Consider the following 51,277-nt stretch of genomic DNA (forward strand, 5'->3'; position numbering starts at 1 on the left):
GTGTTGCGTGCCTGCGGATTGAAATAATACCGTGCAAAAGGTGACAATGAAAAACCGCCGACACCAGTCGTACCAGCGAGAGCGAAAGAGCCTATCGTGAGCCTGCTCCCGAACAACCATCGATCTGAAACAAAAATGCCAAGTTCAGGCGCAATGGCTAGGCCCAATAAGTCATTGTCGTCACCGACTTCTATCGATAACTCGGCTAAGCCATTAGCAAAGCCTGGGATACTGTTGATGCCATAACCACTGGAATAGAAAGTGCCACGCGAGAGTTGGGCCTGAAGCAGCATTGGCCAAATCAACATGAACATGAAACAAAGGCGAGGGATTGTTGTGTTCATAGCAGCTTTTTCTATTTAAAGTTGCCATGAGAAAAATTAGTTCGCTTTAATGTTGGGAATAAAATTTTTGTGATCTACAAATAAGCTATTGATGCAAATTGACCACTAAGACCAGCGGGTACATTAAAAATACAAAGGGTCAGCTACCACTTACTTGAATGGCAGCTGACCCTCAACTTCTAAACTCCTCAACTTCTAAACTTCCGTTTACTGCAGAATCACTTCTTTCTCTTCCACCATTTTCCGAATGTTGATCAAGGCGTAGCGCATCCGGCCAAGGGCAGTATTGATGCTTACCCGGGTCAGTTTGGCGATTTCCTTAAAGCTCATGTCGGCATAATGGCGCAAGATCACCACTTCGCGTTGCTCGGGTGGGAGCATGTCTACCAGATGGCGCACTTTGTCGTGGGTCTGGCTGCGGATGATGGTCTGCTCAGAGTTGAAATCCGGCGTTTGAAGAACGTCGAAAATATCGAAAGTATCGGTTGGTGAAACTTTTGGACGGCGTTTCGTGCGGCGGAAATAATCCACACACATGTTATACGAGATACGCATGGCCCACTGAAGGAATTTACCCTCGTGATTGTATTTGCCGCGGCGCAAGGTGTCGATAATCTTGATGAACACTTCCTGGAAAATGTCTTCAGCAAGGCTTTGCTCCTTGACAAACAAATAAATAGAGGTATAAATTTTTTGTTGGTGACGGTTGAGCAATTCTTCGAACGCTCTTTCGTTTCCTTCCAAGTAGCAGGCGATTAGCTGCTGGTCGTTAAGCTGTGTAACTTGCATAACTAAATAGTTTAAAGCAATGGGATCAAATCCGTTAAAAACTTTTAGTGTAGAAGTTTCAGCTTATATGCGCCTGCGTTTTAGTGAAGCAATAATGTTTTGGAAGAAAAATTGATAATGAGTCAAAGATAAACGCAATAATTTAATGAAAAAACAGTTTAGGTGATTTTTTTTCAAATTAACCAAACATTAACCGTTTTTTAGGGTTTCCCCTAGCGCCTGAAAACAGTATTTTGGGCTGTGTAAAACTTTTTGTGAGCGTTTTTAACAAACCTTCCTGCGTTGTACAACTTTTTGTATCTTGCGCATTCTAACTGCCATTACCTTATGAAACAGCAGGCTACCACGGAAAGCACCCTACCTATGCCCGACGCCGACAATTGGATTTACATCAAAGGCGCTCGGGGCAATAACCTGAAAAACATTGATTTAAATATTCCCAAGAACCAGTTGGTTGTGGTTACTGGAGTCTCAGGCTCGGGTAAATCCTCGATTACAATGGATACCTTGTACGCCGAAGGGCAACGTAGATATGTAGAAAGCCTGTCTTCTTACGCCCGGCAGTTTTTGGGGCGGATGAAAAAACCTGAAATTGATTACATCAAAGGCCTTTGCCCGGCCATTGCCATAGAGCAAAAGGTTAGCACCAGCAATGCCCGCTCCACAGTGGGTACACTCACTGAGTTATACGACTATTTACGCCTTTTGTATGCCCGTCTGGGTAAAACCTATTCTCCCATCTCTGGCCAGGTAGTCCAAAAACACGAGGTAGCAGACGTCAACGATTACATCCATACTTTTCCGGAAGGAACCCGGGTGCAATTGTTCATTCCGCTACCTTATAAATACAAAGACCGTTTGTTGGAGCGAGAATTGAGCCTGTTGCTGCAAAAAGGCTACACTCGTTTGCGCAATCAGGGAGAGTTGATGGACATCCAGGACTTTCTAGACAGCAAAGCGGACATCCTGAAACTTAAAATAGAGGAAATTCCGGAAGACACCCTATACATCCTGATTGACCGGTTAGCGGTCAGCAATGAGGAGGACAACATTCGCCGTATTGCCGACTCCATCCAAACTGCCTTTTACGAAAGTGAAGGTGAATGTTGGGTGGATGTGGTAGGTACCGAGGCGATGAAGGGTTTCAACAACCGTTTTGAGCTGGATGGGATGACCTTTGTAGAACCCACACCTCAATTGTTCAATTTTAACAACCCCTTTGGAGCCTGCCCTAGTTGTGAAGGTTTTAGTATGGTGATGGGCATTGATGAAAATAAAGTGGTACCCAACAAGGCGCTTTCCGTGTATGAAGGGGCGATTGCCTGCTGGAAAGGGGAAAAGCTGGGCTTGTGGTTGGAGGAAGTATTGGAACATGCCCACAAATACAATTTCCCGGTTCACACCCCTTATCAGGATTTGACCAAGGAGCAACGCAACATGCTCTGGAAAGGCACCGCCAGTTTTGGGGGCATCCACGCATTTTTTCAGGAATTGGAAGAGAAATCCTATAAAGTGCAAAACCGTGTCATGCTGGCACGGTATCGCGGGCGGACCCAATGCCCAACCTGTGAGGGGTCACGCCTGCGTAAAGAGGCGCGTTACATCAAAATAGCCGACCGGGGTATCCAGGACTTGATCGATGAGCCGGTGGATGAGCTGTTGCCTTTTTTCCAAAACCTGGATCTCAGCGAATTTGATCAAAAAGTGGCCAAACGTTTGCTGCAGGAAATCACCTCACGCTTGCAGTTTATGTGTGACTTGGGGTTGGGCTATCTCAACCTCAATCGGGTTTCCGCAACCTTGAGTGGAGGCGAAACCCAGCGCATCAACCTGACCCGTCTGTTGGGTAGCAACCTCACCAGTTCGATGTACATCCTGGATGAGCCCAGTGTGGGCCTGCACCCCCGCGATACCGATCGTTTGGTCAAGGTACTCCGGTCATTGCGCGACCTTGGTAATACCGTCATCGTGGTAGAACACGAAGAGGACCTGATCAAAAATGCAGATTACCTCATTGACATTGGTCCTGCTGCAGGTATTCATGGTGGGGAGGTGGTTTTTGCCGGGCCATATGCCGACATATACACAGAAGCTGCTACCAGTCTGACTACCTTATATATGAACGGCACTATGGAGATCCCAGTGCCAACTTTTCGCCGCAAAACCAGCGATTTCATTTGGGTAAAAGGCGCCCGGGAAAACAACCTGCGCAACATTGATGTGGCCTTCCCGCTTCATGTCATGACCGCAGTGAGTGGGGTATCGGGTTCGGGAAAAACCACCTTGGTGAAACAAATTCTTTTCCCGGCCCTTAAAAAAGAACTGGGCGAAGCGACTCCCAAGGCTCCAGGTTTGCATTCCGCCATCGAAGGTCCATTCCAAAAAATAAAGGCGGTGGAAATGGTGAACCAAAGCCCAATTGGTAAATCTTCCCGCTCCAATCCTGTAACCTACGTCAAGGCGTATGACGCCATTCGAGACCTGTTTACCAATCAACAATTGTCCAAAATCCGGGGCTTTAAACCCAAACATTTTTCATTCAATGTCGATGGGGGCCGTTGCGATGCCTGTAAAGGGGAAGGTGAACAAATCATCGAAATGCAATTCCTGGCCGATGTGCGCCTGGAATGCGACGTATGCCATGGCAAACGTTTCAAACCCGAAGTGCTGGAGGTAGAATACAAAGGCAAAAACATCCACGAAATCCTGGAAATGAGCATCGACGAGGCCATGGAGTTTTTTGCCGGGCACAAAGACATCATTTCCAAAATCAAACCGCTGCAAGACGTGGGTTTGGGGTACGTACACATGGGCCAATCCTCCAGTACGTTATCCGGGGGTGAAGCACAAAGGGTTAAATTAGCCTCCTTTTTGACCCAGGAACATTCCAATCAGCACGTGCTTTTCATCTTCGATGAGCCCACCACAGGGTTACATTTTCACGACATCCGCAAGTTGTTGGATGCACTCAATGCATTGGTAGAAAAAGGGCATACGGTAATTGTGGTGGAGCACAACCTGGAGGTGATTAAATCGGCAGATTGGGTCATCGATTTGGGGCCAGACGGTGGCAAGGGCGGAGGCAATTTGGTGTATCAAGGTGTGCCAGAGGGCTTGGTACAAATTGAGAAATCCCATACGGGCCAATATTTGCAGGAAAAATTAAAATAATTGTCAATAATTTCTGCAATTCAAAACCTACGCTTCAATTTAAGTGTCAAACTTGTTTTCTAAAAAACCAACGGCTATATTTGGTCAACAATCTTATTCATCGCATCTAAACACATATGTTATGAAGAAACTTTTTACCATTCTGTTCCTTTGTGTTGGCACTTTGTTGGCAACTACTACTTATGCTTCCGTTTCCACTGCACCAGCAAGCGGCACTGCAACGGTCGGTGCTGAAACCAAACTGGGCATCGATGATCTAAAAACCATGACGGTTAAGGAGATTGAGGCAAAAATTGGCCACGATCTGACCTGGAAGCAAAAGCTGGCCATCAAAATGCTGAAAAACAAGGCTGCTAAAGCTGAAGAGCATCCGGATAAACCAGCTAGCAATGGTAGCACCATTTTAGGTTTATTGCTCGGTTTTGTGCTTGGGCTTATCGGAGTTTTGATTGCTTACCTGGCTTTTAAAAATGATAAAGACACCATTAAAGGTGCCTGGATTGGTTTGGCCATTTGGGTGGTACTGTTCTTGTTGATCATCTAATCGACGGAGCTTTGATACTCCACAAGGATGGAGAAAAGGAATCGGGAGTGGGTGTAAAACGCACTCCCGATTTTTTTGTACTCAATAAATGAACCGATCTTTGCCCCGGTTACTTACCTTTATCCCCACAAAACAAAAAACCAAGGCCTGATGAAACTATTGCAGGACAAAGTCGCTCTCGTAACCGGTGGTTCCCGTGGAATCGGGGCGGCCATCGTCAAAAGATTTGCTGAACAGGGCGCGCATGTTGCCTTTACTTATCGTTCTTCAGCTGCTCAGGCGGAAGCCATTGCCGCCGAATTGGAGGCACTCGGTGTAAAAGCCAAGGCTTATGCCTCTGATGCTGGCAACTTTGCCGAAGCGGAAGCGCTGATCAATTCGGTCGTGGCTGATTTTGGTAAACTGGACATTTTGGTCAACAATGCCGGGATTACCCAGGACACCCTTATGCTCCGCATGACCGAAGAACAATGGGATAAGGTGATCACCACCAACCTCAAATCGGTGTTCAACCTTTCCAAACACGCGCTGCGGCCCATGATGAAAGCTGGCGGTGGCTCCATCATCAACATGAGTTCCATCGTTGGGATTACCGGCAATGCTGGTCAGGCCAACTACGCCGCATCTAAAGCCGGGATTATTGGCTTTAGCAAGTCACTGGCCAAGGAAATGGGGTCGCGTGCTATCCGCTGCAATACTGTGGCGCCTGGTTTTATCGAAACGGATATGACCGAAGCTTTGGATGAAAAAACCAGAGATGCTTACCTGGCTAATATACCCCTCAAACGTTTTGGGAAAGCCAATGAGGTGGCAGACCTCTGTGTGTTTCTTGGCTCAGATTTGTCTACTTATGTTTCTGGGCAAACCATTTCGGTTTGTGGAGCACTGCATACCTAATTTGTTGTCAAATTTGACTTCAAAAAGCTGCCTTGTTTATGCATAACAAGGCAGCTTTTTTTGTTTTGACCCGATGCAACGCTTTCAAATAAAAGTCTTCTTTATGATACAACATAAATCAGACCATAAAACATGAGAACAATTTTATGCTTACTGCTACTGTTTAGTCTGCAAAGTTTGTTTGCCCAGCATATACCTACCTTACAGCGCCGGGTGCCTCAATTGCTGGATAGTGCTTTAGTTCCAGGAGTGGCACTTGCGGTAATCAACAGTAAAGGGGTCCAACATGCTCAGGGCTTTGGGTTGCGCGAAGCCAATACCCAGTTCAAAGTGGATGAAAACACCATTTTTTCAGCTGCCTCTCTGAGTAAACCAGTATTCGCCTATGTGGTTTTGAAACTGGTAGACGAAGGAAAGTTCAACCTGGATAAACCACTATGGGAGTATTTCCCGTACCCTGATGCAGCACACGACGAAAGATACAAGCGGATCACCGCACGAATGGTTCTAAGCCATACCACTGGTTTTCCAAACTGGCGAAACGGCCAGTTGAACTTGCTTTTTGACCCCCCAAAACGCTTTAGCTACTCTGGAGAAGGTTTTGTTTATCTTCAAAGAGTAATTGAACACCTTACCCAGCAATCAACAGATGTTTTGGCTCAGGAAAAAGTGTTCAAACCACTGGCGATGTCGCGCAGTAGTTTTGTCTGGCAAAAAACTTTTGAGGACAATTTCAGCTATCGGCACAATCGCTTTGGGCTTCCTACTGGCATTAGCAAATTTGACCAGGCCAACACTGCCTATAGTTTGCAAACAAGTGCAGCAGATTATGGAAAGTTTTTGGTCGCATTGTTGAATGGTAAAGGATTGAAACCGGCTTCGGTAAAACAGTTGTTTGCTCCTCAGGTTAGAACTGGCCAAAAATTCAGAGACACTTTACAAGCCTCAAAATCAATCGCCTGGGGGCTTGGACTCGGCCTGCAAATTGGAGAAAATGATGAGGGCTTCTGGCATTGGGGAGACAATGGAGACTTCAAATGTTTCTTTTTCGTTTCGCGCACCCAGAAAAAAGGCCTGGTTTATTTCAGCAATGGAAGCAACGGGTTGAATTTTGCAGCTTCCCTTACTCGGCTGGTTGTAGATGTGCCCATGCCTAGTATGAGTGAATTTTTAGCCTATACAGATTACAAAACACCTCTATTTCAGTTGGGCATTCAAATCCTGAAACGGGACGTGATCTCTGCGGTTGAACCCTATTTGTCGGGAGGGAAAATTGGTTTTTCGGCCGATGAATTGCGTGGCCTGAGCAGCGATTTGTTGAGGGCAAATCAGGCCAATAAAGCCCAGGACTTGTTGGAATGGAGCATTAAACAATACCCGGATTCAAAGAGTTTGTTAAAAACCTACAGTCTTTCTTTATTACAAATGGGAGAACGGGACAAGGCCCGACCAGTTCTGGGAAAATACCTCCAGCTTGATCCCGGAGATCCACAAATCAGTCATTTATTTAAGCAATTAAATGAAGTTCCTTCTGGCAAGGTTGTGTTGCGAAGTAAGGCTTTTGCCAAGGCCAAAATGGTGACCATTGCCGGAAGCTTCAACAACTGGCAAAGTTTCTACACCTTGGCAAATCGAGAAAATGAAGAATGGGTTGTCAGGCTCGACCTGGCCCCTGGTAAATACACCTACAAATTTGTAGTGGACGGGAATTGGGAACTCGATCCCGACAATTTTGAAAAAGAGGATGATGGAAATGGCAACACCAACTCAGTCTTAATTGTGAAATAGTTGGATCATTGTAGCAAACTTTGGAACTTTGCCCATAAAAATACTGTCCTTTGAGTGCACAAAAATTGCCACCTCATGCTTGATCAATCCTTTTTACAATTATTCAGAACCGAGATCAAACGCCGCCTTTTTGAGGAATCCCAGGTACGCCTGGAGCGCTGTTTAAACGAACTCAGTGAAGCCGACATCTGGTGGCGCCCCAATGAAAACTCCAACAGTGCCGGCAACCTGGTTTTGCACCTTTGCGGCAATGCCCGACAGTGGATACTTGCAGGTTTGGGTGGCGCGCTGGATCAGCGGCGCAGGCAGGCCGAGTTTGACGAGCGAGGGCCAATACTCAGGGCAGAACTGATTCAAAAAGTAGGCGAGGTAATGAGCGAAATTGACGAAGTGCTCGATCGCCTGAAGCCGGAGGATTTGGAGCGGCCCATCCTGGTGCAAGGTTTTGACGAAACAGGGTTGAGCATCCTCATCCATGTTGTTGAGCATTTTTCTTACCACGTAGGGCAAATGGCTTATATCGTCAAGGCGAGACTGGACAAACAAACCAATTTTTATGGAGGCATCAATTTGGAGAACAACGACACCCATTAAATTTTCTGCAAAAAAAATCCATTCCACTTCAAAGATTGACCTTCAAGTAGCATAACAACAGGCCCCTATCCTCAAAATTGCACTAAGGATAGGGGCTATTTTGTTAAAGACTTATCGAACCAATGCCGAAACCTTTTTCAGTTTATTCCGGCTGACACTAAATGTAGCGTTGTAACCATCCATTTGATTTTGAATCAAGCCTGCTTCCAGCATCTGCTTGAGGTGACTGTGAAGAAAATCAGCGTCCAATTGGGTGTGGATCAGTAAATCTACCCAGGCTGCTTCCGGCCATTCGCGCAAACAATCCAAAATGGCTGAGGTTTCTGGCTGACATAGTAGTTCCAAAATACCAATGGCCTTACTTACTTTTTCACCTTGGGCAAAAAAGCGATTTTTAATGCTAGTGTTCATGGTGTGTTTTAGTGTTTCTTAAGCAAAGACAATTGTCAAAATAGACGTTAAAGTACTTTTACGAAATCCCTGCAAAAAGGTTACAGGCGAGGGGATTTTTTTTTTTTAATTTCAGCCATTAATTATGAATGGAAATTTAAGTGCTTTTTTAACCAAAAAACCATTGAACCATGCCAATCAGAATGGAAGAAGATGACCCCAAAGGTGGGGGAAGACAGAACCCGAATCAAAACAACAACGACCGAGGTGGTGGTGGCGGGATGGGCTGGTTGATTCAGCTTTTGCCTCTGGCCATTTTATTCTTGATCAAACGCCCCAAACTCCTGATTCCACTCCTGCTGGTGGCTGGTGTCTGGTACTTTTTTCTGGGAGGTCAAGAAATGCTCAGTGGTGGTGGAGGTGATCCCAGTGCATATGAAGAATACGAGGACGAAAACGCTCCGGTACAGTTTTCATTGGGTGCCTCCCTTAGCCCCGAACGTTTTGATAAAGCCCAGGTGTTTGAAGCACTATCCTATGGGCAAAATGGTCAGCTGAATCGGCTGCCGAGCAAAGTCAGTTTATTGCCTTTTGCTCCCCGCCGGATGCACCAGGGCGGCCAAGGTTCCTGCGTGGGGTGGGCGAGTGCGTATGCGGCACGCAGCATTCTGGAAGCTCGCGCAACTGGGCGCAATCCCAATCAGGTGGTCTTTAGTCCTGCCTACCTCTACAACCAGATTCACCTGGATGACTGCCAGGGGGCCTACATGATTGAAGCCATGAAGTCCATGGCACAAAACGGCGCCATGCCTTTCCAGGCCTTTGGCTACGATGAATCCACTTGCGAAAATTACCCCGACCAAACCGATATTCGCCAAGCCCAAAAATACCGAATCAAAGGTTACAACCGCCTTACGGTTAGTGCAGATGAACAAACGCCTGACATTGAAGCCATCAAACAAAACCTGGCTCAGGGTGCTCCAGTAGTCATTGGTATGATGGTGGGCGGAACCTTTATGAGCAACATGATTGGCCGTAAGGTGTGGCAACCTACCCAACGCGACTACAACATGGGCGGTTTTGGTGGCCATGCGATGTGTGTCATTGGCTACAACGATGATTTTGAAGGCGGCGCATTTCAGATCATGAACTCTTGGGGGGAAGACTGGGGGGACCAAGGCATCTTCTGGATGAGCTACGAAGATTTTGAGTACTTTACCAAAGAGGCTTACGGTTTGTACCCCATGGGCTCGGCACAGGATAAAAATGTGAACCCGGGCAAAATGGCAGTAGAGTTTGGTTTGTACGACAATGACAAGCAAGCTGTAATCCCCGTCAAACAGGTGAGCGACATTGTATTCCGCACCAGTGGGGCATTGACCAAAGGTCAGAAATTTAAAGCGTTAATCGCCAATTCGGTAGATTGTTACGTGTACATCTTCGGCCAGGAAACCGATGGTTTCAGTTATGTTTTGTTTCCTTACACCGAGAAACATGATCCCTATTGCGGCATCGTGGGCACCCGCCTGTTTCCCAAGGACCATTCGATGGTGCCAGACGCCAAAGGCCAACGGGATTACATCGCTATCGTGATCAGCAAAACCGAATTGGATTATGAGGCCCTGAACGAGGAAATCGATGGAGCTTCAGGCAGTACTTATGCTGACCAGCTCAAAGCCGCGCTGGGCAACAAGCGTATGCGCACCACCAGCTTTAAAGCGGGGAATACCATTGCTTTTGAGGCAGATGTGAAGGATAGTGGCGCAGTTGTGGGCGTTGTGGTGGAAGTAGATAAGAAATAAAAAAGTGTAAAGCCGACGCCAGTTGGGGTAGATGCCTGTAAAACTGGCGTCGGTGCAATCAATAGACTTGCCTTACGTCTATAAACGATAGTTGAATCAGTCTTCTATTTTTGCAGCTATTGCCGCTTTTGCTTCGGCCACTGCGTCTTGTGCTGCTTTGGCTGCCTCGGTACAAGTTGGCTTTTGTGTCTTAGCGGATACTTTGTATTCAGTACCATTTTTGTTTACAGTGCCAATCAATTCTACTGTACATTCCTTGTTATTGGGGATTTTATCGAGCTTGGCTGCTACTTCCAGCATGTTTTCCAGGTCTTCTTCCGTAGTAGAAATGAATAGACCATCGGCTTCGATTTTTAATTTGTTGGCTGGAGATTTTGCCTTGTTTTGGGCAATGCTTACCGAGTACAAGCCAAGGAGTAAAAACATTGAAAGGATGAGTTTTTTCATACGAAATGGATTGTATGTGATTGAATGTCTCAAACCTAAGGAAAGTTAAAGGGGTAGTCAAGCCACTTTTGCAAGTTGTTGACTACCCCAAATTTTTGGGATTGAAAATGCCTTATTATGGGTTCAAAAAAATCCGCTACTCAATGATGGTATAGTTGAGGAAGCTTTTTGCCTCGTTCATCTGGTCGTTTGCGGATTTTACAGCTTCTGCGCAGGTTTCGGCACTTGCAGAAACGGTATAATAAATTTGCATCATTCCAAACTTGATCCAAGAGCTAAGGGTGACTGTACAAGTTTGGGGTACAGCGGATCCTGTGCTCAAAATCTGGATTTTTGTCACGCCATTAAGCTCCACCTCTTCTTTTGTGGATAGTTTAGTGTCCAGGTTATTGGCAGATGATGCAAAGGCCAGCGTGAACATGAACGCCATTGTGCTGAGGAATTTCCTATTCATAAAAATGGGTTGGGTAGTGAAGAAATGGCTAAATAGGTCTGTGAACCCTATTTAGCCAGATGAAATAACCTTATTGCAAAGCTTCTTGAATGGCCTTTTTGGCATCTCCCAATTGGCTGATCGCGGAGGTAGTGGCATCTGCGCAGGTTGCCCCGGTGGCAGTCACCGTGATGACACACTCTACAGTGCCAAGCATAATCGTTGCACTCATGGACACAGAACATTCTTTTGGGACTGGATTGATGGCAAAGTTGGAAAGCTCAATGGAGTTCTTTCGAAACAAGGCAGATTCTTCTGAGTGAAAAAGCTTCCCTTCGGGAACGCCTGCAAATGTGGTAAATGCCACGCTGAGCATAACTACCAGAATACTTAAAGTTTTCATAGCGAAAAAGTTTGGTTAAAAAATTGAAAAATTAGGTTTGCATGGAGCCCTGGTGCCTAAATCTGTTCAAAGATATTTTTCATCACCAGAATAGCTTTTCTAGCTTCGATTTCGGCTTGTTCTCTTGAAGGTGCGGTCACTGTTACGGATACGGGAATGATGGTGGTGCCCAAATCTACTCTACCTGAAATGGTGATGAAATGGACCATTTCGTTAGCCTGCTCCTGAATTACCAATGTTGTTGAACCAGATTGGCTGGTCAATGTTATTGTTTGCACTGGTTCTTTGGGCAATTGTGTTTGATATCCCTGAGGATTCAAGCCACTCAATGACATGAGTGCGTAAAAAAATAAAGTTTTCATAGCCATTATGTTTTGATCAAAAAATTAAAAGGAATAACCAAGTTTGAACAGGACCAGAGCCGGGTTCAGCCTCAATCCCGAGAAATAGTTGTAGGCATCACCAACCGAGAGCGTTTCAAACCACTTTAGTCCGGTTAAATTGTAGCCATTGATTTCGAAAAAGTAAGGTTTGTTTTTAGGTGACGCCATTACCTGAACATCCAAAAAGACCAACCATTTTGAGTCTGGATTCAGCAAGTCCTTTTGAAAGGCATCCATATGGATCCCACCTCTGATCCAATTGATAAATTTGTATTTGCCATTGATCCCTATCTGTGAATAGAGCCGACTCGTAGTAGCAATCGCAGATTGAACCCGACTAGCCCCTGCTCTAAACTCTAAATCGGCATTAAATGGGCCGGGAAAAGCACTTTGCGCGGTCATTGCCCCCGAAATCGTTCTGGCAACAGAAACGGAACTTTGCTCATTCACTCCACTTGGATAACTGGAGATAGAAAGCGCTGCACTGAATTTGACTTTCGTAGACAAGCTTGACAAAAGCTGGTCCTTAGATGCATTCAAGGAAAATATTTTGTGTTTTCCTTTTTGGACCCTTGTCAAAAACGAATAGTCATCCGTGATGTGCAAAAAACGACTATAGGCGTTGTTTGATACATTGCTAAAAATGGAGAAGTTTAAAGAGGACTGTTTGAATAAATTAAAATCAAAATATCCAAGGACAAAGGTATGCGTCAGATTCATCAGATTCTCAGAACGAGATTGCTGAAAGTTTCGGTAGCCCTGCATGATGAAACCGCTGGCCAGCTCGTTTGGTGATGCAAATGCATTGCCTTGAAAATAAGTGCCATACACCTTGCTTACCCCCTTAAGTGCCAGCCCAAAACCCAACGCCGGATTCACATTTAACCAGGTAGATGGTGCGAAAATAGTTTGGCTACGATCTCCCGGGGTTAAAGATTGGTGCTGGACTTTTAAATCACTGAATAATTTGAGGCGTTTTAACTGGACAGAAAAACCAGTGGATAAAAATGCACTCGATTTAATGATGGAGAAGCGGTTTAAAAAATCATCGGCTGCAATTGGCGTTTCAATTGTTTTGGAGCTGGTCAATTGCGAATTGAATTGCTCCACACTGTGTACGTAACCCATTTGAGTTTTAATTTTTAGCAAATCGTTCACCTTGATCAAACTCTTTCCAGAAACATTAATTCGGTGCAGGTCAGCAAATGCTTCCTGGATTTGTTGAGAAGATTCAAAAAAATCATTTTGGAGGCCTTCCAAATGTTTTACCAACAAGGTTTGCGGCGTCCTCCCGATTTGATGAATGAAATCCAATTGAAGCACTTGTTTCGGCGACAATTTTACCGTTGACTTTAAGTCTTGATAAAAGCGACGGTTATGGTTGGTGAAAAAAGCAGAGAAGCGTCCATTAAGAGAAGAATTCAGCTGGTTTTCGGCATCTTCTTTTGTAGTGCTATAACTTGCATTGTAGGCGATGTTCAGATTTTCATTCCCACCATAAGTTGCATTGAAATGATTGCTCCACCGCATGGGCTTGTACTGGTTGCTCAATTGTTCCTGGATCGATAAGGTATCTTTGGCCAAAAAGTAGGATGCCTCGTTGAACTCATAGGCCGTAGTCTCATCTTGACTGAAGGCAAAATAAGCTTGAGTCTTTAGGAAACGACTGAAAGAACGATTAAGGCTAATGGCACCAAGCTTTGAAGCATTACGGGCGAATCGACTAGGGTCAATTTGAAAAACCGGAAATTTTTCAAAATTGATCGCAGGCTCTCCAAAATCAGCAAGTGTTGCGGGGTCGCTGGAAGAAGCTGAATTTAAGGAATTTTGTTCGCTGAGCTGATACAGTTTTCCTGTATTGTTCATGCCTGCAATTGCTGCCAATTTTAATTTTTTGAGCAATGCAAAATCGTGGGCATTGATTTCTTTCCGATTGTTAAGTCCCCAAGCTCCTTCCAAATCTACGTTGTTTTTAAATTTGACTGCTTCTTTGACCGTCAGGTTGAGGGCAATTTCATCAGAATCTTCAAACCCTTTCATAACCCCGTTGTCTTGGTAATGCTCAATTGATTGAATTTTATCCACAATGTTTGCGGGTAAATGTTTGGTGACCAAATCACTCTGCCCTTTCCAAATGTCATCGCCATCAACCAGGATTTTATTTACTTTCCTGCCGTTCACAAACACGGAGCCATCTTCAGCAACGGAAACTCCAGGGAGTTTCTTCAACAATTCACCAACTTTTCGTTCACTGCCATCTGAAAATGACGCTGCCCGAAATTCAGTGGTATCGTTTTTTAATCTTATTGCGGGCCCTTCGGCCTTGATGACTACCGCTTGCATGGTTAATATTTCAATGGCTAAGACCATATCCAGGGCAATCCTGGGCATTTTTAGGGGATCCTGAGCAATTGGAACCCATTTTTCCTTAAAACCCAATGCGCTTACATGGAGGAAACAGGAATCAACAGCGTTGGGAATTTCGATGCGATAGGTCCCTTGTTCGCTTGAAAAGGAAAATGATATGATTGATGAATCTGTTCTGCTTTTTGCCACAACATTGGCCATAAAGACTGCTTGCAAATCATCTGAAGAAATTTTACCTTCAACGAACCAGCTATTTTGAGCCTGTAGCATGACTGCTGACAACAGTGCAATCAATGCGAGTATCATTTTCCTGACTTCCATGTTATTCAGCTTTTTCAATTCTCTGGAGGGTTACACCAACTTCAGTATTGCCTGCTGGGATTGAAGAGGACAAAAACTGTTTCAACTGAGCAGCTTTTTTGGTCCATAATTTTTCAAATTCTACTCTACTGATTTTATCACCTTGAGTTGGTGGAGCGACTGGTTCGGATAGCGCAAAAGGAAAATTGATCGATTTAGCGCTGAATTTTACAACCTCTTGTTCATCGTAAGCTTCGACAATTAAACCCGGGAGCCCCCAAAGTTTCCATGGACCTGCACTAACCGGGATCTCTTTCGAAAACCAGGCAATAAAGTTTCTACCTTTATAAAAACAGGTTGCTTTTTGGCAGAGTAAATCCCCTATTTTTTTCTGCTCATTACCAATCGCCCAATTGATGTCTTCGATGCCTTCCTGGAGAATGAAAGGTTTGTTGAGGATGAATTCACGGGAGACTAGCATTTTTGACTGAACATCCTTGAAGTAGCTGAATCCATATTTATCGGAAATCGAAATTTCAAATCCCCCATCTGGCCGATCTTTCAAAGTTGAACCTTCCGGGCTTTGGCTCAGAATAAACAAGGATTGTAAACCATTGAGAAAAAGTGTTGATTGGTACTCGATTGACGCTTTATCCTGAGTATTGCCTTGTTTTCCATCTTTGGAATAATCAATTACAGAGGTATATAAAATCCGGCCTTGATTTTGACTATGGCCTTCCAAATGCAGCATAACAAGGATTCCTAAAACGAAAAGTGCTTTCATGATTGATAAATTTGGTTGAAGTGATGAAAATAGTGAGCTACCCTCCGCTCAAGCAGTGAAGGTTAAATGAACAAAATGAAACGAATTGATGGATTTGCCTGGCAGAACAGCAAGGGCTAATTCGTGAAAGTCTGCTTAATAAAACGCTGCCAGAACAGCTTTTTTCGCATCAGTCAAGCCTTGGATGGCCAGATTGGTTGCCTCGGTACAAGTGGAACCAGATACTGTAACCGAAATTTCCACTTCAACGAAGCCCATTTTTACAGTGGCAGTAAGAGATATTTCGCATTCTTTAACCTGGTGCGCCTCATCAAAATCCGCTGCCATCTTTTGGAGGTCAGCAATGTTTGATTCGTCGGTTTTGATTACGATGGATTTGAGAATGGTTTCCTCTTTGTCTGCTTTTAAGACATTCAAGGACACACCACAAAAAGCATTGATACTGCTAAGCAGCATGATTGCTAAGGAAAAGAAGATAGTTTTCATAAGCTTAAATATTAAATTGGTTAATGATTGAAAGCGAAAAGTAGCTCACCTGGAAAGCGAAAAGTGGGTTGAAAATTTTCCCTTTCTGTTCGATTTCTTTTACAAAACTACTACCCCGCCTCCCCCCAATCAAGTCACTTTCCCCACTTCCTGACCACCCCAAATTTGCCTTTTTAAAACCCCTCTTTGTCTTCGGGACGGGGCAGTCACACAGGGTTGCCCCAACACACGCACACCCACCCACAAACACACACCCTATTTTCTCCCCATTTCCAAAAAAAATTCCCAACTTTGCCTTCCAGTATGAAACAGATAGCCATCACAACAACTGCCATAATATTGCTCATGGCCAGTGGGTGTAATCAATCTGCCGGAGATTCCAGTTCAATCCCGGCCAAGACCCTTTTTTCGACCATGCCAGCCAGTGTCACTGGCATCGACTTCATCAATCAAATCCAGTATACCGAGGAATACAATCCATACACCTTTCGCAATTTTTTCAATGGGGGAGGAGTAGGGATGGGAGACGTCAACAATGATGGCCTGATTGACGTGTTTTTTTGTGCTAATTTTGAAAGCAACCGCCTCTACCTGAACAAGGGCAACTTCCAGTTTGAAGACATCACCCGCAAAGCCGGGCTCAGTACCAATAACGTATGGTCTTCCGGTGTAGCCATGGCTGATGTAAATGGGGATGGATGGTTGGATATTTACGTTTGTAAATCGGGCAAACCTGGAGGCAATCGCCGCTACAACGAACTCTTCATCAACAATGGCGACCTGACTTTTACCGAAAAAGCGGCTGAGTACAACCTGGCCGATATAGGCCTTTCTTCCCATGCCGCTTTTTTCGACTACGACCGCGATGGTGACCTGGACTGTTATTTGCTCAACAACTCCATGAAATCGGTAGGGGGGTATGACCTCGTAAAAGGCCAACGCAATGTGCGGGACAAAAAAGGCGGCAATAAATTTTACCGCAACGACAACAACAAGTTTGTTGACATAAGTGCCGAGGCAGGTATTTATGGCAGTAGTATTGGTTTTGGCCTGGGCGTAACCATTGGTGATGTAAACCGCGACGGTTGGCCGGATATTTACGTATCCAACGATTTTTTTGAGCGGGATTACCTTTACCTCAACCAAAAGAACGGCACTTTTAAAGAGGAACTGGAAAGTTGGATTCAGGAGTTGAGTTTCAGCTCTATGGGAGCCGATATGGCTGATGTCAACAACGATGGTCACCCTGAAATCTTCGTGACCGATATGCTTCCTGAAACGGAAGCACGCATGAAGACCAAAACCAACTTTGAAGACTGGAACAAATACCAACGCAATGTTCTGAATGGATACCACCGTCAATTCACCAGAAATGTCCTACAGCGCAACAACGGCGACGGAACTTTTAGTGAAATTGGGCGTATGGCCGGGGTTTTTGCCACCGATTGGAGTTGGGGTGCCCTCATGACCGACCTAGACAATGACGGTCAAAAAGACATATTTGTAGCCAATGGCCTTCTCCGTGATTTGACCGATCAGGACTACATCAACTTTTATTCCGACCCGGCCAATGTCCAGGACCTTATGAAAAAAAAGAAAGGTGTCATTACCAAAATGGTAGATGCTATGCCGTCGGAACCAGTGCCCAACTACGCTTTTGCCAATCAGGGCAGTTTTATCTTTAAGAACAAAGCGGCTGAATGGGGATTGGGTGAACCCAGCTTTTCCAATGGATCAGCCTATGGAGACCTAGACAATGATGGAGACCTGGATTTAGTGGTCAACAACATCAACCAACCCGCGTCCATTTTTCGCAATAATGCTGAAGTGCAACGCAAGCAAAAAGCCAATTTCCTTAACCTGGAACTAGCGGGTGAAAGCAAAAACTCCTTCGCGATTGGTGCACAAGTAAGCATTCGCCATCAAGGCCAAACCTTATTTCAAGAACTTTTCCCTATGCGGGGCTTCCAGTCTTCAGTGGATTATCGACTAAATTTTGGCCTGGGAGCCTGGAGTAGTGTAGATACTCTGGTCATAGCTTGGCCCAATGGGCGATATACTTTACAAACGCAGGTAAGAACGAATCAACGCCTAAAATTCAATCAGGCAGATGCTCAATTAGATCAATTTCCTCTCGCCGAGCCTCATTATCAGCCTTTTATTTCCAAAGTGGCGGATGCCTTGAGTTTTAAACATCAGGAAAATGAATTTTCCGACTTCGACCGCGATCGGCTCATTTACCAAATGATGTCCTATGAAGGACCGCGTATGGCCAAAGGGGATGTCAATGGCGATGGTTTGGAAGACCTCTTTGTTGGCGGGGCAAAGGATCAGGCCGGGGCAGTTTTTGTACAACAAGCCGGTGGGAAATTCCGCCGCAGTGCCCAGGCTGCGCTGGAGGCCGACAAGAGTTGTGAAGATATGGACGCGCTTTTTTTTGATGCCGATGGGGATCGCGACCAGGACTTGTACGTCTGTAGTGGCGGTTACGAATTCCCCAACAGTTCCAGTTCTCTGATTGACCGCTTGTATTTCAACGACGGACGAGGCAATTTCACCAAGTCCAACCAGATTTTGCCCACCTTCCAGTTTGAAAGCACTTCCTGTGTAGATGCCGCCGACGTGGACGCTGATGGAGACCTGGATTTGTTCGTAGGTGTACGAATACGCCCCTTTGAATACGGAGCTCCCGTAAATGGGTATGTGCTGCGAAATGATGGCCGGGGCAATTTTAGTGATGCTACTGCCCAAATCGCCCCTCAACTCCTCAACTCAGGCATGTTTACCGATGGGCGTTGGGTGGATATCGATGCTGATCGGGATCCCGACCTGGTTGTGTCCGGTACCTGGATGCCCGTGCGGGTTTTTCAAAACAAGCAGGGGCAATTGAAAGAAATGACCAAAGAACTGGGATTGGCCCAAAGCAATGGGTTCTGGACATGTATCGAACCTGCAGATGTAGATGGTGATGGTGATCTGGATTTGTTATTGGGCAATTTAGGCAGCAATACCCGACTTAAAGCAAATGCAACACACCCTTTAAGTATGTATGTAAACGATTTTGATGGCAATGGTGCCATTGAGCAGTTCATTACCATCTTTGAGGGAGAAAAGGCCTATCCTTTTGCTTTATTACCTGATGTTGTTAAACAAATCCCTTCGCTGCGCAAAAAATACCTGAAACATACCCAGTACCAAGGGCAAACCATTAGTGACATTTTCCCGGCCGAGGCAATATCCAGGGCAGTAAAATGGGATGTGTACACGACCCAAACATCCGTAGCCATCAATAACGGCAAAGGAACTTTTAGCTTGTTGCCGCTACCCGCTGAAGCGCAGATTTCATCCACTTATGGCTTGATGGCCGATGACTTGGATCGGGATGGGATAGTGGATATTTTGCTGGCTGGCAATTTTTTTCAAGCTAAACCTGAACTTGGCATCAATGCTGGAAGTTATGGTTTGGTGCTGAAAGGTTTGGGTAAAGGAAAATTCACACCCTTGAACTCCAAACAATCTGGACTTTTGCTCAAGGGCGCAGTGCGGGATGTAGAGGTAGTTAAATCAGGCCAGCGAAAAATTTTGATCGTGGCCAAAAATGATGATTGGGTAGAAACTTTTGTGTATTAAGTTATAAAAAATGTAGTTATGAAAAAGCGTGGATTGATGCTTTGGAGTTTGATGGTAGCAGGATCACTGTTGATCATGAGCAGCTGCCAATCCGAATACGACAAGATGCGCCGCCGGGAATTGGCTAGTGGCGTGCGCCAGGATAGTTTGTTTTTTGGGATTTATTTAGGTATGCCCAGCGAGGATTTTTTTGCCCGTTGTCTAACCTTGAATCGCCAACACATTTTAACCAACAATGGTGATGGGCGACGAGTACAATGTTTTATTAAGGGCGAAAACCCACAAATCGTCATGAATTTTTACCCCAATTTTAAAGAAAACAAGATTGGGGAAATGCCTGTAGAGTTTCATTACACTAGTTGGTCTCCCTGGAACAAACATCTTTGGGCAGATAAGTTGCTCCCCAAAATGGTTTCCATCTTTGAACGTTGGTATGGCAAAGGTTTTATCAAAATGGAAGATGAAAAACGTGGGGTGATCTACGTAAAAATTGACGGAAATCGGCAAATTGTGCTTGGAGCAAAAGACGATCAGTTCGTTAAAGCAAACTTTACCGACCTGACCAATCCCATGGACTCAAAAGAAATTGAAAACGTTCCGGCCAGACCAAAAATGACCTCGCAAACCGCGCGATAACATGAAGCAAATGATCCTTTTGGGCTGCATCCTTTTTTTGGGGGTGAGCGCGTGTAAAAAAGAATTGCAACAGGCCTCAGAAGTCAAAACTGATACCTTGTTTTCTGAAATGCCTGGAACCGTAACGGGTATAGATTTTGTCAATCAGCTGCATTTTGACAACGATTTCAACATTTATACCTACCGCAATTTTTACAACGGAGGAGGGGTAGCACTGGGTGACATCAACAATGATGGCCTGATTGACATCTATTTCACTGCCAATATGGAGGAGGATCGTCTCTACCTCAACAAAGGCAATTGGCAGTTTGAGGACATTACCCAAAAAGCTGGAGTAAGTGGCCGCAAGGCCTGGTCAACTGGTGTGAGTATGGCTGACGTCAATGGTGACGGTTGGTTGGACATCTATGTATGCAATTCTGGAGACGTCAAAGGAGACAACCGGGAGAACGAACTCTTTATCAACCAAAAGGATGGCACTTTTAAAGAAATGGCCAAAACATACGGAGTTGCGGATCCTGGTTATTCCACTCACGCTGCTTTTTTTGATTACGATAAGGATGGTGACCTCGACTTATACTTATTGAACAATTCCTTTCAAGCCATTGGCAGTTTCAACTTGCGCAAGCAGGTACGCAATACCCGCGATCCGTTGGGTGGGCACAAATTCTTTCGAAACGATGAAGAGAAATTTGTCGACATCAGCGAGCAGGCTGGTATTTATGGCAGTATCATTGGCTTTGGTTTGGGGGTAACAGTGGGAGATGTGAATCAGGATGGTTGGCAAGATATTTATGTATCCAACGACTTTTTTGAACGCGATTACCTCTACATCAATAACCAAAAAGGTGGGTTCAGTGAAGTGCTCGAACAATCCATGCGTTCGATCAGTGCAGCTTCTATGGGGGCAGATATGGCGGACATTAACAATGACGCATTCCCCGATATTTTTGTGACGGATATGCTTCCTGGAACTGATCGAAGACTCAAAACCAAAACGACCTTCGACAACTGGGATCATTATCGCTCGAATTTAGAAAATGGCTATTGGCACCAATTCACTCGCAATATGCTGCAGCTCAACAATGGCGATGGCACCTTCAGTGATATTGGCCGATTGGCAGGTGTAGAAGCAACCGATTGGAGCTGGGGTGCATTGTTTATGGACATGGATAACGACGGGCTTAAAGATATTTTTGTGGCAAATGGGATCTATCAGGATTTGACCGATCAGGACTACGTTTCCTTTATTGCTGATGAGCAAACCAAAAGGTCCATTATTTCCCGACGCGGAGTGAATTTTAAAGCCTTGGTGGACTCTATTCCTGTAGAACCTATTCCCAGTTATGCCTTCCAAAATAAAGGCGATTTAAAATTTGAAAACAAGGCTGAAGCTTGGGGATTGGCTAAACCCAGCCATTCCAATGGCTCCGCTTATGGAGATTTGGACAATGACGGCGACCTGGATTTGGTGACCAACAACGTCAACATGAACGCTTTCATTTACCGAAACAATGCGGAAAAAATTCACCCAGATCGGCATTATATCAAATTTGAATTGAGTGGCGAAGGAAAAAACACCTACGCCCTAGGTACAAGAATTACCATAAAATATGCTGGTAAGCTCCAATTCCTGGAGCAAATGCCCATGCGAGGCTTTGAGTCCACGATGGATCCTCGTCCGAATTTTGGACTAGGAAAAACAAATACTATAGATACCATCCTCGTCGATTGGCCGAACGGCAAACGCACCCTGCTGACCCAGGTCAAAGCTGACCAAACTCTAAAACTCAAACAAGCCGAAGCACCCCTTAATACACCCGCCAAACCTGTTCCTGGGTCCAAATTGTTCCGGGAAATCAATGTTCTCAATGGTTTAAACTATCGCCACATCGAAAACAATTTCATTGACTTTGACCGCGATCGTTTATTGTACCTGATGCTCTCTACGGAAGGTCCCAAAATTGCCAAAGGGGATGCCAACGGAGATGGCCGCGAAGATTTTTATGTCGGAGGGGCTAAAGACCAGGCGGGAAAATTGTTTGTTCAAAAACCGGACGGATCTTTTGCATCTACCAATGAGGATTTATTTAAAGCTGATGCAGCCTGTGAAGACCAGGAAGCCCTGTTTTTTGACGCGGATCGTGATGGAGACCAAGACTTATATGTATGTAGTGGGGGTAACGAGTTTTCCTCCAGCTCTACGGCCTTGATCGATCGTTTGTACATCAATAATGGCAGTGGATCCTTCAGTAAATCGCCTCAAATCTTGCCTACCTTCCGCTTTGAGCCAACCTCCTGTGTTGACGCAGCAGATTACGATGGTGATGGCGATCTCGATTTGTTTGTGGGTGCTCGTTTGGCCCCAATGGTTTACGGTGTGCCGATGAACGGCTACATTCTCAACAATGATGGCAAAGGAAATTTTCGAGATGTCAATGTACAAGTGGCGCCGATGTTGGAAAAAATGGGCATGATTAAAGATGCCCATTGGAGTGATTTTGATGGAGACAAGGATCCTGACTTGATCATTGTAGGCGAATGGATGCCAATAAAAATATTGCGCAACGACCGTGGTAGTTTCACCGATATTACTGCCAATACGGGATTGTCAAGTACTGAAGGCTGGTGGAATTGCATTGAGTCTGCTGATTTAGACGGAGATGGTGATCTGGATTATGTGGTGGGCAATCATGGTTTGAACTCCCGTTTTCGGGGCGATGCCAAACATCCGCTGGTTTTACAGGTCAACGATTTTGACCAGAATGGCACTGTCGAGCAAATTTTGAGTGTCTTCACCGGAAAAGACTCCTACCCTTTGTTGCTGCGACACGATTTGGTTGGACAAATCCCTCAACTCAAAAAGCGATACCTCAAATACAAAGACTTTGCAGAACAAAAGGTCGAAGACATTTTTTCACCCATGCAATTGCAAAATACCATAAAGTATGAAGCAAAAGAAATGCGTACCTGTGTCCTAATCAATGAAGGAAAAGGCAAATTCAGCCTGAAGCCATTGCCTGTGGAGGCTCAACTTTCCCCTAATTTCGGTATTTTGATTAGGGATTTTGATGGAGACCAAAAGCCGGATGTCATTCTTGGTGGTAATTTATACGGTGTGAAACCAGAAATTGGTAGATTTGATTCCAGCTACGGACTCTTTTTGAAAGGGGATGGAAAGGGAGGTTTTCAATCTATTCCAACCCGGCAATCGGGTTTTCGCCTGGAGGGAGAAGTACGCGATTTTCAGGTCATCAAGATTAAAGGAAAAGAGGTATTACTTGTAGCCCGCAACAATGAGCCTTTGCAATTGTTTGAATGGAATCCATAACCAAAGCATTCCGCCATGTCAGCAAAAATAAGTGTTTCGGCGGCAAGATTTTTTATCGGTATTTTTCTGTTCCTGCCATTGTTGTTGGAAGGGCAAAATAAGATACCGTGTGACGGTTCTTTTTATCTCGTAAACTTTACCAGCACGGGAAGTCAGCTTGAAAGACTGGTGCCGGACGTACTTACAGGGAAAATAATATCAACACTTATCCCCCTTAGTGAACCTCAGCGAAAAATTAGCTGCTTGGGTTACAATGTTGTTGATCAATTCCTCTATGCACTGGATTTTGATTCCTACGAATTGTTGCGTATCGATGCAAATGGGCAAATCACGGCGTTGGGTGTCCCCGCCAATCTCAATACCAAACTTCAATATTATGCAGGGCAGGTAGGTGCACTTGGTCGGAGCTTAACGGTGATTGGCCGTGATCCAATCACCCAAACTGACAAAATCATTTATGACATCAATATCCGACGAGCACCCTACCTGGCCTCAAGTCAGGTACTGATCAGTGAGCTTCCTGTGCGGCTTAATGATCTGGCAACACATCCTACTCTTGGCGTCATCTACACTTATGACTCTAAAAACAAACGGCTGGCCAATTTAGGCGGGAGTTTGGTAAGTACCTTTAACCATCCCAGCACTTCGGAGTATTTATCCGCACTTTATTTTGACAAAGCAGGAAATCTTTATGCCTATGGCAATTCCAGTCGCGAGTCTGGAGGCGAGCAGCATTTTTTAGTCAACCGCCATTCGGGAAAAATGCAGGAACTTGGCAAAGGTTTTCCGGGTCGGGAAAGTGATGGATGTTCTTGTCCTTATTCTCTGGATTTTGGGATGAAAATCACGCCAACTCAAGTTTTGCCTTGCTCTGAAATCACCATTGAGTACACCTTTTTTAACGCCACCGGGGCCAATTGGCAGGATTTGGTTTTCAGGGATTCCTTCCCCGCAGGTGTAACCATTAAAGCCATTGAAAAAAACTCAGCCAACCTGAGTACCGTCATTGGTGGAGTGGGGACTAGTGTTTTTCGACTCATCAACATGAATCTGATTCTGGAGAGCAATACGATCCGCCTCAGGGCTTGGGTGGACGACTTGCCTCCCGGCAAATACAGTGCCCAAGCCGCCTTGCAGTTTCTGCCCGCCTTGTACGGGGAGCCCTTGATTTCGGACAATTTGTTGAGCATCCAGGCGCGTGATTCCGCTTTTTTTAATGTAGTTGAACCCAAGTCTTTAAAACTGAATAGCAAACTCCGCTTTTCCTGCAATGGGGATACGGCCTACATTGAAGCCCCCTTCGAAGCCCTTAGTTACCAATGGAGCGACGGCAGCACGGGAAAAACCCTGGTGACTACCCGTAATGGTCGATATTCCCTGTTGGCCAAAACACCTTGCCTGGATTATGTGGACACTATCGAAATTGGTGAGCGTCCAGCGGCATTACAAACAAACATCCAATCTCCAGATCGCCTCGAATCTGGTGATCAGGTTTCGCTGACGTATGCTGGCACCCGTAAAGGCCCGTTTACGGCAAATTGGTCAGCTTCGGAAGGGCTTGAATTGAGTTGTAAAAATTGTACCAGCCCCGCGCTAAGTGCACGTAGCTCGGGAACAGTGTATTTACAACTGCGCGATGCACAGGGTTGTATTGCCCTTGACAGTGCTTTTGTGGAAGTAATACCTGTACGTAAAGTTTACATCCCCAATGCCTTCAGTCCCAATGGCGACCAACTCAACGATCAGTTTTATGTACAAGGTCGGGATGGTGGCCAGATTGTGCAATGGCACATCAAAGATCGTTGGGGCAACCTTGTTTTTGAAAAAAAAGACCTTGCCCTCAATGATCCCAGCCAGGGTTGGGATGGCACTTTTCGCGGCCAACGCTGTGCAGCGGGTATTTTTTTGTATGAGTTAGAAATTGAATTCCCCGATGGAGCGCGAAAACAGTTTAAGGGCGAAGTTAAATTGTTGCGCTGAAAAACTGGGTGGACATATTTGCGTTGTGGAGTTATTACCCATAAATTTAAAATAAAAAATGCAGCTAGAGAAAACGTAGTAAACCTCCGTCGCTTATTGATCCCCATCGGGAAACACCCACCATACTGATTGCTATCTTTTAAATTGTAAACAAATCTAGCATTTAACATTTATGTCAAAGCCCACTATCCTCCACGCCAGCATTGGCCGAGACACCTATAAAACCACCCTACAAACCGATGATCATCAACTGATCGGCGATGAGCCACCTTCATCTGGTGGCAGCAACCTTGGGCCCGACCCATACGAATTCATCCTGGCGGGCCTGGCCACCTGCACAGCAGCAACTGTGCGCATGTATGCCGATCGTAAAGCCTGGGATCTGGAAAAAATCGACTTGAACTTATCGCTGCAAGTTGAAAAACTAAGTGGAACCCAAATCACCCATATCCAACGCGAGATTCAATTTTTTGGCAATTTGAGTGAGGAGCAAACGCAACGCTTGCTGGAGATCGCCGACAAGTGTCCAGTGCACCGCTTGCTCACTCACGAGGTGAAAATTGTGACTACAGTATCGGCCAATATCTTTCCTCCAAAATCCGGAAATGATGCCGCTGATGACCGGCCACAATAAAGCCCAGCGCCAATGTGGACATGGATTTCCCACTGGCAGTCCCAATCCTCAACAACATGGAATCACTAAAACTACGGAAAAGATAAAGTGTAGCAGTGCGTAAAGCCAAAAACTCGGCTTTTAAGTCTTCCAGACTGCGTTGATTCCCTTGCGCATGCGCGGCGTAATCGTCTTCTTCAAAACTGGGTAGATTGGCCAATTCTCCACGAGAGATACACAGCGCCCGGTAGGTCAAAATGCGTTCGGTATCGATGAGGTGTTGGAGGATGTCGCTACCCGTCCATTTCCCCGGAGCGTATACCCGATCGCCTAGTGCTTCCAGTTTATCCCAGGCAAAGTTTTGTAATTCTTCCTGAGCGCGCTCCAACATGGTGAGTAAAGCCACATCATCGGTTTGGTTGATGTAGCGATCGAAGTACTCGGGTAAAAAGGGTAGAGCAGATTTAAGCATGGTTTTATGTTTATGTGTTGGAATCAATTTGGGGATAAAATAAAGCGATTTTCACGGACGTTTCAGGAAAAAAATAAGACATGCTGCGCCAACCCTTCATTTTTCTCCTCCTGATCAGTCCTTTTTTCATCACTGCACAAAGTAAAAGTCTGCCCCAAGCACTTTCAGAAGGTTTAGTCACATTGCAAGCCGAAGGTTTGGTCGGCCATGGTGGTGAATGTTTGCAGGCCACGGTCACCAATGTTGGCAAACGTGCGTTGCGCATCGTACTGGGGCCGGGCATGGTGTTTCAATCGCAGGATACCGCTTTGCAGGATCTTCTTGTGGTGGACAATGAAGAATACGTTTTGGCCGCCAATCAAAAGCGCAGCTTCAAACTGGTGGGCTATTGCTGCGAAATGTACCGTGGTGGGCCAGGTGCGGGTTCCGTTTTTCAACTGGTCAACCAAAACAATGAAAAACTCAGCCAAGTAGCCACCTACCTGTACCGCAATTTTTTGGACAAAAATCCCATGACCCAACAAGCCATCTGGAGCGTAAGTGACAATGCCGACCTCTCCGCAGTTTGGGACCGCAATCAACCCGAAAAATCGAAAAAACTCATTGAATTCCTGGCACAACTGACTGGTCGCCCCGTGCCCTGGTACCGCTCTGAATACGCCAAAGCCGCCCCCGGGCCTCAAATGGCCAAACGCCCGATGATGATGATTGAAGCGGATTGGGAATTTACCTTGCCGGAAAATGATTCCTTGACGCTGGCCGTTTTTAATGACGCTGGCGATCAGGTAGATGTGCTGATGACGAACAAGTTGTACAGTTCGGGGATTTACACTTTTACGTTTTCTTATAAGACCAATCGACTGCCGAAGGGAGTGTATTGGTTTCGGATGAGAGGGAAGAAGTTGGGATTGGTAAAGGAGCGGAAGTTGGTGTTTTAAATCACCTTTCCCAAATGATAACAAGTCCGGCATCTCGGCTCATACACATTTTTTTCACCCAACACCACTGTCGCCTCTTCTTCTGACAAGCGATAGGAGTGGGTAGCCAAATTTCCACAATGTGGGCAAATGGCATGCACTTTGGTGATGTATTCTGCAATGGCCAGCAAATCCGGCACCGGGCCAAAGGGCATTCCCCGGAAATCCATGTCCAAACCCGCCACAATCACCCGAATGCCGCGCATGGCCAGTTTTTCACAATTGCGGGGGAGGTCCATGTCAAAAAACTGCGCTTCATCAATCCCTACCACACTCACGCGCTCAGAAAGCGCCAACAATTGATCTGAATGCTCAATGGGCGTAGAATGAATGGAATTGGCATCGTGCGACACCACCTTGGTTTCATCGTAGCGGGTATCTACTTTGGGTTTAAAAATTTCTACTTTTTGATTGGCAATTTTGGCGCGACGCAAACGCCGGATCAATTCCTCCGTTTTTCCAGAAAACATGGAGCCGCAAATGACTTCAATCCATCCACCGCGATTGCCTTTAAAATGTGGTTCGAGAAACATGGTGTACTTATCTTGAGCTGGAAAGATAGGAGATGCACCTGAGACAGGGGGAATTTTTGGAAAAATTCTCAACACAAAGTTTTTCACGGATTAATTTCGCATGGTAATTCAAGGACTCTTATGCGCTTTGCACTATCGTTACTTATTGTTTTTCAGACTGTAAAATCCTGGTCGCAGACACCAGACCTAAGCCCCGAATTGAATTTTGACCTGTCCAAAGGCTTTGCTGCACTGGAGCATTTGCAGTACGAAAGGGCTCATCAGGTGTTCAATGCTGTCTGGCAGCGCACGGCACCTGATCGGAATGTACGTCGTCAAGCGCTGAGCCAACATCTCTTTGCTTGTGAAGGTTTAGCCTGGGTATATTACGGGCGAATGGATGCCAATCCCGACTCCGTGGCCTATTTTACCCAACTTTCCTATCTGCCCCAAATTGCTTCTCTTCACCAGTTTCGCCTGGGCTATGTGCAGGCGCGAGCATTGCTACCTAGGTATCCCAATCAAGCCTTGCGGGCATTCCAGCAACTGTTGCAAAAACAAGCCATAACCCCAGAACAAGTGGCCCAGTTGTGGTACCATATTGGCGTATGCCATCAGGACTTGAAGCAATGGCACTTGGCCGAAAGAGCTTTCAACCGTTGTTTGCAAATGCGCCCCGAACCCGGCACCTGGGTCATCGGTCGGGGGCAACTACCGTTTATTGCCCAGCTCGCCCTGGCAGATGTGGCGCTGAAAATGCAACAGATTGAGCCTGCTGAACTCGCTTTGGATAGGGCGCAAAACAGCAAGCCTGAGGGGTTTCAATCTGCACTTGAGCTCCATGCTTGTCGTGGAGAATTGGCCATTGTTAAGCAGGAGTTTTCCATTGCACTTGTGCACTTCCAAGCAGCTGCACAAACGCTGGAAAATTGGATCAAAAAGGAACAATTTCTGGAACAAGACGAAGCGATGCTCCGCGAGGACTATGCCCATATCTTTAGCAACGCGGCCTGGTGTGCTTTGCAGTTGGGGCAATTTTACCCGGTACTAAACTGGATTGAAAAAGGTAAAAACAAATTGCTCCAACGTCAGCTCCTGCCCCAAAAAAGGCCCGAGATAAACGCGGCTCAGGTGCAAGAAATCCTGCAAAACTTGCAGCCTGCCTATACCATTCTCCGCTATTTTCAAGCGCGAGACAGCATCTTTGCCGCAGTCTTGAGTAGCAAATCTTGCCATATTCAAGCTGTTTCGGACACGGTAGGGCTCAGCCAGCACATTTTTGATCTTAACCAACTCGATCCCCAACAAATTGATTATGCCGAGCGCTTTGCTTACTATTCTTCCTGGTTGTATCAATATTTTGTGGAGCCTCTGGAAAAAAGAATCCACACCAGCCACCTGCTGATCATCCCGGATGGCCCGTTGAATTTGGTAACCTTTGAATCCCTTTGTACACAGCCAGATGCGGCGCAACTGCCTTTTTTGTTGCGCCAGTATGCCATTTGGTACGCTCCAGGTTTGGCCTTTTTACAACAGGGGACCAAATATGCCCCTCGCAAACAACGCTGGCTTGGGCTGGCACCTGATTTTAAAAATCACCCTTCGGCTTTGCCCCTTTTGCAATTCAACCAACAAGAACTCCAGCAAGTGTGCCGCCTCACGGGTGGCCTGGGGTTATTGGGCCAGAAGGCGCAAAAAGCCAAATGGCTACAACAACTCCCGGACTACGCACACCTACACTTTTCCACCCACGGAGTCCTCAGTAAATACAACAGCAACCACAATCAAATGATCTTAGCTGCAAAAGGTACGGCCTGGGACTCATTGACCGTAGGCGAAGTGAAAAAGTTGAAACTGCAACAAAAAGACATTGTGCTGAGTACCTGCTACGCTGGATTGAGTCGCTACATTTTGTATTCGGAAGACATGAACAGCCTCCGTCGGGCATTTTTGAGTGCGGGTGCCAGCAGTGTTTTGCAATCCACCTGGCGATTGCCAGATATGGCTTCTTATGTGATCATTTCGGAATATTATGCCCAATTGAGGCAAGGGAAGGATCAGGCGCTGGCTTTGCAAGCAGCAAAATTGCGGTACCTGGATGCTGCGGAAGAATTGCGGCGGCGCTACAATTTAGGGGCGGAACTGACTTTGTCCCCTTTGCCGCATCATTGGCACATGATTGTGGGACATGGCTGGCCGCATCGAGTTGAGTTTGTCCAGAACAAGCAGTGGATGTATCTTTTTTTAATCATCTTGACGATGGGTACTGGGTTGATGTTATGGAAAACCCAGCGAAAGGTTCAACTCTAAATTGGGTACTGTGCGCCCTCGGTTCAAGCCTGCATCCATTAAAAACGACAGGCGATAAACCGTACCTTGGTCTGAATAGTATTCCAAACCCACTTCACCCTGCGCTCGGAGATTGCTACCGCCACCAGTTCCGGCAAACATCTTCCAGTTGTACGAAGGCCGAAAATTGGCTCGGGCAATCAAAGATGCATCGGCCTGATCCACCCAATTTTTGCCTTGTTTGAACTCAATGGCAGGCACAAACCGCAACCAGGAATCAATTTCGACGTAAAAAGGATCGTTGAGGTTGCTTCGGCCTATTCTGCCTCCCAGTAGTAAGTGAATGGTACGATTAATAAAGGCATTGTTGAGTGCTTGCCGATCCGATTTGTTGGCAAATTGCAATAACTCCGGCGTAGAAAGGCCGATGTAGTAAAAAGGGGTATGGAAAAAAGTGCCTGCCCCCAGGTAGTTGCTGCTCAAATTGCGGTTGAGTAGCGCTGTATCATTCAAGTTTTCAAATAAAAAACCATCGACACTGCGCTTGAGCGCCAAGTTGGAATGGGTCACATTAAAACCAAGCGAAAGCCACTGGTCATCGCTGGTTTTGAGCACGACCTGAGCGCGGAGAGAAACCCGGCTGTTTTCCAGATTCAGCCCTCGATTGTCACTTTGGGCATCCAGGCCAAAGGGAAAAAAGACGCCTTGGCAATTGTATTTTTGCTTGCACCCAAACCCACGGGTATTGAAATTGAATTGAAAAGACCCAAAATGCACCCCCTCGTAATCGGGCAATCGCTGGTCCAGAAAAGGGGTGCGCACATTCCCATTGGCACTGATCAAGCTGCCGTAATCGTACACCATATCGTGCAGGGCCGCTGGGTTGATTTGCGGGCGATTGTATTGAAAAAAACCAAAATAGGGCGAGTTTTGGGAGTGTACACCCAACCCCATCCAGGCGAAGCATAAGCACAGAAAGATGTTTCTCATAGCAGGGGTGGTTTAACGAACAATCAAGATTCGGCCTTCACAAAATTGTTTCACTTCTTTGGGGTCAAGATACAAGCGATAATAATAAATGCCAGCGGGCAAAGGCGAGCCGTTTTGGTCGGTTCCACCCCAGGCATTGTCATTGCTGTAGTTTTCTTTTTGGTACAAAACAGCGTTCCAGCGGTTGAAAATGTAGAGTTGGTTGCCCGGGAAACGTTCAATGCCGTTGATGCGAAGCACATCGTTAACTTTGTCGCCATTGGAGGTGATTCCGTTGTAAATGGTAAGGCCATTGTTGCGGGCACAGGCTTTGGAATCTTCTTCATTAGGCAGGGTGTTGACTTCCGGTTGACGGAACCCCTGGGTCAAGTAGGCTGTTTTGCTGGCCAGGGGTTGGACCAACAATTCCCCTACCGACCAGCCCATGTAAGCACCCTCAACGCTGCCGCTCTGGCCGCCTGCAAAAGTAATGAGTTGTTGGGCGGCGGCATCTTGAGGCCAAAAGGCCCAACAAAGCCCAGCTACCCCAAGCAGTTTATTCACATAATTTTTTCTTCCGGGCTTCCTCATGTAACTTTTTGATTTGAGCAGGAGTATTCAACTGTAATAGAGGGAAAGAACTCCCCACAATACCAATAGGGGAAGGAAGTTTGTGTTTTTCAGATTGGCGGTTGTTTTTTTCTACTTTTTCACCAATTTTTTTCAACAAATAAGCCATATCCACGGTGTTGAAGCCGGGCTCTTGGCATTGCAACATGCTCTCGATTAGGTACCAACTGAAGTAGCCGCGTTTCAACTCAGGATCGGCGAAACTGGCGCTATCCTGTGCAGTGGAAGTCAGTAAAAACACATCGCGCTGATCTAGTTTTGCAGTAGGGTTTGAGTCCGGTGACTCGGTGGCCATTGCAAATTGTTGGACCATCTCGGCGGCAAATTGGGTAGACTTGTTTTCTTGAGCGCCCATTCCTACAATGTCTTTCAGCAATTGGCCACTGGCACAAGTTTCAATAATAAACGCAGTTTTGGCGCAACTAAAATCGTTGAGCATTCGCTGGTAAAAATCGGTACCGTAATAATAGGTTTCGGGGTAATCCACGTCGTAATAATCGGTACAAATCACGTAGCGCCGCCGGGGATCGCTGCTTTTTTCATCCATACTACCATGCCCCGACAAAAATACCACCAAGCGATCCTGGTCGCTGCGCATTAAGGGCTTTTTGGAGGGGTTACTGGGCTTCCATAACTCTTTCAGCCGTTTGAATTGCAGAATCAGCAATTCTTTTCCCCTGGTTGCCGCGCCAGTAATGAGTTCTATGTGTATGCTTTCATAAGGGGATGAATGGGGATCACTCTGTAGCGTTTGTCCATACATCCGAAAAACTTCACTGAGCTGAGTAGCGTTGTTCTCCGAAAAAACCTGCTGCCATTTTTTATCCTGGTACTGCATGCCAATACAAATTACAAACAAACGTGGTTTGGAGGCAAGAGGCGTGCTCGTACATTTTTTTTGTAAAGTATCGGCGCGGAAAAATCGCCCATCCCGCATCCAAACAACCCGGTAGCGGGTGTTGTAATCTGCGGCTGTGCCAAATTGAGCCCCTAGGTCGTAAATGATGCTGGTATCCAAGCCCGGTGGGCGCAGTTGTAAGGTGTCTTTGCAAGTGTATTCACCCTGGCGGGTACGCACTTGGGGATACACTCCCGCTACCTGCCCCCGGCTATTGGCTGGTGCCAAGGTATTGCTGGAGTAGGCCGGTAAAGCGGCCAAGGAAACTTCATAACAAACTTCTGTAGGGTTTTGTACATCCATCAGGAAAATTCGATTCACGTTGGGCTTTTGGGCTAAGGCAATGCTGCGGGTGGCCTCCTTGATTGTCCAGGTATCGGGGGCGGAAGTGTAACTGTTTTGCCAGATTTTGATTTGGTGTTGCGCGGGCAACGCGGAGGGAAATTCAATGACAATTTGCCCTTCCTCGTATTTGCGTACGCTGCGGAGTTTGAAGTTGCAGGGTGCTGCGGGTGGCTCTATTTTTGTGCCACTGCCCATTGTGGTGGCACCCAGAAGGCTGACTTGAGCCGACCATTGTGGTACTGGAGGGGGCGACAAACTTATCAACGGGATTTCGGGCTGCTCAAATTTCAAACCTGGGATGGCCAAATTGTAACTTCGTGGGCGGGCCTCGCTGGTACTGACCCCGATGAACAAGTTTTGTTCCTGCCCGGGAATTTGGATCAAGCCCGCCAGATCGCTAGTTTCGGCATCCAATTCCGTTGCCCAACATTTTTTAGCATCAAATTTTAGGTCTTGCCCAGCAAAGGCCACACCAGTTTTGAGCTGGAAGCTTTTCTGCGCATCAGTCTTGAATAGCAAAGCATATTTATTGTCCGACAGGTACTGAAGGGCTATAGGATAATCCCGTCCTTCACCACCAAAGTTGTATTCGTTCATTTGGGTAGCGGCTATTCGGCCTTCGCGCAGCGGCAATCGTGCTACCCAATTGTTGCCAAAACGCACCTTGCTGCTAGTTCCCGCTAGAATCAGGTCTCCACTTTTGCCATCAACTGTACTTGCGTTCAAGCTCAGGAAACGATCAGTATTGGCCCAATGATCGACTTCCTCCAGTTTGCCATTGTTGTCGCGTAGCAAATAGACCACCGTGCCGTTGCTGGTAAAACCTGTGAGCCACCACAGCTTGTCCACCGCGTGATAGAGCCCCTCCACTTGTTTGATCTGTGGCGAGAGGTCGAAATACGCATTTGACCAAGGTACGGTAAATTCCAGTTCGCTAGGCGTATTCAAAGAAAATTGACCGATGAAAAGTCTTCCTCCAGTTCGGCCAATTGCCAAATAAGCCGCGTTGTCTATGTATGGAATCGCGCGGATACTCAGCACTTCTTCCACTGCATCAGGCGTTGGGAAGGACTGTATTTTGGCTCCAGGCAGGTCGTCTACCACAAAAATACAGCCTTTGTTTTTTGCCCCACTCCCTCTATTCGCCCCTGCTATCAGGTATGAGCCATAAGTACTGCCACTGAAGTGCTCGGTATAAAAGGGCAAAATAGCGTTGAAATCTCGGCCTGCTTCCTGAAAAGTTTTACCACTGGGCTGCATAAAAAAGTAAGCCTCCTGCCGATTGGTTTTACCTACTCCCGCAAAGTGAGTTTGATCAAATAGCGCCCAGGCTTGAATCTCGGTTTGCTGAAAACTGCTGTTGGAAAAATAGTGCTGCCCACTTACAGCCGGATTGCACAGCATTTGAGCTCGAACCGAAATTCCCACCATCAACAAAAAGCATAGTCCCAGATATTTCATCATTGCAGCATTTTTGCCCCACTACAAAGGTAACAAGCCCCACTCAGTAGTGGGTTTGAATTGGACTTGAAATTTTTTTGAAAAAAAAACCTGAAAAAAACCTGAAAAAAAAATTCCCCTCCCCCTTAACGAATGAAGCTCAACAAAAGTGAGCCACTGATTGCGAATCATTGAAAAACAACAACACCATGAAAAGTATTTTGATGTGTATCCTTATCCTGGCCTTGGGCCTAAGTGCCTCCTTGGATGTTTCTGCTCAAACTATTAAAATCTCTCGCGGCAAAACCAGCAGCAGCAATTATCGTCTGGCAGGTTTGGACAATGAAGAGAAGGCCAATCTACAGGTCAATGAACAGGAATCTGAAGAGGATGAGGAAGAAGAGGAAGAAGACAACAACAAGAAGAAAGACCGCAATGGCGATTGCAATTGCGACGGCAAAGACCCCAAGTGTGAAACCAAATGTATCCCTGCGGGCACCCAAATTGACCTCGAATTGGACGACCACCTGGATCTGGAAACCCTGACTGAAAAAAAAGTAGTGCGTTTTCGGGTAGCCACCGCCGTTCAAGTGGGTAAAACCACGGTGATCCCTACCAGTGCTTACGCCTTGGGGGTTGTCAAAAAATTCGTTCCTGGGGTCGATGCACGCCCAGCCATGATCATTCTAGAAGCTCAAACCCTCCACACGGGCACAGGCCAATTGCCCATCAACCTGAAAGGTGCTCAGCAAATTATCAAAACAATAGAATCACTTTACACCTCTGCCGAAAGCATTCGTGCCAGCCTTGAACACGAAGTACGCGTATGTATCCCTTGTTGTCGCTAAGATAGGGTGTGAAGTGTGAAAGTGTGGGTGAGATTTCAAGAAGCCCAAGCCAACCCACGGATTTATCCGTGGGAGGCCTCTCTACAAAACCAACCCATGGCTTCAGCCGTGGGACAACCATGGCTTCAGCCATGGCAAAAAACAAAACCATGAAAAACAAAACCATCTTCTTTTCGATTCTTTTTGCCGCAGTCATCGCACTGCCATCATTCAAAATGCCACAAGTCATTGTTGTACCCCCCAACTTGACGGTGCGCCTTAAAGTTGCTCAAGACGTCCGTTTCCAGGACCTGCAAGTGGGCAAACCAGTGCCTTGCACAGTAGTAGACGATATCATTCACGAACAAATCATTGTCGTACGTGCCGGAGCTACCGCCTCCGCAGTAGTAGACGCCATTGACTGCGAAGGCCGCAAAACCATTGTACGGATCAAAGGGGCCTATGTACGCTCTCGCGACGGCCAGGATGTGCGTCTTACCGACCAGTCGGTAAAAGTAGCGGACTGCTGCAATGGCAAAGCGGAAGTGAATACCGAAATTGTGACGACTACCAGCCAGGCTTTTAAAATTCGGATATAAGGTGAAGTTGAAAAGTTGAAAAGTTTGTAGTTGAAGAGTTGAGGCCAGCGCAGCGATTTTTCAACTCTTCAACCATAAACTTTTCAACTTTTCAACTCCCTCAACCCATCAACCATGCGCTACATTTACTTTTTTGCCCTGCTTCATTTTTTTGCTTTAGCATTACATGCACAAGCCGACCAAATTAAAACACTGCGCATCCCCCAAATCCAGGCTCTGTGCGATACCTACACCGCTTCACCCATGCGTTTGGTACAAGGCGCACGCATCAACACCGCAGGTGTTTTGCCTGAAAATTTTTGGTCTAGCCCCCTGAGTGAAGGCAAGGTAATCAGCCTAAAAACCCTCGAAAACCTGGTGTTGAATGGCGAAAACCTGGTGCGCAAAGGCACTCTGGTGACCGCTCAGATCAAAAAAATAACTTACCACAACAGGGGGCTAAAACGAGGCGAAATCGCTGAAGTGTTGATTGAAGTAGTAAAACTAGTAGCTTGCGACTGTTCGAATGTAAAACTCGATGGTGAACAAAAGTTAGCCTCGGGTACACAAGAAATTAGTATCTTGAGCCGGGTTTCCGAAAGTAAAAACATCAATACTTCGCGTTGAAAAAAAGACGTTGAGTGGGTTAGTCGTGGGGTGAAATAATTGTTTGTCAAAAGGAACAATTTATTTTTTATCGCCCCTTACCCGAGTGCGCAAAAAATCATGGTCTATGCCCAAGTTGAGCATCTTCTGTTGTACCCTGGCTTGTTTCATAGGAGTAGGATTGTGGGCACAAAACAAGGAAGAATACAAAACCTTGTTCTTGAAACCTACTACGGTCATCTCATTGAAACTCGCTCAACAACTGGAATATTATTCGCTAACTGAGGAGCAGCAGATCGAATTCATAGTGGAACGGACGGTAGTTGATGAATTTGGCGAAGCACTGATTGTAAAAGGAGCAGCGGCTACTGGAGTGGTTACTCACATCGAACCCTGTGCGGATTTTACGGAAATGATCGTCACGGTTACGCCAGAATTTGTTCAGGCTGTGAATGGCCAGATGCTTGAGCTAAACGCCATGGAACAAACCCTGAAAGCCCCAGCTGGCAACTGTTTTATCGCGCAAGGCCGCCGGGTAAGCGCTTATCCTGCCAGGCAGTTCAGCATCAAAGTAAGGAACGATTAAACAACAAGGGATCATGGAATTTGCGCAGTTACTTCAACTCTGTGGCACTCACCTTACGTTTTTTTTAGATATTCAAAGGCCTACTGTACAGCAATTTTTGGATACTTCCGCCCTCTTGTCCCAGTTGGCCCAAAACATCGGACAGCTGAAAAGCAGGAAAAGTGATGGTGTACAGGAGGCCTTAAAGCAACAGCGCCAGCTTTCGGATCAAATGCAAGGCTTGCTTGCCGAATTGGGTGAGCCAGTCAGTAGCCATTTTCAGGATTTATTGAAAAAGAGTGAACTCCTTGCAGCCAGTCTGGAGTTGGCAGTGTTGGACATCCCGGATTATCCATTGCAGCAAATGATGCCGGGAAGTGCTCGACTCAAGGAGATTATGCGCAGTTTTTATACCCATCCCAAACTCAATCAGAGCATCGAGCAGTGGCTCGCCCGTTATGATTTGCTGGACAAAATAGACCCTGGAGAGGTCATCCTGAATGGCCTGCGTATCCTGACCCGCAGCCTGGCCATGGGCAGCTTACGCAGCGAAGAGAAAGCCTTGCCTTTTTTGCTGGCGACTTGCAAAAACCACATCCGCGACTTGCGCCAATCGCCCCAATTCAAGGCACACAGCGCTTTGGACGAACGCTTCCCTCCCCAGGCAGTCCAGGAAGAACAGCTACTAAACAGCACAGCAATTACCCCTGAAGCTCTGCCCTACGATCAGTTTTTACAAGCCAAAATTCGTCCCATCATCCAACAAGTGGTGCGGGAGATCAAGGGAAAATGCCAAAATTTGCTGCTGGATTTTTTTAGAACCAAGTTTTCAGTAGACTTTTCTTCAGGCCCTGCTATTTCTAGCGATTCTGCTTCGTCAAGCAATTATGTATACGAATGCTTGGGGCGCTTGCGAACTCGGCTTGCTCAGGAAAAAGAACTATTGACCATCCTCCAAAACATCGGTTTCCATGTCCGCTGAAGATACCACCCTCATCCAGGATTATCTATACAATCGGCTGCCCGCAGACTCGCGCAAAGCATTTGAAGCGCGGGTAGCGCAGGAGCCCGCACTGGCCGAAGAACTCGCCCTGGAACGCGCCATTCATCTCGCTGGGGTTGAATTTTTGATGGCGGATGTAGAGCAAAGCATTGGCGAAATTAGAACAGAAAAAGCCCAGCCAACTCAGTCTACATTACGGGTTATTTTTGCCCGACCAGCTACCCGCTGGATGATTGGTCTGGCAGCTTCGCTTGCTTTGATCCTTACCTTTTGGTTTTTACAGCAAAAACCAGACACATTATCGCCTCAGGAATTGGCGCTAAAATATTTGCCCCACTTGGAGGGCCAGACCAGTTTCCGTTCTGCCGATCCCATTGAAGCACCAAGTGACTCCGTTGTGTTGGCTTTTAATCTTGCCTTCAACCAGCGCAAGTTGGCACAATGCAAGGCTCTACTCCCTCGTTTTGCACTCAAAAACGCCCAAGACAGCCTGGATACTCGCATCAAATGGGCTTGGATAGATTTAATGGAAGGAAAAACTACGGCTGCGGAAACCCAGTTTGCCGTTCTGCAGTCTGCAAAGAACACAGCAGAACTACCTTTAGCCATTCGTGAAAACCTTGACTATGGCCTTTTTTTGAGCCAGTTTTTACAAGGCAAAACCGACAAAGTGCTCCAAGATCGCTTACACAATTCCCTCGTTTATGGGGAACACATGCGTAAGTTGGCCAACGAAAAACGCCTTGATTTAAAAAAGAAATAACCTGATTTTTTATGCATAAAGCCATTCTGACCTCAATTTTTGTACTAAAATGCCTGCTGCTTGTGCAACTTTTGCAGGCACAGGCCCCTCAATCCTTTAGCTATCAAGCTGTCTTGCGCGATGAGAAAGGCTTGCCCCTGGCCAAAGGCATTGAGCCGGGCTTGAGCATTAGCCTTCGCCAAGGCTCTCGCACTGGGGCAGTGGTGTACAACGAAACTTACCAAAAAGGTGGAAGCCCCGCATTGCGTAGTAATGATTTTGGCATCATTACGCTGGAAGTAGGAAAATTAAAACCGAACGATTTCGGGCAGATTAATTGGGGCAGCGGCCCTTTTTTTTTGGAAGTAAAATATGACCCTGCCGGAGGCAATAAATACATTGCTTTGAGCGAACCCATTCAGATTTTGTCGGTGCCCTATGCCATTTACGCCGATTACGCGGACAAGGTAGCACCTGAAAACCTGCAACTCCACTACAACAATACCACCAATGAACTTTCCATCAGCGGCGGCAATACCATAATTATTCCTCGCAGTGGAGGTGCTGATGCCGACGCTGACCCTAAAAATGAACACATCACCCAAGTTCGCCTCAATGGCAATATCCTTGAAATAACTGAAGCTGGCGGCAATATTAAAACCGTAGACCTCTCTGCACTAAAAAGTAGTACCACCGACAATGACAGCGATCCCCAAAACGAACACATCACCAATATTCGACTCAATGGGACCATTCTGGAAGTTAGCGAAGCAGGCGGAAACCTGAAATCGGTGGATTTGAACCCGCTAAAAGGAGGGGCGACCATCACTTACAAAGCGGGAATAGGCATAGCCATTTCCGCCGATAACACCATTAGCAATACAGGGGATATCAATCCTGCTGATGACATTACTAATACTTCCAGCGCTCAAGGAGATGTAGAAGGTACCTTTTATAAGCTGGTTGTAAAAGCGTTGGCAGGACATCCAATTGCAAATGTCCTCCCTGTGCAAGGCCAGATTTTGACCTGGAACAACCACCGTTGGGAACCAGGAGACCTTGCACTCAAGGGTGGGGACAATCTTTGGAAAAAAGACACAAGTACTCAAAATGTGTACTATGAAAAAAGTGTAAGCATAGGTACCAATGCTATTGGTGAAACCGCTTTGGGCGGTTTGGCTGGGCTGACACTTTCGCAGCCTTTGGCCATTTTGGGTGAAGAACAATTTGCAAGGTTTACGGCTGGAGTGGAAAAGGGCGGTGCCACCAAGGGTGCTGGCTTTATTACGCTAAGAGACCCAAACAAGCGCCTTTCAGTTGTGTTGGGGAGCGGCACATACGACAACCAGTTGATTGGCGGAAGAATCAGCTTGCATATAGAAAACGATGAGGTGCCTTCCTTAATTCTTGGAACAGACTCGGGCCTGAACAACGAAAATCCAATTGGTTATATCTCTACCCAAAACAACAAAAGTAAAAAACTATACAATCCAAGAACTACTTTCCTGGGCGGTAATTTTCATCATGCAGAATACGGAGAACTGGCCTTGTTCAACAGTGAAATGGTAGTGGATAATTACCCCAAAATCAATGTGGTTCTTACCCAAAATCCGGGCTATGAAGGCGGAACAGTACAAGTTCATGGAAAAAATGGCATTTCCTTTGGAGAATTACAAGCAGAGCCAACTGGTGCATTCCTCAGAATTGCGAATTCGAATAGCAAATGCAGAGTAAAAACTTATGTTACCGATCAAGACGAAGGAATCATTGATTTGGTAGATCCAGTAAAAGATTCATGTTATTTCAGCGACTTAATCATTCAATCTGTGGTTATCCCCAAAGGCAATGCTCGCCAATCTGTAGGCTTTATCGGATTTGATGATGACCAAGGCAATTTGAAAATGGCGCTATCTCTAGATACTGAACAAAATGCATACATCAATACGGGAACCGTTACCGCAGAAAATATTTTTGCTAAAGTCAAAAACTTCAAAATCCCCCACCCAGAAGACCCCTCCAAATCCATCGTTTACGCCTGTATCGAAGGCCCCGAAGCAGCTGCCTACGAGCGTGGAACTGCAAAATTGATCAACGGCGAAGCCTTCATTCCTTATTCGGATCACTTTGCTTTGGTCATCAATGCCCAAACCACGACCGTACACGTGACTCCTTTGTTCGATGATACTTTTGGATTGGCGGTGGTGGAAAAAAACGAAAAAGGGTTTCGGGTGAAAGAACTTAAGGGGGGAAAAGGTAATTTTTCTTTTGATTGGGAGGCCAAAGCGGTGCGCAAAGGGTACGAAAATTACCAGCCAGTTCGCCAGAAATAGGAATTGGTGCGAACCAAAAACCATTATCTTCACTTTATCTCTTAAAAACATCAGCTTATGTCCACAGAAAAACCAGTATCTGAATTAAGTATGGAAGAACTACAGGCGAAAGCAAAATCAATGAGAGGCATGCTCAACCTGTGGATTGTAATCATGACTTTAATGATTTTAGCCGCGATAGCCAATACAGTCCTTGGAGGGTTCAGCATCTTCACAGTACTACCCTTGTTTTTTGCGGGAATTTTTGTTTTAAACTACAATAATTGGAAAAAAGTTAAAGCTGAAATAGATAAGAGAAGTAAGCATTAATGTTTTTACAACTAGGGTGTCGGAATTTATGATTTGATGCACTAGCCACCTGAAAAACACTTTACACTTCCCCTTAATGGATGTATCAAAACCATTGAGCTATGTGTAAGGTGTTTTTTTTATTGCTAGGTATTGCATTGTCATCACATCGGGATGGACAGAGTCAGACCTCCTTTGCCTGGAACAAAACTGCTCCACTCGTCCAGCCTGATGCGGCTCCTTTTTCCCTAAGCTGGGAGCCCTACATCGATTGGGGGCAACAAATTTTCCCTTCGTTTCTGATCAGTATAGCTACCGCTGATCCGCAACAATTCAAACTTGCCGAAGACTACCTCGGCGACCCCAAAAGTGTAATTGGTTTGTTTGTCAAAAGCACTCAAGCCAATACCAAACTGACCATTCAAATAGAAGCGACTCATTATTCAGCAGCATTCAGCGAAACGTTTGCCTTGCCCAAAGCCCAACTGCAATACGCCATTTTTCCTAAAATTGCCTGGCATTACGACCTTTTGCGCCAGCACAAAGAGAGCATTCCCCTCAATTTCAACTACACCATTTTATTGGATGGAAAGCCCATTGGCAAAAAAACGATTACGGCTACATTGCGCAGTCTGAATGACTGTCCGCTTGCCGCAGTTGATTACCAAGGCAGGCAGGTCGATTTGCGCAAAATGTTTGCTGCTTACGTCAACGAAGACCACCCCAAAATCAATTCGTTACTAGCCAGTGCCTTGCAAAAAAAAACCGTGAATGGTTTTAATGGATACCAGGGCAAACGGGAGGAGGCCGTAGCGCAAGTGTACGCCATCTGGCGCCTGTTTCGGGACAAAGGAATGAAATACTCTGACATTGCCACTGGCGCACACGATGAGCACAAACAAGTAGTCAGCCAAAGGGTACGCACCTTTGACGAAGCCATTGCCACTGCACAAGCCAATTGTATTGATGGAACCGTCGTTTTTGCTTCCCTGATGCGTTCCATTGGCCTCCAACCCCTGATCATATTGGTACCTGGACACGCGATGTTGGGCTTTTATGTGGATGGCAAACAGGAAGACATTTTGGTATTGGAAACAACGCTGATCGGCGAAACAAGCGCCGTAAAAGAACCCAGCAAACAGGAATTTGCCACCCACATCAATAGCATAGCCGCTCGAACCCAGTCGCAACTCAGTGCTGCCTTGTTTTTGAAAGCCTTGGATGCAGGGCATGCCCGGTTTATGCAAGCCTGGAAAAAAGACCAAAAATCGGTTTTGATCATCGATGTAGCTCAATGTCGGAGTTTGTACAAACCCATTGGGCGCTAAAGGATCCACCGTTTCCCCACCACCACAATCGACTGCTGCCCAAAAAACACATAAGGTGCAAATGCGGTGTTTTCGTTATCTGCATCGGCGAGGCTGAACATACTGATCAAGGGCATCTGTTCATTGAACAGGTGATCCGACAAGTAAGGAATCAATCGATTCAATACACGAGTGCGGCGAGTAAGGAATTGTTGTTCTGGATCCCGTTCGGTATAGGTTTCATCACGCATAAACAACCCACGAAAATAAGCGGGAAATCTCCGCCGGCTGAGCTCTGAACTTTGCCGATAAATACTGAGGACATCCCAATAATGGTCATCCAATTCCAGAAACTGGGTGTCCTCTGGCCAGAGATTTTTCACAGCAGTAAACAGTGCTTTGATGTCTCCTGCCCGCGTATGCGAATAAGGCATTAAACCAAGGTCGGCGGGCCGATCATAAATGTTGAGGTAATAGACAAACCCCGGGCCATAAGCTTCCGCTCCAATTTCGCGCTCGGTCGCGAGGATGGTGTCAACATCTTCTTTCAAATTCGGGTTGGATATTTGGTGTAGCGGCAATTCACTATTGTTGAGCAAAAAGGGCAATTGGGTCATAGTGCGTATTTTTGTACAAAAACGAATTTATTCCGGACATTATCCAGGAATTCAGGTTAAGGAATGGTGAAATTTGGGCCAAAATGAAAACAAAATTGTCACTTACACCAATTTAGCCTACCTCCAAGTCCATTTCTCTCCCTTTAGTCTACAAACCGAATTTTCCATCAAGACTTATTTTACTTTACATCACTTTACGATGCTACCCAATCGAGCTGATGATTAGAAGCATTACCATTTAAAACCTGAGTATGATGATGAAAAAGCTCTCCTTACTGTTGTTATTGGCCGTAGCTGCCAGTATTAGCCTCCTGGCCCAGGATGCACCCAATCCAACCCTCAACGCTGCCATCCGCAAGCATGGTATGGAAAAAAGCCAGGTGATGGACATCGCCTCCTGGGTTTGTGACGTCTATGGGCCACGTTTAACGGGCTCTCCCATGTTGGACAAAGCCACCGATTGGGCGCAAAAAACGCTCAAAGAATGGGGCATGAGCAATGTTCACCTCGAAGCCTGGGGGCCATTCGGCCGGGGCTGGGAGTTCTCTCACTTCGAAATGCACGCAACTGCGCCCAACTATTTCCCAATCATTGCTTATCCCAAAGCCTGGTCGCCCAGCACCAAAGGGCTCGTTAGTGGGGAGGTGATCTACCTGCAAGCCGATGACGAGGCCGACCTCGAAAAATACAAGGGTAAACTGAAAGGAAAATTCGTATTCCTGGATACCATCCGTACCATCAATGAATGGTTTGATGCCCCTGCAAAACGCCTCGTTGCGGAAGACCTGCTGAACATGGCCAACGCACCTGCCCCAGGCCGTCGCCCCGACCGTGATTTCAACCGACTGGGTGGTTTTTCTTTCAACCAAAAACTCTTCAAGTTCATCGTAGCCGAAGATCCGTTGGCGGTGATCGACCGCGGGTTCAAGGGAGATTTGGGTACTGTATTCGTATCCGGTGCTCGTGCAGACGAAGGCCGGGCACAAGACCCCAAAGCCAAGGTCATTCCTCAAGCCACTATGGCAGTGGAGCATTACAACCGAATTTTCCGCCTGATGCAAAAGGGCATTCCGGTGACCTTGTCCATGGAATTGAAAGCTACCTATACCAACCCCGATGGAATGGAGCACAACATCATCGCTGAGATTCCTGGCTCCGACCTCAAGGACGAAGTGGTTATGCTGGGTGCGCACTTCGATTCCTGGCATACAGGTACGGGTGCAACCGACAACGGAGCCGGTTCTGCCGTGATGATGGAAGCTTCCCGGATCATTCTGGAAACGATCAAAGAAACCGGGATCAAACCTCGCCGCACCATTCGCCTGGCCTTGTGGACGGGTGAGGAGCAAGGCCTGTTGGGTTCCAGAGGTTATGTAAAAGACCACTACGCCAACACCAGCCCTGAAGGCACCATTCAAAGCATCAAAGAGGCCGAACAAAGTAAAATATCCGGCTATTTCAACCTGGATAACGGCACAGGCAAAGTGCGTGGGATTTACCTGCAAGGTAACCCAGGGGTAATGCCGATCTTTCGGGCCTGGTTGGATCCGTTCAAAGACCTGGGCGCAACAACCATAACCCTGCAAAATACCGGTGGTACCGACCATCAGTCTTTTGATGCGGCAGGGATCCCTGGCTTCCAGTTCATCCAGGAGCCTATGGCTTACTCTACCCGTACCCACCATTCCAATATGGACAACCTGGATCACCTGGTAGCAGATGACCTGAAACAGGCGGCTACGGTGATTGCTTCTTTTGTCCTGCATACGGCGATGCGGGATGAAAAACTGCCTCGTAAGGCAACTGAATTGAAGGCAGGAAGTAATTAAAGATGGAACTTTTCTGACTTTAGTGCCATTAATAAGAATCGGCTTGAGCTTTTAACTTAGTTCAAGCCGATTCCTGTTAGTTGACCTTCAAACTTTACACAAATGAACACCACCACCACTATTGCCGTATCTCCCGCCGAGATTGAAGAACTTGTTTCCGGATTCCAGGATCACAGCCTACCTGCCGAACGTTGGACCCACCAGGCGCACCTCATCGTTGGCACCTATTTTGCCTACCATTTTCCACTAGAACAAGCCATTTATTACCTGCGCTCGGGCATCATCACCTATAATGTAGCCACTGGTGGCAAAAACACCCATGAGCGGGGGTATCATGAAACCATCACCCAACTTTGGGCCATTCTGTTGAAAGCCTTTGTGCAAAAAAAATGTGCGGGCCTCTCACTTGCCGAATCTTGCACGGCGCTCCTGAACAGTCCTTATGCGGCACAGGAAATCATGTTCAGGTTTTACTCCAAAGACCTTCTATTCTCTACCCAGGCACGCGCCTTGTGGGTAGAGCCCGATATGGCTCCCATTGATGTTGCAGAATAGGAGCTTATAGGAGATTATCGAATTCTACCAGCACCGCACAGTGATCTGAATGCTCTGCTTCGTTGATATGTCTGGATGCTTTGAGTTTGGGGCGCAGGTTGTCGCTTACGGACTGGTAGTCGATGCGCCAGCCCTTGTTGTTTTTGCGGGCACCAGCGCGGAAACTCCACCAGCTGTATTCAATTTTGTCGGGATTCAAAAAGCGGAAGGCATCGGTAAAACCACTGTCGAACCATTTGCTGAGCCATTCCCTTTCTTCGGGCAAAAAACCGGAGGAGTTTTTGTTGCCTTTGGGATCGTGGATGTCGCGTTCGGTGTGGGCGATGTTGTAGTCGCCGACAATGATGAGGTTTTTTCTTTCTTGGTGCAATTCATGTGCCCAACGGAAAAAATCTTCCAGAAAAATCATCTTGAAATCCTGGCGTACATCTCCCGTTGTGCCTGATGGGAAATAGCAGTTGAGCACTGTGAGGTCTCCGAAGTCGCTGCGCAGGATACGCCCTTCGTCGTCGTATTTGGAGATACCGCACCCACTGATGACTTGATCGGGTTCCTGTTTGCTGAAGGTGGCCACGCCGCTGTAGCCTTTTTTTTGCGCAGAATGCCAGTGTACGTGGTAGCCCAGATCGCCAATAGTGGAAAGGTCAACCTGGTCCGGACTGGCTTTGGTTTCCTGAACGCAGATGATGTCGAACTGGTGTTCGCGCAGCCATTCAGCCCAGCCCTTGGTGAGGGCGGCGCGGATGCCGTTGAGGTTGTAGGAGACGAGTTTCATAGATGCTGATGTTCCCACGGCTAATGCCATGCTGTTCCCACGGCTAAAGCCATGGGGTGATTTTGTATGGTGGCCTCCCACGGATGAATCCGTGGGTTGGCGGAATTTTAGAGGCAATGCGACAACACACTCACACAACACACTCACACAACACACCCATTTTTAGCCGTAAAGTTCGGTAATGATCTGGCGCTTGTCGTAGCCAATTTTGTCAAACAGGTTGAGGACGGCTTCGTCCACCATATTCTGCCAGCCACAAAGGTAAAATTTTACATCGGAACGTAAAGTGGCGTATTCATTTAGGTAAAAAGAATGCACGTAGCCTGCTTGGACTTCAAAGGGGAATTGGGTGGGATCAAGTTCCGCCTCCCGCGAGAGGGCAACGGAGAATCGGAAATTGGGCAATTGTTTTTGCAATTCAATAAACTCTTCCTGATAGAGGATACCTTCAGTATGGCGGGTACCAAAGATCAGGTGCAACTTGCGGTGGGGAATATTCTCCTGATGGATGTATTGCAACATGCTGCGAAAGGGAGCGACACCGGTTCCTGTACAGACCATGACCATATCGTGATCAATGGTTTCAGGCAATACAAATCCACCATCGGGACCCTTAAAGCGCAAGGTTGATCCTACCTGCACATCATCAAACAAGTACTCGGTAGCTTTACCACCATCCAAACGAACAATACAAAACTCCAGCTGGTTGCTTTCTGCCGGGGCGCTGGCGATGGAATAGCTGCGCCAACGTTGCAGGCGTTTATCGCCAATGGGCAAATCCATGGTCACAAATTGGCCGGGCTTGAAGTTAAAAGCTTCTACATTGGGAATCTCTACCCAAAAACGACGGGTATTTGGGCTGGCGGTTTGGATGTTGATGACGTTGGCGTCGTACCAGGTGGTTGGCATTGTTCAGTCTATTTCTTTAAAAAACTGCGTAAAGATACCGTTTGTTTAGATTGTTTCTAAATAAAATCAAAGAATCATTTCAGTATAGCTCAGGATTACCTCAAATCCTTTTTCCTGAAAGTAGTTTTTTGTACTTGCTGTATCCTGGTCACTGGTCACCAAAACAAAATCTCCTCCCCATGCACCCAAAGATTTCACTACACCCCAGTAATCTGAAAAATAAAGGTTTTGAGCGCGAGTTAAATTCAAATTGGTACTGACAATTAATTCATGCTGAAGTATCAAGCTTTCAAATACTTCGAGCGAATCACAAGCTGCTATATCTAGGGTTAAATGATTGATTTCGGCTAAGGAGGCTTTTACCTTTTCGCCCAAAGCCCGGTAGCGCTGAATGCCCTCCCGACTGTTTTGTTTTTTCCCCAAATACACAAAGTAAAGTTGGTCGGCAAAAGCTGGGTGAAAAGCTACTGGCTGTGCAACTTGATTTTGGTAAATGATGGGGCCTTCTGCCAGAGCACAAGCCAAATCATACCCTGAACCTCCAAAAGTTTTGGCCAATAAATCATAAGGGTTCACTTGTGCCAAATGTGCCACAAAACTGATGAGCGTAGAACTACTGCCCAGACCCCAATGCCGGGAAAAATCCAGGTGAGTGGTGATCGAACATCCTCCGAGGCTAGTCAAGGGGAGTTTGGATAATAAAAATGCCTGTTCCAAAACCTGAATCAGCCTTAGGGCAGGTTCGGATGTTTCAACAGATACAATCTTCAGACTGGGGATTTCCAAGGTGACATTGAACCAACAAGTACCATCCACATCGTAGCTCTGCCAGGTTAATACTCCTGACTTGCCAGCTTCTACTTTAAAATGTTGCCCCAGACGGGTAGGCAAGGCAAGAGCCATGGCTCCATCTAATACAAAGTACTCTCCGGTCAGCAACAATTTGCCTTTTGCATGGTATTCTTCTCCTGGGAATGGCGACATGGGCATTTACATTACATTCACTGCAGGTCTGGATTTTTCCTCCTCCCGACGATCTAAAAACTCACGCACTGCCGAGAATGAAACCACCCGATCCTGAAAGTATTCTACTGCAGCCGTACAATCATCAGGATCTCCTCCCAAATGGTTGAGGATGTTCATCAGGTGCATTTTCATATGTCCTTTTTGAATACCAGTTGTCACAAGCGAGCGTACCGCGGCAAAGTTTTGAGCCAAACCAGTAGCTGCTATGATGGACATCAATTCCGGCGCGGAAGGCTGGCCCAGAATCTCAAGAGATAGATTAGCTAGTGGATGCAATTTGGTCAAACCACCTACCGTACCAAGCGCAATGGGTAAGTCCAGCCAAAATGTAAAGACCCCATTTTCAACCTGGCAGTGGCTCAAACTCCGGTATTGCCCATCGCGGGCAGCATAGGTATGCCCGCAGGCTTCGGTTGCTCTGAAATCATTGCCAGTAGCGATAACTACGGCATCCACACCATTGTAAATGCCTTTGTTGTGGGTAGTAGCGCGGTATGGGTCGATTTCGGCAATGCGGACCGCCTTGGCGAATTTTTCGGCAAAGCCGCGTCCGTCCAAATTGATACAAGCATCATCTAGTTGTTCAACCGGGCAACTTACTTCGGCGCGCACGATACAATCCGGCGTATAGTTGGATAAGATGGCCATGATGACCTCTACTTCCCGTTCACTTGCGCTCAAACTGGTTTGGGAGCTGATAAAATGTTGCAAACTCCGGCCAAACTCCTCCAAAACCGAGTTGATAAAATTGGCCCCCATAGAATCACAAGTTTGAAAACCAACCTTTAACTGGTAATAATCTGCTTCCAGGTGGCTCATATCTTGTAGTTCAATAGAAGAAATACCACCACCTCGTTTTTCCATATTGCTGGTGATGTGCCGAACATCGTTGAGCAGGGTATGAGAAAGTGCTGGCATCAGGGCCTGGAGTTTTGTGCTATCTCCTTTCCAACTGAAGTGCAATTGCCCCAGTTTGGTGGTGCCCAATACGCTTGTTTTGAAGCCACCTTTGTGCGACCAAAATTTGGCGGCACTGGCAGCAGCAGCTACTACCGAGCTTTCCTCGATGACCATGGGCACCGCGTACATTTGTCCATCCACTAAAAAATTAGGGGCGATACCGTAAGGAAAGACAAAATTACTCAGGGTATTTTCACTGAACCCGTCCAGAATGCGCTGTATTTCGGCGTCTTCATGCCAAAAACTGCGGAGCGACTCCAAAGTAGCCCCCTCATCGGCCGAAAAATTTTTAGCCAGCCACTGAATTTTTTCTGTTTTGCTCAGCTTATGGAGTCCCGATATTGATTTTTCCTGCATTCTTGTGTTATCTGACCTTTAAAAATGCTTGTGCCAGTTCTAAGCCTTCAATCTGTGCGGCTATATAGGTGCGCAGCGGCTCATAGTCGCCTTGTGCGTGTTTTAAAAAACCGGATGCCTGTCCGTAAATCGCGGGCAATTGCACCTTATTGATGAGGTAATAGCCATCCAGAAAGCTTTGCACACCTCCTGATACAATGATGGATTGACATTGTACTTTGTTGCCCAACTCTGGAAGCAATTGATTGACAAAATTTACCATTTCGGCTGCACTATGGCCTACTTTGGCCAATTGGCCATAAATCAATTGTTTTGCCTCTGTATCGCGTAGCAATTCAAGTTTGGCAAAGTTGGTACCTCCTGCTGCCGCAAAGTCAATCGCAGCCAGTGGCAATTGTAACAAAGCCTTTAAACTATCCGGTCCCATGCCTTGCCCTACTTCTTTGACGATGACAGGCATCTTAAGATACTCCAGGATTTTTTCAATCGTGATTAGTGGAGCCTGCTGAAACCGGTCTCCTTCTGGCTGAAGCCATTCCTGAAAGGGATTGACATGGATGATCAGCCCATCTGCATCCAATTTATCAAGCATCACATTGATGCGATACAGTTCATTGCGTTCAATGAGTTGTTCCAATTGGGCAATTCCTAAATTGGCAAAAAGAGGCTGGCCATTCATTAAAGGCTTTACCGCGAAATCAGCCAATACATCGTCGCTGTACAAAAGGGATCGACAAGAACCTAACCCCATCCCCATACCAAATTCACCACAGGCACGAGCCAGATTTTGGTTAATGGTTCGGGCCATGGCTGTTCCTCCGGTCATACTAGACACCCAGAGTGGTGCTTTAAAGGTATGTCCCAAAAACGGAAAGTGAGACCAGGAACCTAGTTGGGGATGAGGACTTTGCAAAGGTTCGTAATAAAAACGTGGATCCAGTTCTTCTGACTTTACTTGTGAGTTGAAAGCCAATTGAATGTGGTCACGCTTTCGCTCTTCCGCAGTAGGGTCATCTTCGGTTGGGTTCAAAATGATGGCTTTGTTTGGCTCCTTCATCAAAAGCAAGTATTCATCCAGCAAAAATAAAGAATTAGGGCAATTATTTTGCCCCACTGCTTATGTGTTGTGCGGATGCAATGACGTAAAATCAATTTCGGGAGTGAAACAAGAAGTGTGATGGAAAGTTTTGTGGGAAGAAAAGAAAGAAAAAAAGGAGAGGAAAATAATTTTTACCTAATTTTGACAAATATGAAAAAGTGGAAGACAAGTCCGAACAAATATCTTGCTTGAGTAGCTTGTCGTTCGGACTTGGAGCTTCCTGCTCAAAATTAGAAACGCTTATTTACATAGAGGTAATC

General features: G+C 46.3%; 44 protein-coding genes and 1 pseudogene. 24 read left to right on the plus strand and 21 right to left on the minus strand.

Translation table 11 applies throughout. From position 1 onward, the window contains the following. Positions 1-344, minus strand: a pseudogene (locus SFV55_RS26510) (hypothetical protein); the annotation flags it as partial. Positions 345-551: 207 nt separating this feature from the next. Further along, positions 552-1,133, minus strand: coding sequence for an RNA polymerase sigma factor (locus tag SFV55_RS26515; RefSeq protein WP_320029761.1), 582 nt, complete (start codon positions 1,131-1,133; stop codon positions 552-554). 327 nt (positions 1,134-1,460) lie between these two features. On the opposite strand from SFV55_RS26515, the gene uvrA reads away from it, so the two are divergent. From uvrA to SFV55_RS26540, 5 genes are all read left to right on the plus strand, one after another. After that, positions 1,461-4,304 carry an excinuclease ABC subunit UvrA gene (gene uvrA / locus SFV55_RS26520; protein ID WP_320032607.1) on the plus strand — a complete coding sequence of 948 codons (2,844 nt, stop codon included), beginning with the start codon at positions 1,461-1,463 and terminating at the stop codon, positions 4,302-4,304. Positions 4,305-4,425: 121 nt separating this feature from the next. Then, complete coding sequence (locus SFV55_RS26525; protein WP_320032608.1) at positions 4,426-4,848, plus strand: hypothetical protein; 423 nt, start codon at positions 4,426-4,428, stop codon at positions 4,846-4,848. A 150-nt stretch (positions 4,849-4,998) separates the two neighbouring features. After that, positions 4,999-5,745 (plus strand): 3-oxoacyl-[acyl-carrier-protein] reductase, encoded by a 747-nt coding sequence (gene fabG, locus SFV55_RS26530; protein WP_320032609.1) that lies wholly within the window; start codon positions 4,999-5,001, stop codon positions 5,743-5,745. A 132-nt stretch (positions 5,746-5,877) separates the two neighbouring features. Beyond that, positions 5,878-7,533 carry a serine hydrolase gene (locus SFV55_RS26535; RefSeq protein WP_320032610.1) on the plus strand — a complete coding sequence of 552 codons (1,656 nt, stop codon included), beginning with the start codon at positions 5,878-5,880 and terminating at the stop codon, positions 7,531-7,533. A 75-nt stretch (positions 7,534-7,608) separates the two neighbouring features. After that, positions 7,609-8,127 (plus strand): DinB family protein, encoded by a 519-nt coding sequence (locus tag SFV55_RS26540; RefSeq protein WP_320032611.1) that lies wholly within the window; start codon positions 7,609-7,611, stop codon positions 8,125-8,127. Positions 8,128-8,238: 111 nt separating this feature from the next. Here the strand turns inward: SFV55_RS26540 and SFV55_RS26545 are convergent, their stop codons facing one another. Beyond that, positions 8,239-8,538 carry a hypothetical protein gene (locus SFV55_RS26545; protein WP_320032612.1) on the minus strand — a complete coding sequence of 100 codons (300 nt, stop codon included), beginning with the start codon at positions 8,536-8,538 and terminating at the stop codon, positions 8,239-8,241. A gap of 170 nt (positions 8,539-8,708) precedes the next feature. Here SFV55_RS26545 and SFV55_RS26550 point away from each other — a divergent pair, with 170 nt between their 5' ends. Then, positions 8,709-10,319, plus strand: a complete 1,611-nt coding sequence (locus tag SFV55_RS26550; RefSeq protein WP_320032613.1) for a C1 family peptidase — start codon at positions 8,709-8,711, stop codon at positions 10,317-10,319. Positions 10,320-10,415: 96 nt separating this feature from the next. Here the strand turns inward: SFV55_RS26550 and SFV55_RS26555 are convergent, their stop codons facing one another. The 7 genes from SFV55_RS26555 to SFV55_RS26585 form a co-directional block, all read right to left on the minus strand. After that, positions 10,416-10,766, minus strand: a complete 351-nt coding sequence (locus SFV55_RS26555) for a hypothetical protein (protein ID WP_320032614.1) — start codon at positions 10,764-10,766, stop codon at positions 10,416-10,418. A 136-nt stretch (positions 10,767-10,902) separates the two neighbouring features. Next, a complete protein-coding gene (locus SFV55_RS26560; RefSeq protein WP_320032615.1) occupies positions 10,903-11,220 on the minus strand; it encodes a hypothetical protein in 318 nt (105 codons plus the stop codon). Between the two features lie 70 nt (positions 11,221-11,290). Next, on the minus strand, positions 11,291-11,602 hold the full coding sequence (locus SFV55_RS26565; protein WP_320032616.1) for a hypothetical protein: 312 nt from the start codon (positions 11,600-11,602) through the stop codon (positions 11,291-11,293). A gap of 56 nt (positions 11,603-11,658) precedes the next feature. Further along, positions 11,659-11,964: a hypothetical protein gene (locus SFV55_RS26570; protein ID WP_320032617.1), complete on the minus strand. Its 306-nt coding sequence runs from the start codon at positions 11,962-11,964 to the stop codon at positions 11,659-11,661. Between the two features lie 24 nt (positions 11,965-11,988). Continuing rightward, the gene (locus SFV55_RS26575; protein WP_320032618.1) at positions 11,989-14,673 is read right to left on the minus strand and encodes a hypothetical protein; all 2,685 of its coding nucleotides are present in this window, start codon (positions 14,671-14,673) and stop codon (positions 11,989-11,991) included. Between the two features lies 1 nt (position 14,674). Continuing rightward, a complete protein-coding gene (locus tag SFV55_RS26580; protein ID WP_320032619.1) occupies positions 14,675-15,436 on the minus strand; it encodes a GLPGLI family protein in 762 nt (253 codons plus the stop codon). Positions 15,437-15,571: 135 nt separating this feature from the next. Next, on the minus strand, positions 15,572-15,922 hold the full coding sequence (locus SFV55_RS26585) for a hypothetical protein (RefSeq protein WP_320032620.1): 351 nt from the start codon (positions 15,920-15,922) through the stop codon (positions 15,572-15,574). A gap of 303 nt (positions 15,923-16,225) precedes the next feature. On the opposite strand from SFV55_RS26585, the gene SFV55_RS26590 reads away from it, so the two are divergent. The 5 genes from SFV55_RS26590 to SFV55_RS26610 all read left to right on the plus strand — a co-directional run bounded on the left by SFV55_RS26590 (position 16,226) and on the right by SFV55_RS26610 (position 26,133). Next, on the plus strand, positions 16,226-19,552 hold the full coding sequence (locus SFV55_RS26590) for a VCBS repeat-containing protein (RefSeq protein ID WP_320032621.1): 3,327 nt from the start codon (positions 16,226-16,228) through the stop codon (positions 19,550-19,552). A gap of 18 nt (positions 19,553-19,570) precedes the next feature. Then, the gene (locus SFV55_RS26595; protein ID WP_320032622.1) at positions 19,571-20,188 is read left to right on the plus strand and encodes a hypothetical protein; all 618 of its coding nucleotides are present in this window, start codon (positions 19,571-19,573) and stop codon (positions 20,186-20,188) included. A gap of 1 nt (position 20,189) precedes the next feature. Beyond that, a complete protein-coding gene (locus SFV55_RS26600) occupies positions 20,190-23,519 on the plus strand; it encodes a CRTAC1 family protein (RefSeq protein ID WP_320032623.1) in 3,330 nt (1,109 codons plus the stop codon). A 243-nt stretch (positions 23,520-23,762) separates the two neighbouring features. Next, the gene (locus SFV55_RS26605) at positions 23,763-25,499 is read left to right on the plus strand and encodes a gliding motility-associated C-terminal domain-containing protein (RefSeq protein WP_320032624.1); all 1,737 of its coding nucleotides are present in this window, start codon (positions 23,763-23,765) and stop codon (positions 25,497-25,499) included. Between the two features lie 172 nt (positions 25,500-25,671). Further along, positions 25,672-26,133: an OsmC family protein gene (locus SFV55_RS26610; protein ID WP_320032625.1), complete on the plus strand. Its 462-nt coding sequence runs from the start codon at positions 25,672-25,674 to the stop codon at positions 26,131-26,133. On the opposite strand, the gene SFV55_RS26615 is transcribed toward SFV55_RS26610, so the two are convergent. Then, entirely contained in the window at positions 26,066-26,584 is a 519-nt protein-coding gene (locus tag SFV55_RS26615; protein ID WP_320032626.1) for a DinB family protein, read from the minus strand. The genes SFV55_RS26610 and SFV55_RS26615 overlap by 68 nt on opposite strands. Before the next feature lie 80 nt (positions 26,585-26,664). On the opposite strand from SFV55_RS26615, the gene SFV55_RS26620 reads away from it, so the two are divergent. Further along, a complete protein-coding gene (locus SFV55_RS26620; RefSeq protein ID WP_320032627.1) occupies positions 26,665-27,522 on the plus strand; it encodes a thioester domain-containing protein in 858 nt (285 codons plus the stop codon). Here SFV55_RS26620 and SFV55_RS26625 read toward each other — a convergent pair. After that, entirely contained in the window at positions 27,519-28,094 is a 576-nt protein-coding gene (locus SFV55_RS26625) for a thymidine kinase (protein ID WP_320032628.1), read from the minus strand. The genes SFV55_RS26620 and SFV55_RS26625 overlap by 4 nt on opposite strands. Before the next feature lie 120 nt (positions 28,095-28,214). On the opposite strand from SFV55_RS26625, the gene SFV55_RS26630 reads away from it, so the two are divergent. Next, positions 28,215-30,383 (plus strand): CHAT domain-containing protein, encoded by a 2,169-nt coding sequence (locus tag SFV55_RS26630; protein ID WP_320032629.1) that lies wholly within the window; start codon positions 28,215-28,217, stop codon positions 30,381-30,383. On the opposite strand, the gene SFV55_RS26635 is transcribed toward SFV55_RS26630, so the two are convergent. From SFV55_RS26635 to SFV55_RS26645, 3 genes are read right to left on the minus strand one after another with little or no spacing between them, the layout of a single operon-like run. Next, on the minus strand, positions 30,351-31,352 hold the full coding sequence (locus SFV55_RS26635; protein WP_320032630.1) for a type IX secretion system membrane protein PorP/SprF: 1,002 nt from the start codon (positions 31,350-31,352) through the stop codon (positions 30,351-30,353). The genes SFV55_RS26630 and SFV55_RS26635 overlap by 33 nt on opposite strands. A 12-nt stretch (positions 31,353-31,364) precedes the next feature. Continuing rightward, complete coding sequence (locus SFV55_RS26640; protein ID WP_320032631.1) at positions 31,365-31,922, minus strand: gliding motility-associated C-terminal domain-containing protein; 558 nt, start codon at positions 31,920-31,922, stop codon at positions 31,365-31,367. After that, positions 31,888-34,668: a caspase family protein gene (locus SFV55_RS26645; RefSeq protein ID WP_320032632.1), complete on the minus strand. Its 2,781-nt coding sequence runs from the start codon at positions 34,666-34,668 to the stop codon at positions 31,888-31,890. The genes SFV55_RS26640 and SFV55_RS26645 overlap by 35 nt, the downstream gene beginning before the upstream one ends. 185 nt (positions 34,669-34,853) lie before the next feature. Between SFV55_RS26645 and SFV55_RS26650 the strand changes: the two genes are divergently transcribed. From SFV55_RS26650 to SFV55_RS26690, 9 genes are all read left to right on the plus strand, one after another. Next, positions 34,854-35,492, plus strand: coding sequence for a hypothetical protein (locus SFV55_RS26650; RefSeq protein WP_320032633.1), 639 nt, complete (start codon positions 34,854-34,856; stop codon positions 35,490-35,492). Positions 35,493-35,641: 149 nt separating this feature from the next. Beyond that, positions 35,642-36,070: a hypothetical protein gene (locus SFV55_RS26655; protein WP_320032634.1), complete on the plus strand. Its 429-nt coding sequence runs from the start codon at positions 35,642-35,644 to the stop codon at positions 36,068-36,070. Between the two features lie 114 nt (positions 36,071-36,184). Beyond that, entirely contained in the window at positions 36,185-36,676 is a 492-nt protein-coding gene (locus tag SFV55_RS26660) for a hypothetical protein (RefSeq protein WP_320032635.1), read from the plus strand. A gap of 106 nt (positions 36,677-36,782) precedes the next feature. Continuing rightward, positions 36,783-37,241 carry a hypothetical protein gene (locus SFV55_RS26665; RefSeq protein WP_320032636.1) on the plus strand — a complete coding sequence of 153 codons (459 nt, stop codon included), beginning with the start codon at positions 36,783-36,785 and terminating at the stop codon, positions 37,239-37,241. 13 nt (positions 37,242-37,254) lie between these two features. Next, complete coding sequence (locus SFV55_RS26670; RefSeq protein WP_320032637.1) at positions 37,255-38,202, plus strand: hypothetical protein; 948 nt, start codon at positions 37,255-37,257, stop codon at positions 38,200-38,202. Continuing rightward, entirely contained in the window at positions 38,192-38,986 is a 795-nt protein-coding gene (locus tag SFV55_RS26675; protein ID WP_320032638.1) for a hypothetical protein, read from the plus strand. The genes SFV55_RS26670 and SFV55_RS26675 overlap by 11 nt, the downstream gene beginning before the upstream one ends. A gap of 11 nt (positions 38,987-38,997) precedes the next feature. Next, positions 38,998-41,295 (plus strand): hypothetical protein, encoded by a 2,298-nt coding sequence (locus SFV55_RS26680; protein WP_320032639.1) that lies wholly within the window; start codon positions 38,998-39,000, stop codon positions 41,293-41,295. 57 nt (positions 41,296-41,352) lie between these two features. Then, positions 41,353-41,604, plus strand: coding sequence for a hypothetical protein (locus SFV55_RS26685; RefSeq protein ID WP_320032640.1), 252 nt, complete (start codon positions 41,353-41,355; stop codon positions 41,602-41,604). A 101-nt stretch (positions 41,605-41,705) separates the two neighbouring features. Continuing rightward, positions 41,706-42,911, plus strand: a complete 1,206-nt coding sequence (locus SFV55_RS26690; protein WP_320032641.1) for a hypothetical protein — start codon at positions 41,706-41,708, stop codon at positions 42,909-42,911. On the opposite strand, the gene SFV55_RS26695 is transcribed toward SFV55_RS26690, so the two are convergent. Beyond that, positions 42,908-43,507 carry a hypothetical protein gene (locus tag SFV55_RS26695; RefSeq protein WP_320032642.1) on the minus strand — a complete coding sequence of 200 codons (600 nt, stop codon included), beginning with the start codon at positions 43,505-43,507 and terminating at the stop codon, positions 42,908-42,910. The genes SFV55_RS26690 and SFV55_RS26695 overlap by 4 nt on opposite strands. 254 nt (positions 43,508-43,761) lie before the next feature. Here SFV55_RS26695 and SFV55_RS26700 point away from each other — a divergent pair, with 254 nt between their 5' ends. Both SFV55_RS26700 and SFV55_RS26705 read left to right on the plus strand, forming a co-directional pair. After that, positions 43,762-45,336, plus strand: a complete 1,575-nt coding sequence (locus tag SFV55_RS26700; RefSeq protein ID WP_320032643.1) for a M20/M25/M40 family metallo-hydrolase — start codon at positions 43,762-43,764, stop codon at positions 45,334-45,336. 102 nt (positions 45,337-45,438) lie between these two features. Beyond that, entirely contained in the window at positions 45,439-45,891 is a 453-nt protein-coding gene (locus SFV55_RS26705) for a hypothetical protein (protein ID WP_320032644.1), read from the plus strand. A 4-nt stretch (positions 45,892-45,895) separates the two neighbouring features. Here the strand turns inward: SFV55_RS26705 and SFV55_RS26710 are convergent, their stop codons facing one another. The 5 genes from SFV55_RS26710 to SFV55_RS26730 form a co-directional block, all read right to left on the minus strand. Then, positions 45,896-46,666 carry an exodeoxyribonuclease III gene (locus SFV55_RS26710; protein WP_320032645.1) on the minus strand — a complete coding sequence of 257 codons (771 nt, stop codon included), beginning with the start codon at positions 46,664-46,666 and terminating at the stop codon, positions 45,896-45,898. Between the two features lie 162 nt (positions 46,667-46,828). Next, positions 46,829-47,575, minus strand: a complete 747-nt coding sequence (locus tag SFV55_RS26715) for an FAD-dependent oxidoreductase (protein WP_320032646.1) — start codon at positions 47,573-47,575, stop codon at positions 46,829-46,831. Positions 47,576-47,641: 66 nt separating this feature from the next. Beyond that, positions 47,642-48,559: a GYDIA family GHMP kinase gene (locus SFV55_RS26720; protein WP_320032647.1), complete on the minus strand. Its 918-nt coding sequence runs from the start codon at positions 48,557-48,559 to the stop codon at positions 47,642-47,644. Between the two features lie 6 nt (positions 48,560-48,565). Continuing rightward, positions 48,566-49,918 carry a hydroxymethylglutaryl-CoA reductase gene (locus SFV55_RS26725; protein ID WP_320032648.1) on the minus strand — a complete coding sequence of 451 codons (1,353 nt, stop codon included), beginning with the start codon at positions 49,916-49,918 and terminating at the stop codon, positions 48,566-48,568. Positions 49,919-49,925: 7 nt separating this feature from the next. Continuing rightward, positions 49,926-50,975 carry an isopentenyl-diphosphate delta-isomerase gene (locus tag SFV55_RS26730; protein WP_320032649.1) on the minus strand — a complete coding sequence of 350 codons (1,050 nt, stop codon included), beginning with the start codon at positions 50,973-50,975 and terminating at the stop codon, positions 49,926-49,928. Positions 50,976-51,277 lie beyond the last annotated feature (302 nt).

This window comes from Haliscomenobacter sp., from assembly GCF_033763495.1.
Taxonomy (GTDB): Bacteria; Bacteroidota; Bacteroidia; order Chitinophagales; family Saprospiraceae; genus Haliscomenobacter.

What these genes read in the sequence shown, in the direction of transcription:
- SFV55_RS26620 (WP_320032627.1), top strand. Translation starts at nt 26,665, where the DNA reads ATGCTGCGCCAACCCTTCATTTTTCTCCTCCTGATCAGTCCTTTTTTC.
- SFV55_RS26685 (WP_320032640.1), top strand. Translation starts at nt 41,353, where the DNA reads ATGTCCACAGAAAAACCAGTATCTGAATTAAGTATGGAAGAACTACAG.
- SFV55_RS26665 (WP_320032636.1), top strand. Translation starts at nt 36,783, where the DNA reads ATGCCCAAGTTGAGCATCTTCTGTTGTACCCTGGCTTGTTTCATAGGA.
- SFV55_RS26655 (WP_320032634.1), top strand. Translation starts at nt 35,642, where the DNA reads ATGAAAAACAAAACCATCTTCTTTTCGATTCTTTTTGCCGCAGTCATC.
- SFV55_RS26695 (WP_320032642.1), bottom strand. Translation starts at nt 43,507, where the DNA reads ATGACCCAATTGCCCTTTTTGCTCAACAATAGTGAATTGCCGCTACAC.
- SFV55_RS26710 (WP_320032645.1), bottom strand. Translation starts at nt 46,666, where the DNA reads ATGAAACTCGTCTCCTACAACCTCAACGGCATCCGCGCCGCCCTCACC.
- SFV55_RS26725 (WP_320032648.1), bottom strand. Translation starts at nt 49,918, where the DNA reads ATGCAGGAAAAATCAATATCGGGACTCCATAAGCTGAGCAAAACAGAA.
- SFV55_RS26635 (WP_320032630.1), bottom strand. Translation starts at nt 31,352, where the DNA reads ATGAGAAACATCTTTCTGTGCTTATGCTTCGCCTGGATGGGGTTGGGT.
- SFV55_RS26525 (WP_320032608.1), top strand. Translation starts at nt 4,426, where the DNA reads ATGAAGAAACTTTTTACCATTCTGTTCCTTTGTGTTGGCACTTTGTTG.
- SFV55_RS26645 (WP_320032632.1), bottom strand. Translation starts at nt 34,668, where the DNA reads ATGATGAAATATCTGGGACTATGCTTTTTGTTGATGGTGGGAATTTCG.
- SFV55_RS26680 (WP_320032639.1), top strand. Translation starts at nt 38,998, where the DNA reads ATGCATAAAGCCATTCTGACCTCAATTTTTGTACTAAAATGCCTGCTG.
- SFV55_RS26640 (WP_320032631.1), bottom strand. Translation starts at nt 31,922, where the DNA reads ATGAGGAAGCCCGGAAGAAAAAATTATGTGAATAAACTGCTTGGGGTA.
- SFV55_RS26515 (WP_320029761.1), bottom strand. Translation starts at nt 1,133, where the DNA reads ATGCAAGTTACACAGCTTAACGACCAGCAGCTAATCGCCTGCTACTTG.
- SFV55_RS26595 (WP_320032622.1), top strand. Translation starts at nt 19,571, where the DNA reads ATGAAAAAGCGTGGATTGATGCTTTGGAGTTTGATGGTAGCAGGATCA.
- SFV55_RS26660 (WP_320032635.1), top strand. Translation starts at nt 36,185, where the DNA reads ATGCGCTACATTTACTTTTTTGCCCTGCTTCATTTTTTTGCTTTAGCA.
- SFV55_RS26615 (WP_320032626.1), bottom strand. Translation starts at nt 26,584, where the DNA reads ATGCTTAAATCTGCTCTACCCTTTTTACCCGAGTACTTCGATCGCTAC.
- SFV55_RS26705 (WP_320032644.1), top strand. Translation starts at nt 45,439, where the DNA reads ATGAACACCACCACCACTATTGCCGTATCTCCCGCCGAGATTGAAGAA.
- SFV55_RS26700 (WP_320032643.1), top strand. Translation starts at nt 43,762, where the DNA reads ATGATGAAAAAGCTCTCCTTACTGTTGTTATTGGCCGTAGCTGCCAGT.
- uvrA (WP_320032607.1), top strand. Translation starts at nt 1,461, where the DNA reads ATGAAACAGCAGGCTACCACGGAAAGCACCCTACCTATGCCCGACGCC.
- SFV55_RS26550 (WP_320032613.1), top strand. Translation starts at nt 8,709, where the DNA reads ATGCCAATCAGAATGGAAGAAGATGACCCCAAAGGTGGGGGAAGACAG.
- SFV55_RS26540 (WP_320032611.1), top strand. Translation starts at nt 7,609, where the DNA reads ATGCTTGATCAATCCTTTTTACAATTATTCAGAACCGAGATCAAACGC.
- SFV55_RS26720 (WP_320032647.1), bottom strand. Translation starts at nt 48,559, where the DNA reads ATGTCGCCATTCCCAGGAGAAGAATACCATGCAAAAGGCAAATTGTTG.
- SFV55_RS26585 (WP_320032620.1), bottom strand. Translation starts at nt 15,922, where the DNA reads ATGAAAACTATCTTCTTTTCCTTAGCAATCATGCTGCTTAGCAGTATC.
- SFV55_RS26730 (WP_320032649.1), bottom strand. Translation starts at nt 50,975, where the DNA reads ATGAAGGAGCCAAACAAAGCCATCATTTTGAACCCAACCGAAGATGAC.
- SFV55_RS26625 (WP_320032628.1), bottom strand. Translation starts at nt 28,094, where the DNA reads ATGTTTCTCGAACCACATTTTAAAGGCAATCGCGGTGGATGGATTGAA.
- SFV55_RS26575 (WP_320032618.1), bottom strand. Translation starts at nt 14,673, where the DNA reads ATGGAAGTCAGGAAAATGATACTCGCATTGATTGCACTGTTGTCAGCA.
- SFV55_RS26675 (WP_320032638.1), top strand. Translation starts at nt 38,192, where the DNA reads ATGTCCGCTGAAGATACCACCCTCATCCAGGATTATCTATACAATCGG.
- SFV55_RS26670 (WP_320032637.1), top strand. Translation starts at nt 37,255, where the DNA reads ATGGAATTTGCGCAGTTACTTCAACTCTGTGGCACTCACCTTACGTTT.
- SFV55_RS26590 (WP_320032621.1), top strand. Translation starts at nt 16,226, where the DNA reads ATGAAACAGATAGCCATCACAACAACTGCCATAATATTGCTCATGGCC.
- SFV55_RS26715 (WP_320032646.1), bottom strand. Translation starts at nt 47,575, where the DNA reads ATGCCAACCACCTGGTACGACGCCAACGTCATCAACATCCAAACCGCC.
- SFV55_RS26560 (WP_320032615.1), bottom strand. Translation starts at nt 11,220, where the DNA reads ATGAATAGGAAATTCCTCAGCACAATGGCGTTCATGTTCACGCTGGCC.
- SFV55_RS26570 (WP_320032617.1), bottom strand. Translation starts at nt 11,964, where the DNA reads ATGAAAACTTTATTTTTTTACGCACTCATGTCATTGAGTGGCTTGAAT.
- SFV55_RS26535 (WP_320032610.1), top strand. Translation starts at nt 5,878, where the DNA reads ATGAGAACAATTTTATGCTTACTGCTACTGTTTAGTCTGCAAAGTTTG.
- SFV55_RS26565 (WP_320032616.1), bottom strand. Translation starts at nt 11,602, where the DNA reads ATGAAAACTTTAAGTATTCTGGTAGTTATGCTCAGCGTGGCATTTACC.
- SFV55_RS26650 (WP_320032633.1), top strand. Translation starts at nt 34,854, where the DNA reads ATGAAAAGTATTTTGATGTGTATCCTTATCCTGGCCTTGGGCCTAAGT.
- SFV55_RS26600 (WP_320032623.1), top strand. Translation starts at nt 20,190, where the DNA reads ATGAAGCAAATGATCCTTTTGGGCTGCATCCTTTTTTTGGGGGTGAGC.
- SFV55_RS26545 (WP_320032612.1), bottom strand. Translation starts at nt 8,538, where the DNA reads ATGAACACTAGCATTAAAAATCGCTTTTTTGCCCAAGGTGAAAAAGTA.
- SFV55_RS26580 (WP_320032619.1), bottom strand. Translation starts at nt 15,436, where the DNA reads ATGAAAGCACTTTTCGTTTTAGGAATCCTTGTTATGCTGCATTTGGAA.
- SFV55_RS26630 (WP_320032629.1), top strand. Translation starts at nt 28,215, where the DNA reads ATGCGCTTTGCACTATCGTTACTTATTGTTTTTCAGACTGTAAAATCC.
- fabG (WP_320032609.1), top strand. Translation starts at nt 4,999, where the DNA reads ATGAAACTATTGCAGGACAAAGTCGCTCTCGTAACCGGTGGTTCCCGT.
- SFV55_RS26555 (WP_320032614.1), bottom strand. Translation starts at nt 10,766, where the DNA reads ATGAAAAAACTCATCCTTTCAATGTTTTTACTCCTTGGCTTGTACTCG.
- SFV55_RS26610 (WP_320032625.1), top strand. Translation starts at nt 25,672, where the DNA reads ATGTCAAAGCCCACTATCCTCCACGCCAGCATTGGCCGAGACACCTAT.
- SFV55_RS26690 (WP_320032641.1), top strand. Translation starts at nt 41,706, where the DNA reads ATGTGTAAGGTGTTTTTTTTATTGCTAGGTATTGCATTGTCATCACAT.